Genomic DNA, 56,594 nt, shown 5'->3' with positions numbered 1-56,594 from the left:
ATTGTCCTCTTTAGTCGACGGATCCCCCATGGCCCTCACCGCCACCATCCGCAAGGCCGAGTTGCAGATCAGCGACATGGATCGCGGCTACTACGCGACCCACAACCTGACCCTGGCCCAGCATCCGTCGGAAACCGACGAGCGCCTGATGGTGCGCCTGCTCACCTTCGCCCTCAACGCCGACGACCGCCTGGAATTCGGCCGGGGCCTGAGTACGGATGACGAGCCGGACCTGTGGCAGCACGACTACACCGGCGACATCCTGCAGTGGATCGACCTCGGCCACCCCGATGAATCCCGTATCCGCAAGGCCAGCAATCGCAGCCGCCAGGTGCAGGTGGTCAACTACGGCGGCAATGCGTCCGACATCTGGTGGGGCAAGCAGGGCAAGGGCCTGGCGCGCTTCGACAACCTGTCGGTGATCGACCTCGATGGCACCTTCGTCGAGCAGTGGGGCCAGCAGATCCAGCGTGCCATGCGCTTCAGCGTGCTGATCCAGGACGGCGAGGTGCAGATCCTCAACGACCAGATCCAGCTCGACATCATCCCCACCTGGCGCAAGCGCGCCAAGGCATGAGTACGACGCGCTGCGACGTCGTGGTGATCGGTGCCGGTGCCGCCGGCCTGATGACCGCGATCACCGCCGGCCGGCGCGGCCGCCAGGTGCAGGTGATCGATCACGCCAACAAGATCGGCAAGAAAATCCTGATGTCCGGCGGTGGCCGCTGCAACTTCACCAACACCGGCACCACCCCGGCCAACTTCCTGTCGGCCAATCCGCACTTCTGCAAATCGGCGCTGGCCCGCTATACGCCTTGGCACTTCATCGAGATGGTCGAGCGCCATGCCATCGCCTATCACGAGAAGGAGCTGGGGCAGCTGTTCTGCGACGTTTCGTCCAAGCAGATCGTGAAGATGCTGGTGGACGAGTGCCAGGCAGCGGGTGCGCACATCCGTACCCACTGCAGCGTCGAGCGCATCGAGCACGGGGCGGATGGCTTCCGTGTGCACACCACGCAGGGGATGTTCCACTGCGCCTCGCTGGTGGTCGCCACCGGTGGCCTGTCCATCCCCAGCCTGGGCGCAACAGGCTTCGGCTACGAGATTGCACGCCAGTTCGGGCATGCCGTGCTGCCGACCCGCGCCGGACTCGTGCCGCTGACCCTCAGCGGCAGGCACCAGGAGCGCCTGGCCGACCTGAGCGGTGTCGCCCTGCCGATCGAGGCGCGCTGCAACGGCATGCAGTTCCAGAATTCCATGTTGCTCACCCATCGTGGCGTCAGCGGCCCGGCGATCCTGCAGATCTCTTCCTTCTGGCAACCCGGCGACGCACTGGAACTGGATCTGCTGCCCGGCCAGGATGCCGGCCAGTGGCTGCGACGGATGAAGCAGGAGCGGCCAGCCGCCGAACTGCGCACGGTGCTGGCCGAGGTCCTGCCCAAGCGCCTGGCCCAGCGCCTGTGCGAACACTGGCTGCCGGACCGCCCGGTACGGCAGCTGGATGAGCCCCAGCTGCGCCAGGCTGCGCAGTTGCTGGGTGCGTTCCCGCTGGTGGCCAGTGGCACCGAAGGCTACCGCACCGCCGAGGTCACGCTGGGCGGCGTGGACACCGCCGACGTTTCGTCCTCCACGATGGAATCCAAGCGCGTGCCGGGCCTGCATTTCGTCGGCGAAGTGCTGGACGTCACTGGCTGGCTTGGCGGCTACAACTTCCAGTGGGCCTGGGCCAGCGGCCACGCCGCCGGCAGCGTGGTGTGAACCGCATCGCCGTTCGGGGTGCGGGATGCCTGCACGCATGGACGGCTCGCCGTGCATCGTGTATCAAGATCCGCAGATTGGGGAGCAGTGCATGCAGAACGCGAACGACATCACCATCCGCCTGCTGATCGTCGACGACAGCGGCGAGAATGCGGAAGCCATCGTCAGCACGCTGCGCAACAGCGGCATCGCCGTGCGCCCCTGGCGCCCGCAGGATTCGGCCGAGCTGTCGCAGGTGCTGGCCAACCAGGCCATCGATCTGGTGCTGGCCTCGCCCTCGCAGGGCATCCCGCTGCCGCTGGTGGCCCAGCACATCGCGGCCAGTGGCAAGGACATTCCGCTGGTGCTGCTGGCCGAGCGCATCGACGAGGATGAGCTGGTCCAGGCCAGCAGCCATGGCATCCGCGCCCTTGCCCTCCGTCAACGGCCGGAGCATCTGCTGGCGGTGGTCCGCGACCAGTGGGTCGACCTGCAGGCGCGCCGCGGGCTGCGCCGCATCGAGGCACAGATGCGCGAGACCGAGCGCCGTTGCGACGCGCTGATTGCCTCCTCCCGCGAACCCATCGCCTATGTGCACGAAGGCATGCACATCCGCGCCAACGATGCCTATCTGGACATGTTCGGCTACGAGCATTTCGACGACATCGAGGGCATCTCGCTGCTGGACATGGTGGCCGCCCAGCATGTTGATGACTTCAAGCAGCTGCTGAAGAGCCTCAGCCGCGGCGAAGCGCCACCACCGCAGTACCAGCTCGATGCACGCCACCAGGATGGCAGTGCGTTTCCGGCAACGATGGAATTCACCGCAGCCACCTATGAGGGCGAATCCTGCCTGCAGGTCGTGTTCCGCCGCCGGATCGAGTTCGACCCGGAACTGGCCCGAGAGGTCGAGGATCTTCGCCAGCGCGACCAGGTGACCGGCCTGCTGAACCGGCCGACCTTCATGCTGCAGGTCGAAAGTGCGGTCGCCCAGGCTGGCCGCAGCGAGGGCCAGTTCGGCCTGCTGCTGGTCGAGCCCGACCACTATGCGCGGCTGATGCCGGACATCGGGCTGGCCTCGGCTGATACCCTCATCGGCGCGCTGGCCTCCCTGCTGGCCGATATCGTGGGTGAGGACGCACAGCTGGCGCGCTTCGGCGAACACAGCTTCGCCGTGCTGCAGGCCGGCCCCTATGCGCAGACCGTGGCACTGGCCGAACGCATCCGTGAGGCATATGCCGCCCATGTGTTCAGCATCGGCGCGCGTTCGGCCACGGTCACCGTGAGCATCGGCGGTGTCCAGGTCGGCGAGAAGATCGCCAGTATCGGCCAGGTCCTGGCGCGTGCCAGCGAGTGCACGCAGGCGGCCGCCGAGCTGGGCAACACCTGTCGCATCTTCGATCCGGCCGCGGTCGATCGGGTCGAGGAAGAACGTGTGCAGCGATGGGTCGGCCGCATCCGCGAAGCCCTGGACGGCGACGGCTTCCAGCTGCATTACCAGCCGGTACTGAACCTGCAGGGCGAGCCACTGGAGCTGTACGAAGCCTATCTGCGACTGGAGCACAACGGTGAACTGCTCAGTCCCACCGCTTTCCTTGGCATCGCCGAGGAACACGGGCTGCTGGCCGAGATCAACCGCTGGGTGGTGTCCAAGGCCATCACGGTGCTGGGGCAGCGCGCGCGCGAAGGCAGCGCCACCCAGATGCTGGTGAAGGTCACCCCCGAATCGTTCGACGACCCGCAGATGATTGCCACCCTGCGTGGTGAACTGAAAGCGCACGGGGTTCCGGGCGAGCGCCTGTGGCTGCATGCGCCGGAAGCGAAGGTGTTCACCCACCTGCGCAGCGCCCAGCAGTTCCTGGCCGCCGTGGCCCCGCTGGGCTGCCGCATCGGCCTGGAACAGTTCGGGTCCGGCCTGGATTCGTTCCAGCTGCTGGCCCACTTCCAGCCGCAGTTCCTCAAGCTGGACCGTGGATTCACCAGCGACCTGGCGGCGACCCGCGAGAACATCGACCGCATCAGCCAGATCACGGCGCGCGCGCAGGAGGCCGGTATCCGCACCATCGCCGAGTTCGTCAGCGATGCCAACTCCATGACGCTGCTGTTCAGTGCAGGCGTGGACTACGTGCAGGGCGACTTCGTCGGTCCGGCGCTGCCGACGATGAGTTTCGACTTCGGGTGATCCCGCATCGCCGGGCATGGCCCGGCGCTACCAAGGGGCGCCGGGGTAACGCCGGCCCATGCACGACGAGCCTGCTAGCGCCGGGCCATGCCCGGCGAGCACAGCGGCGCGCCCTATGTGAAAAGGCCGGCTTTCGCCGGCCTTTTCGATCAGGTCATATCGACCAGATTGTTGATCTTCACATCCGGATCGACGTCGGCCTCGTAGTCGACGCCTTCGACGCCGAAACCGAACAGGCGCAGGAAGTCCGCCTTGTAGCCGGCCAGGTCGCTGATCTCGTACAGGTTTTCGTTGGTCACCTGCGGCCACAGCGCAACCACCTTGCCCTGCACGTCTGCCGCCATTTCCTTGTAGTCCGCACGCAGACGGCCTTCTTCATCGACCAGCGCGACGGTGTGGCCATCGCCATCGACCAGATCGTGGCGCAGGCGGTCGATCGCCACGCCGTCGGCCTTGCCGCCGTAGAGGATGTCGTAGAGCACGTCCAGCTGCTCGATGCAGCCTTCGTGGGTGCCCTTCTCCTTCATCACCTTGAACAGCAGCGACAGGTAGAGCGGCATCGTCGGAATGGCCGAGCTGGCCTGAGTGACCACGGCCTTGAGCACCGACACGCGGGCATCACCGCCGATCTTCGCCAGCTTCTCGCGCAGGCCCAGCACCTTGGTGTCGAGATCCTTCTTGGCAGCGCCGATCGAGCCATTCCAGTAGATGGCCTGGGTGATTTCTTCGCCAACGTAGGTGAAGGCGGTGGTGGTGCAGCCGTTGGCCAGCACGCCGGCATCGGCCAGTGCGTCGATCCACATCTGCCAGTCTTCACCGCCCATCACTGCGACGGTCCCTGCGATTTCCTCCGGCGTCGCCGGCTGCAAAGTGGTCTCGGTGATCACTTCCTTGTCGGTATCCAGGCCACGCAGCGTAATCGGCTCACCGATCGGCTTCAGCGTGGAACTGATCACTTCACCGGTCTTTGGGTGCTTGCGGCGCGGCGCAGCCAGGCTGTAGACGACCTGGTCGACCTGGCCGAGATCGGCCTTGATCATCTCGATGGTGCGCGCCTTCACTTCATCCGAGAACGCATCACCATTGATGCTCTTGGCATACAGGCCGGCCTCATCGGCATAGCGGTGGAACGCCGCCGAGTTGTACCAGCCCGCCGTGCCCGGCTTGGTCTCGCTGCCGGGACGCTCGAAGAACACGCCCAGGGTCGCCGCACCGCTGCCGAACGCGGCAGTGATGCGGGCGGCCAGGCCGTAGCCGGTCGAGGCGCCGATCACCAGCACGCGCTTGGGACCGTTCTGGATCGGCGGGCGGGCGCGGATGTAGTCGATCTGCTGCTTGACGGCGGCGTCGCAGCCGGTCGGATGGGTGGTGACGCAGATGAAGCCGCGGACGCGCGGTTTGATGACCATGGATACCTCGGGTTGGCAGATGCGGCGCGCAGGGCGCTCAGCAGGAATCGGAGGGCGCGCCTGCGCGCGCGAACCGCAGGATCGTAGTGCGCGAGAGCCGAATGCACAACCGACGCTGCCGTAGGGTGGTGTTTGTTTTGCAGGGTTGCACCCTGCACCTGCCGAATCAACGTCAACGTCAACGTCAACGTCAACGTCAGAAGCGAGCTATCTGCGGGATGGCGGGGCAGGTCCGGTTGCGGGGGACGCCGCAAGTACGTCCATGTAGGCTCGGTCGCGCCATCCATGGCGCTCACGCCCCCGCAACCGGACCCACCCCGCCTTCGACAGTTTTCTGCGATCTGTCGGAAATGCTCTTGGGGTCAGATCCGTTTTCCACAGGAAAACGGATCTGACCCCGGATTCATTTCGATCAGCCGCCGGAATCTGTCGAAGGTGGGGCGGTGTCAGAGTGCGGGGTGTCAGCCGCAGGACTGCACGCCCTGCCAACAAAAAACCCCGCTTGCGCGGGGTTCTCTGTGCGTTGCGTGCAGCGCGAACGCTTACGGACGGCGGGCCAGAGCCTCGATGTCCTTGGCCTTCGGCAGCAGGTCCTGCTTGCTCACGCGCAGGAAGCCGATCGTGAGCATCGGCACCGCGACCAGGATCGACGACATGACCACGATCACCGCACCGATCATGTGCGTTTCGGCCAGGCCTTCCATCGAGCTGCCACCGTACAGGTACAGGGCCAGTGCGGACAGGAAGAACATCACCGCGGTGATCACCGTACGCGACAGCGTCTGGTTGATCGAACGGTTCAGCACTTCCATCGGCTCCACGCGCAGGCTGCGGAAGTTCTCGCGGACGCGGTCGAACACCACGATGATGTCGTTGATCGCAAAGCCCATCACCGACAGCAGGCCGGCCAGCACCGTCAGGTCGAACTCGCGGCCCAGCAGGGACACGTAAGCCACCGTCACGATCAGGTCGAACATGGCCACGATGCTGGCGGTGACCGCGAACTTCCATTCAAAGCGGACGGCGATGTAGATCAGGAAGCCGGCCAGCATGAAGATGGTGGCGTACAGGCCGTTCATCGCCAGATCCTTGCCGATCTGCGGGCCGACGAACTCATTGCGCAGCACCGTCGCCTGGTTGTCGGCCGAGGACAGCGCCTTGACCACGGCCGCCGCGGTGGCCTTGTCCTCGGCGGCGGAATCGCCGGTACCCGGGGCATGCTCACCGTGCGGCGCCAGGCGGATCAGCAGGTCGGTACTGCCACCGACGCTCTGCACCTGGGCGCCGTCGAAGCCGCTCTGCTCGAGCTTGGTGCGGACCTGCTCGACGTCCACCGGGCGCTCGAAGCGGGCCTCGATCAGGGTGCCACCGGTGAAGTCCAGGGCATAGTTGAAGCCCTTGAAGCCGATGATGGCGATCGATGCCAGGAACACGATGATCGTGACGACCATGGCGACATGGCGCCACCGCATGAAATCGATCTTGGTGTCGTTCGGGAGGATGTGCAGCGGAAACAGTTTCATGTGCGTGTCGTCCCGTCAGATGGCCACGTTCTGGAGCTTCTTGCGGCGGCCGTAGATCAGCGTCGCCAGCGCACGCGACACGGTGATCGCGGTGAACATGGAGGCGAAAATACCGATGATCATGGTCAGCGCGAAGCCCTTCAGCGGACCGGTACCGAATGCGAACAGTGCCACGCCGACGATCAGGCCGGTCAGGTTGGCGTCGAGGATGGTGCCGGAAGCGCGCTCGTAACCGGTCACGATCGCGGTCTTGCCCGGAACACCGGCCCGCAGCTCTTCACGGATACGCTCGTTGATCAGCACGTTGGCGTCGACCGACAGGCCGACCGACAGCGCCAGGCCGGCGAAGCCCGGCAGGGTCATGGTCGCGCCGAACAACGACATCACCGCCACCACGATCAGCAGGTTGAACAGCATCGCCACCGACGTGATGATGCCGAACATGCGGTAGTAGATGCTGAAGAACACCAGGGTGAACAGGAAGGCGAAGACCACGGCGCGCATGCCGTTCTTGACGTTCTCGGCACCCAGGCTCGGGCCGACCACGCGCTCTTCGACGAAGTCCATCGGCGCGGCCAGCGAGCCGGACTTCAGCAGCTTGGCCAGATCTTCGGCTTCCTTCTTCTGCAGGCCGGTGGTCTGGAAGTTCTTGCCGAACACGCCATTGATGTTGGCCACCGAGATCACTTCCTCGTTGACCTTGAAGCCGCGCACTTCCTGGCCGTCGACCACGGTCACGGTCGGCACGCGTTCGGTGTACACCACCGCCATCGGCTTGTTCACGTTGGCGCTGGTGAAGTCGAACATGCGCTGGCCACCGACGTTGTTCAGCGTCACGCTGACCGCCGGGGCACCGCTGTTGGCGTCGGTCACCGCCTGCGCAGCCACCATCTGGTCGCCGGTGACGATCACGCGCTTGTTCAGCAGGATCGGGCCGCGGCCGTCACGCTGCTGGTAGACCTTGGCTTCCGGCGGGATGCGGCCGGCGTTGATGGCGTCCTGGGCGTTGCCCTCGACCACCGCACGGTATTCCAGGGTGGCGGTCGCACCGATCATGCGCTTGGCTTCGGCCGTGTCCTGCACGCCGGGCAGCTGCACCACGACGCGGTCGGCGCCCTGGCGCTGGATGATCGGCTCGGCCACGCCCAGCTGGTTCACGCGGTTGCGCAGGGTATTGATGTTCTGCTCGATGGCGCCGTTGGCGATCTGCGAGATCTCGGCCTCCGGCACGGTCACCGTGATGCGGCTGCCGCTGACGTCATAACCGAGGGTCGGCTGCGCCTTGAGCAGGGCCGTGCGGGCGCGCTGCGCGGCGTCGTCACCGGCGGACGGGCTCAGGTTGGCCACGATGCTGTTGTCGGCGCGACGCTCGACCGACTGGTACGGAATGCGTGCGTCGCGCAGGGTGCTGCGCACGTCTTCGGTATAGGCATCCAGGCGCTTGTCCAGCGCAGCCTTCTGGTCCACCTGCAGCACGAAGTGCACGCCGCCCTGCAGGTCCAGGCCGAGCGTCATCGGGCGACCGCCAAGATTGGCCAGCCAGTCCGGAACGGTGGATGCCAGGTTCAGCGCGACCGTGTAGTTCTCACCCACGCTGTCGCGCAGCAGGTCGCTTGCCGCGGCCTGGGTCTTGAGGTCCGGCAGGCGGACGATCAGGCTCTCGCCTTCCTTCTCGGCGCCGAGGCTGGCGATGCCGGCCTTCTTCAGGTCAGCCACCACGCGGTCGCGGAGGGCGTCGTCGACCTGTCCGCCACGGTTGGCGGTGATCTGGACGGCCGCGTCCTTCTGGTAGATGTTGGGCAGCGCATACAGCGTACTGAGCGCAAGTACGATCAGGATGACGACGTACTTCCAGCGTGGAAATTCGAGCATTGCTTGGGTCCCGCGCGGCGCCATCCCCGGCGCCGCGGTTGTGCATCGGAAAGGGAGTGGCTTACTGGGCCGACTTCAGGGTACCGGCCGGCAGCACGTTGCCGACAGCGCCCTTCTGCACGCGGATGCGCACGTTCTCGGCCACTTCCAGGGTGACGAAGTTGTCGCCGATGTCGGTGACCACGCCGGCGATGCCACCGTTGGTCAGCACTTCGTCGCCACGCTTGATCTTCTCCAGCATGGCCTTGTGCTCCTTCTGCCGCTTCATCTGCGGGCGGATCATCAGGAAGTACATGATGGCGATCAGGATGATCGGGAACAGCAGCGTGGTCAGGCCCATGCCCTGCGGTTGGCCACCGGCGGCCTGGGCGTGGGCGGCGGGAATCAGGAAGGCAAGCAGGTTCATCTTTGGTCCTTTGGTTGGGCGGCGCTCCGGCCCTTTCACGGGCGCGGGGTGTCGACCGCGGATCTGGGTCAGCCTTGAAGTATGCCATGGCCCCGGACGTTCGTCCCCGGGCCGTTCGGCAGGGGGGCGCCGGGTTACAGCGGCGGCGGAACCGCTCCGCGTGCCGCATAGAAGGACTCGCGGAAGGCCTGGAAGGTTCCCGCCTCGATCGCCGCCCGGATGTCGGCCATCAGCTTCTCGTAGTAGAACAGGTTGTGCAGGGTGCCCAGCATCGGCGCCAGCATCTCGTTGCAGCGGTCCAGGTGGCGCAGGTACGAGCGGGTGTAGCCGCCGGTACAGGCCACGCAGCCGCAGCCCGGTTCGATCGGGTCCATGTCCCGCGCATACTGCGAATTGCGGATGCGGACGGTACCGAACGAGGTGAAGTAATGCCCGTTGCGCGCGTTGCGGGTCGGCATCACGCAGTCGAACATATCGACGCCGCGTGCGACACCCTCGACCAGGTCTTCCGGCCGGCCCACGCCCATCAGGTAGCGCGGGCGGTCGCCCGGCAGCTCCGGATCCAGGTGGTCGAGCATGGCGTTGCGCTCGTGCTCCGGCTCGCCCACGGCCAGGCCACCGATGGCATAGCCATCGAAGCCGATCGCCTGCAGGGCCTCGGCCGAGCGGCTGCGCAGGTCGGTATGCACCCCCCCCTGGACGATCCCGAACAGGGCCGCATCGTTGCCGAGCTCGTCATGGGCGTTGCGGCTGCGCTGGGCCCAGCGCAGGCTCAGCTCCATCGACCGGCGGGCGACGTCCTCGGTGGCCGGGTACGGGGTGCACTCGTCGAAGATCATCACCACGTCCGAATCGAGCACCTTCTGGATCTTCATGCTCTCTTCCGGGCCGAGGAACACCCGGGCCCCGTCGGTCGGCGAAGCGAAGGTCACGCCTTGTTCGGTGATCTTGCGGCGGTGGGCCAGCGAGAACACCTGGAAACCGCCGGAATCGGTCAGGATCGGGCCGTCCCAGCGGCAGAAGCCATGCAGTCCGCCGTGGTCGGCGATGATGTCCAGGCCCGGACGCAGGTACAGATGGAAGGTGTTGCCAAGGATGATCTCGGCCGCCAGCGCGCGCACCTGGTCCGGCAGGATGCCCTTGACCGAGCCATAGGTTCCCACCGGCATGAAGGCCGGCGTTTCCACCGTGCCGCGCGGGAAGGTCAGGCGGCCGCGACGGGCACGGCCGTCGCGGGTCTTGAGCTGGAACTGCAGTCGGGACATGGAGCGGTCGTTCAGGCAAATAGTCGCCTATTGTCTCCCAAGAAGGCCGCTGCAGGTAGCGCCGGGCCATGCCCGGCGACCGTCGCACCGCCCCCCCTCGCCGCCGGGCGTGGCCCGGCGCTACCGTTATCGTCCCTGCGGGAACAGCAGCATCGCGTCGCCGTAACTGAAGAAGCGATAGCGCTGCTGGATCGCGTGCTGATAGGCCTCGAACACCCGCTCCTTGCCGGCAAAGGCCGAAATCATCATCAACAGGGTGCTTTCCGGCAGATGGAAATTGGTCACCATCGCGTCAACGCTGCGGATCCGATAGCCCGGGGTGATGAAGATCTGCGTCTCGCCGGCGAACGGCAACAGCTCGCCGTCACGCATCGCACTTTCCAGCGCGCGCACCACGGTGGTGCCGACACCGATCACGCGCCCGCCCGCAGCGCGGGTCCGACGCACCTGCTGCACCAGCTCGGCGCCCACGTTCAGCCACTCGCGGTGCATCACGTGGTCCTTCAGGTCATCGGCTCGCACCGGCTGGAAGGTGCCTGCCCCCACGTGCAGGGTGACGTGGCCGAACTCCACGCCCTTGTCCTTCAGCGCGGCCAACAGCGGTTCATCGAAATGCAGGCCGGCGGTCGGTGCCGCCACCGCTCCCACCTCCCGCGCGAACACGGTCTGGTAGCGCTCGCGGTCGTCCACGCCCGGCTCGCGCTGGATGTAGGGGGGCAGCGGCAGGCGTCCGGCGTGCAGCAGCCACTGCTCCAGTGACTCAGGCACATGGAACTGCAGCACATAGAACTCGCCGTCGCGGCCCAGCACTTCGGCTTCGCCACCGGCATCGAGCGCGATGCGGCTGCCGGCCTTGGGCGACTTGCTGGCGCCGACCTGGGCGCGCGCCTGCTGGCCGCCGAGCAGGCGCTCGATCAGGATCTCGACCCGCCCACCGCTGGCCTTCTGCCCGAACAGGCGCGCCGGAATCACGCGCGTATCGTTGAATACCAGCAGGTCGCCCGGCTGCAGCAGCGAGGGCAGATCACGCACCTGCAGGTCGGTGAAGGCGGCAGGGGCCGGAGGCACCAGCAGCAGGCGGCTGGCGGAACGTTCGGCCAGCGGCGCCTGCGCGATCAGTTCAGCCGGCAGGTCGTAGTGGAAATCGGACTTCTTCAAGGCAGTGGGCGGCAACAGGTCGACAATGGCGCGCATTGTACGGCCAGCGTCTGCGAGCCGGCGTGGTCCGCGGCGAACGTCGCGCAAAATGCTGCTATGCAACAGGTTTCTGCGGGGTTATCGCGCAAAAAAACAAGTGCTAGCATCGAGATGGAAGTCCGCTGCACGAGGCCGCCCAGCGCGCGTGATGACGCGCGTTTTGCTTTTTGATGGCCCGTGCGCCCCATTGTTTCAGGAGATCTGCAATGAGCTTCATCGAACGCCTCGCCCCCCTGCGCAGCCAGCCCGGCACCCGCCTCACCACCGGCCTGGACGACGCCACCCTGACCACCCTGTCCGCCCACCATCCGCAGCTGGTGGCTGCGGTCGAGGCCGCCGCCGCGGAGTTCGCCCGTGTGCAGGGCGAACTGGGGCCGTTGCTGGGGCAGGACGAACAGGTGCAGATCGATGCCATGCAGGACGGGTTCGTCAATTTCTACGCCGACGACGCCGTTACGCCCTATGTGGCGCTGGCCGCGCGCGGCCCGTGGGTGGTCACCCTGAAGGGGGCGGTGCTGTATGACGCTGGCGGCTACGGCATGCTCGGCTTCGGTCATACCCCCGACACGGTGCTGGAGGCGATGGCCCGACCGCAGGTGATGGCCAACATCATGACCCCCAGCCTGTCACAGCAGCGCTTCATCACCGCCCTTCGCGCCGAGATCGGCCACCGTCGTGGCGGCTGCCCGTTCGCCCGTTTCATGTGCCTGAACTCCGGCTCGGAAGCGGTCGGGCTGGCCGCACGCATCGCCGACGTCAACGCCAAGCTGCAGACCGACCCGGGTGCGCGCCACGCCGGCGCCGCGATCAAGCGCGTGGTGGTCAAGGGCAGCTTCCATGGCCGCACCGACCGGCCGGCGCTGTACTCCGATTCCAGCCGCAAGAGCTACATGCAGCATCTGGCCAGCTACCGTGGCGAGGATTCGGTGATCACCGTGGCGCCGTACGACGAAGCCGGCCTGCGCGCGGTGTTCGAGGACGCCGCCCGCAACAAGTGGTTCATCGAGGCGGTGTTCCTGGAGCCGGTCATGGGCGAAGGCGATCCGGGCCGCTCGGTGCCGCCGTCGTTCTATGCCCTGGCCCGCGAATTGACGCGCGCGCACGGCAGCCTGCTGCTGCTCGATTCGATCCAGGCCGGCCTGCGCGCGCACGGCGTGCTGTCGGTGGTTGACTACCCGGGCTTCGAAGGCCTGGATCCGCCGGACATGGAAACCTACTCGAAGGCCCTGAACGCGGCCCAGTACCCGCTGTCGGTGCTGGCGGTGACCGAGCATGCCGCACAGCTGTACCGCAAGGGCATCTACGGCAACACCATGACCAGCAACCCGCGTGCGCTGGACGTGGCCTGCGCGACGCTGGCACAGCTGACCCCGCAGGTGCGCGCCAACATTGCCGAGCGCGGCGCCGAAGCCGTGCGCAAGCTGGAACAGCTCAAGGGCGAGCTTGGCGGGCTGATCACCAAGGTGCAGGGTACCGGCCTGCTGTTCTCGTGCGAGCTGGCGCCGCAGTTCAAGTGCTACGGCAGTGGTTCCACCGAAGAATGGCTGCGCCGGCATGGCATCAATGTGATCCATGGCGGCGAGAACTCGCTGCGCTTCACGCCCCACTTCGGCATGGACAGCGAAGAGCTGGATCTGCTGGTGGGCATGGTCGGCCGCGCCCTGCGTGAAGGCCCGCGACGCGAGCAGGCTGCGGCGGCGTAAGCCCCCGCTTTTTGTAGAGCCGAAGGCAGCGGCAGGAGCCGCTGCCAACGTCGCTGGCGACGGCCCGAAGGGTGCCGGTCAGGACGACCGGCATAGCCCATGCTCGGCTAGGGCATTGCCGCGATCTGAACGAAGAGCAGCCGAGCATGGCTCGGCTCTACAGAAGGCCTCTCAAGGCCTCATAATCCTTGGACACCCCGTCCCTGACCGCCCTGCGGTCGGCGACGGGGCGTTTTCGTTTCCGGCCAAGAGACAGGAAGATCCATGAAATCGATCTGTGTGTACTGTGGTTCCAACGCTGGCAGCAAGCCGGCCTATACCGAACGCGCCATTGCACTGGGCGACCGCATCGCCCGCGACGGCCTGCGCCTGGTGTATGGCGGCGGCAACGTCGGCCTGATGGGAACCGTGGCCAATGCCGTGCTCGCGGCCGGCGGCGAGGTCACCGGCGTGATTCCCCGCCAGCTGGCCGACTGGGAAGTGGCCCATCGTGGCCTGACCGAGCTGGAGATCGTCGGCTCGATGCACGAACGCAAGTCGCGCATGTTCGACCTGGCCGACGGCTTCGTCGCCCTGCCCGGCGGCTTCGGCACCATGGAGGAGATCTTCGAGATGCTGACCTGGCGCCAGCTGGGCATCGGCAACAAGCCCTGTGCATTCCTGGACGTGGACGGCTTCTACGCGCCGCTGATCGGCATGATCGATCGCATGGTGGATGAGCGCTTCCTGCACCCGGACCAGCGCCAGGACCTGTGGTACGGCTCGGACATCGAGCAGATGCTGGAGTGGATGAAGAACTACCAGCCGGCACAGGCCTCCAAGTGGATCGACGAGAAGCGCCGCGCCGCCCTGCGTTGATCGTCCGCCGCGTGGCGTCTCAGGGCGCCACGTCGGCCCAGGGAGCCGGTCGCCCCAGCAGGTAGCCCTGGCCGTAATCGCAGCCCAGTTCGCGCAGTGTCTGCCGCTGGGCTTCGGTTTCGATGCCTTCGCCGATGGTTTCGATGCCCAGCGTGCGCGCCAGCGACAGCACGCCCTGTACCAGCGCGCGGGTGCTCTGCACTTCCGGTCCATGCAGGCCGGCAATGAAGCTCTGGTCGATCTTCAGCGTGCTGATCGGGAAGCGGTGCAGGTACGACAACGCCGAGAAGCCGGTGCCGAAGTCGTCCAGCTGCACCTGGATGCCGCGCTCGCGCAGTCCCTGCAGGATATGCAGCGTGTGCGGGCCGTCATCCAGCAGCGCGACCTCGGTGATCTCCAGGCGCAACCGGCGCGGATCGGCCCCGCAGGCGTCGAGCAGGCCGAACAGGCGCGCACTGAAACCGGCCGAACGGAAATGCCGCGGCGACACGTTCACCGACACATAGCCCTGCCCGCCCGCGGCCAGGCCGGCGATGACCTGTTCGTAGATCAGCCAGTCGACCTGTTCGATCAACCCGCTCTCCTCTCCCAGCTCCAGGAACGCGCCCGGCAACAGCAGGCCACGCCGTTCGTGCTGCCAGCGCAGCAGCGCTTCGTGGCCCACCACTTCCCCGTCGGACAGGCGCACGATCGGCTGGTAGAACGGCACGAAATCCCGGTTGTTGATCGCCCGCCGCAGATCGGCTTCCAGATCGAGGCTGCGCATGGCCTGCTCGCGCATGTCCTCGTCGAAGATCGCACAGCGATCATGGCCCTGCGCCTTGGCCCGGTACATGGCGGCGTCGGCATCGCGCAGCAGCTCTTCTCCGGTCCGGTAACGCGGATTCCACAGCGCGATGCCGAGGCTGCCGGACGGGAACAGCTCGCGCCCGGCGATCCACATCGACTCCTGCAATGCCAACAGCAGGCGCTGACCGAAATCCAGGGCCTGCGCCAGGCCCAGCGGGCACTGCAGCAGCACCGCGAACTCATCACCGCCCAGGCGCGCCACCACGTCGTCGGGACCCGCCATCGACACGATGCGCTTGGCCACTTCCACCAGCATGTGATCGCCGGCCGCGTGGCCGATGCTGTCGTTGACCAGCTTGAAACGGTCCAGATCCAGGAACAGCACCGCGAACACCGGACCGTCCTCCTGCCTGGCCAGTACCAGCGCATCCTGCAGCCGGTCCAGCAGGTGCAGGCGGTTGGGCAACCCGGTCAGCGCGTCGTGCATGGCCTGGTGGGTCAGCCGCTGCTCGGCACGCAGGCGCTCGCCGATCTGGCCCAACAGCTTTTCATTGACCTCAGCCAGTTCGCGCGTGCGTTCGTCCACGCGCTTTTCCAGTTCGGCATGCGCCGAACGCAGGCGCTGCTGGTCGCGCTGGCGGGCCAGTCCGGTGCCGATGTTCTGCGCGACGAAGGTCAGCAAGCGCTGGTCGTGGATGCTGAAGGCACGCTGCTCGCTGTAACTCTGCACCACGATCGCGCCAACCACTTCGTCATCGCGCAGCAGCGGCACGCCCAGCCAGCACAGCGAGCGCGCGCCGGACTCGCGCACCTCGCCACTGGCGCGCAGCGAGTCGATCTGCGCGCGGGAGGCCAACAGCGGCTGGCGGTTGCGCACCACGTATTCGGTCAGGCCACGACTGAACGCACGGGAGGCGCGGCTGGCGTGGCGTTCATCCACCGAGTAGACGAAATCCAGTCCATCACCCGCCTCGTTGACCAGCGCGATGTAGAAATTGCGCGCGTCGAGCAGTCGGCCGACCACGCCATGCACCTGGCCGTAGAACTGCTCCAGGCTCTCGGCGGACATCGCCATCTCTGCAATGTCGTACAGCGCGATCTGCAGCTGCTCGGCACGACGACGCTCGGCCACTTCGTCCTGCAGGCTGTGGTTGGCGCGCTGCAGCTCCTGCGTGCGCAGTTCCACCTGCTGCTCGAGCCGCACCTGGGCCTGGCGCCGGTCCATCGCGGTCTGTACGTGCTGGGCAACGAAACCCAGCAGTGCACGCTCGGCCTCGCCATAGCGGTCTGCCTGCTCGTAGCTCTGCACCACGATGGCACCGCACACCCGGCCATCGCGCAGCATCGGCACACCCAGCCAGTCCAGGCTTTCGGGGCCGCGAAGCGGGTCATGCTCCTGCCCGACCTCGCGGGCCAACAGTTCCCGCGAAGGTCCGCTCAGGGGCCTGCCATGGTGCAGCAACGCCACCGTCAGGCTGCGCGGCATTCCACTGGCGTCGAAGCTCTGCGCCGGATCGGCGACGAAATCATCCACCTGGTCGGCGAAGTACAGGAACCTGATCTGGTCGTGCAGGTCATCGTATTCGACGATGTAACAGTTTTCCGCGTACATCAGCGTGCCCAGCACGTCGTGCACGCGGCGCAGCATCTGCCCCATCTCCAGGTCGGCGCCGGCAAGATCGGCAATCTGGAACAGCGCCTGCTGCAGCCGCTCGGCCTCTTCCAGCGCCTTGATCTGTCCCGCCTGGCGGCCCCGCTGCAGGGCCAGTTCCATGGCCTGCCGCGCCAGACCCCACCATGCGGACGAAGGCGCCGCGCCTTCCACCACCAGGTACAGGCGGGCACCATCATGATCCCAACCGTGGCGGCCATCGCCGGCAGCCGGTGCCCCGCTGTCGGCCGCGACCGGGGGTATCGGCCAGATGGCGTCACCGCGCCCCAGCTGGGGATCGTCCCAGCCGACCCGGACCACCGCCGATTCCGGCAGCAGCGCATGCAGCGCGCGCACGAGTTCCGTACTCAGCACGGCCTCGTGTGATGGCGTTTGCGCAGGTTCAGCGTGCGTGGACAAATGACAATCTCTTGGCGCCGTCTGTGCGTCGCCTCCCCTGAGCCGCCGAGCATAGCGCGCCACCGGGGGGGCAATGGAAGCCCGGCAACCCCGAATCGTGCGCCCGTTCGTTATTCCTGGCGTCCGCACCCCGTTCCGAGCCATGAACCTCGCCCTGTCCGCCCCCGCACCCCGCTATGCGCCATCGTCGGCAGGCCTTAACCTGTACCGCGTGGAAGCCAGCGCCCTGCCAACCGATGAAGCCTTGATGCTCGCCTGGGCCGGCGGCGACCTGCACGCGTTCGAGAGCCTGTATGCGCGCCATCGCAAGCGCCTGTTCGGCTTCCTGCTGCGCCAGCTGCGCGATACCGCCCTGGCCGAGGAGATCTTCCAGGACGTCTGGCAACGGGTCATCAGCGCACGGTCCGGCTGGCAGCCGGATGCCGCCTTCAGCACCTGGCTGTTCCGCATCGCGCACAACCGGCTCAACGATCACTGGCGCGCCGCACGCCACCGCCCGGCGGCGCCGGCCGATGCCGAGCTGCGTCTGGCCGCGCTGGAAGACGGGCAGACCCCGGAAGCAGAGCTTTCAGAATTCGAGCAACGTCGCCGCATCCAGCGCGCGATGGAAGAACTGCCGCTGGAGCAGCGCGAAGTGCTGCAGCTGCGGCTGGATCAGGAACTGAGCCTGGAGGAGATCGGCCAGATCACCGGCGTAGGCCGGGAAACCGTGAAATCGCGGCTGCGCTATGCGATGGACAAGCTGCGTGCGGGACTGAACGCATGAACCGAGACGAACCCCTGACGCCTGAAGAGCGCGAGCTGGCGCGCCTGCTCGGCCGTCGTGTCGAACAGGCGCCTCCGGCGGCGCTGGATGCCACGATCCTGGCGGCCGCCCGTGCGGCGGTGCAGGCGCCACCGGCCGACGCGGCCGACGCGGGCAGCGTGCGTGCACGGCGGCCGCGCCGGCACTGGCCTGCGGTGTTCGGCGTTGCTGCATCGATGGTATTCGCCATCGGAATCGCCTGGCAGCTGCGCCCGGAACCGCCCGCGGTCCCGGCGCACGATGCACAGATCACTGCGCCGCGCGTCGCCGGCGAGGTCGCTGCCGAAGTGGCCGCGCAGCCTGCCGAGGACCCCACCCGGCCTTCCCCTGCCGAGTCGGCCATCGCAAGTGCGCCGCCGGCACCACCGGCGCCGGTCGCGGCACCCAGGCCCGCCGCGCCGGCCCGATCCTCTGCACCGCAGACACCGGCACCGACGGTGGCGGCACGAGCGAAGGCGGCGGCTCAGGCCACCGAGCGCGCCGCCGCCGATACCGCAGCTCCGCCGCCGGCTGCGGAACCTCCGGCCGCTGTGGCCTATTCGGCACCGCTGCCCGCTGCGGCGCCTGCGCCGCCGTCGCTGGAAGCGCGCGACGCCGTTGCCCCCCTGTCCGGCGCGATGGAGGCCGCCCCGGCCAGCGCGGGACAGCGCGGTGACACCACGACGCTCAAGCGGGCCGCACCGCTCCGCAGCGCACCGGGCGTGATGCGTCGCGGCAGCGATGCCGCGCTCAGCGCTACGGCCGTGCAGGCCGAAGTGGCCGCCGACGCCCAGCTGCCCCGCCGGCAGTGGCTGCAGAAGATCCGCGAACGTCGCGACGAAGGCCAGCGCGACATCGCCCGTGCCAGCCTCGAGCGCTACGTGCAGCAGTATCCGGAGTCGCGGCTGCCACGCGACCTGCGTCCTCTGCTGGACGACTGAAGCATGGGGGCGGCAACCCCGTAGAATGAAGGGAATGCCCGATACCCTCGCCCAGCCCGTCAGCCACACGCTGGAAGTCAAGCACAGCCGCTTCATCGCCCATGCCGCGCCCATCGATGGCGCGGCGGCGGCGATGTCGTTCCTGCAGCGGGTGATGGTGGCCGACGCCACGCACAACTGCTGGGCCTACCGGCATGGACAGGAGTATCGCTCCAGCGATGATGGCGAGCCGGCGGGGACTGCCGGCCGGCCGATCCTGGCCGCCATCGATGGCCAGGGCTTCGACCGGGTCATGGTGGTGGTGATCCGCTGGTACGGGGGTATCAAGCTCGGCGCCGGCGGTCTGGTCCGCGCCTACGGCGGTACCGCCGCCGAGTGTCTGCGCACGGCACCGCGGCTGCCGCTGGTGGCGATGGCACGGCTGCAGCTGCTGGCCGGCTTCGAGGACCTGGGTACCCTGCATGCGGCCCTGCCCGCGTTCTCCGCCGAGAAGCAGGATGAACAGTTCGACGCTGAAGGCGTGCGCCTTCGGATCGAATTACCCGCCGACCAGGCCGACGCATTGAAAATCCGCCTGCGAGACGCCACCCGTGACCGTATCCGTATCCGAGATGACGACCAGGATGACTGACAAGGACGACGCGGCCGCCGCGACCCCGCCATTGCGCCGCCTCGGCAGCCTGCGAACGCTGTGGCCATTCGTGCGCCGGCACAGTGGCCTGTTCGCCGCCTGGCTGCTGGCGCTGGCCGTCTCCTCGGCCGCCACCCTCAGCCTGCCTCCGGCCGTCAAGCAGATGATCGACCACGGCTTCAGCAGCGGCGGCCAGATCAACCGGGCTTTTGCCCTGCTGATGCTGGTGGCGGTAGTGCTGGCGATCGCCACCTCCGCACGCTTCTACTTCGTGTCGCTGCTCGGCGAGAAGGTAGTGGCCGACCTGCGCAGCCGTCTGTACGGGCACCTGATCCAGTTGGGTGCCGGTTTCCATGACCGCAGCCGCAGCGGCGAACTGGTCTCGCGCCTGACCGCCGACAGCGAGCTGCTGCGCAGCGTGGTGGGCTCGACCATGTCAGTCGCATTGCGCAGCAGCGTGACGGTGGTCGGCAGCCTGGCCATGCTGTTCGTGACCAGTCCGCGCCTGGCGGCGTGGTCGCTGCTCGGCATCCCGCTGGCGGTACTGCCCATCATCATCGGCGCACGCAAGCTGCGCACGGTCGCGCGCAGCAGCCAGGACCGCATTGCCGACGCCAACAGCCTGGCCAGCGAGACCCTCGGTGCCGTCCGCACGGTGCAGGCACATGCGCGCGAGCCTTACGAGCGCGGCCGCTTCGACCTGGCGCTGGGCGATGCGATCCGGGCCGCACGCCGGCGCATCGGCGCACAGTCGCTGGTCACCGCCAGTGCCATCCTGCTGATCTTCGGTGCCATTGTCGGCGTGCTGTGGCTGGGCGCCCACGATGTCATCGAGGGCCGCCTCAGTGCCGGCACCCTGGGCCAGTTCGTGCTGTATGCGCTGATCGGCGGTGGTTCGGTGGGCGCTCTGGCCGAAGTCTGGAACGAGCTCCAGCGCGCTGCCGGCGGCATGGGCCGGATCGGCGAACTGCTGCAGGAGGATGTCGAGATCCGCGCGCCCGCGCATCCACGCGCGCTGCCGCAGCCGCTGCAAGGCGAGATCCAGTTCGACGACGTGGTGTTCCACTACCCGCAGCGACCGGACCAGGCCGCGCTCGACCACTTCAGCCTGCATGTGCGCCCCGGCGAGACCGTGGCCCTGGTCGGCCCATCGGGCGCCGGCAAGAGCACGGTGCTGTCGATGCTGCTGCGCTTCCATGACCCGGCCACCGGCCGCATCTGCGTGGACGGCATCGATGTGCGCGAGGTCGATCCCGCCGACCTGCGCGCCCAGCTGGCCCTGGTGCCGCAGCAACCGACGCTGTTCGCCGCCAGCGCCCGCGACAACATCCGCTACGGCCGCCTGCAGGCCAGCGATGCCGAAGTCGAGGAAGCGGCTCGTGCCGCTGAGGCCGATGGCTTCCTGCGTGCGTTGCCGCAGGGCTATGACAGTGAGCTGGGCGAGCGCGGCGCGCGCCTGTCCGGCGGGCAGCAGCAGCGCGTGGCGATCGCCCGCGCGCTGCTGAAGGATGCGCCGATCCTGCTGCTGGACGAAGCCACCAGCGCGCTCGACGCGCAGAGCGAGTACGGTGTACAGCAGGCGCTGGAGCGCCTGATGGCGGGCCGCACCACGCTGGTCATCGCACACCGTCTGGCAACGGTGCTCAAGGCCGACCGCATCGTGGTCATGGACCAGGGGCGCATCGTCGCCGAAGGCACGCACGCACAGTTGTTGGCTGAAGGGGGTCTGTACGCGGAGCTGGCGCGACTGCAGTTCATCGATTGATGACGGTCGGCTAACACCTCTGTCGCCAAGCTGGCCGCGCAGAAGCAGCATCCGCTGAAGGAGGTGGACGATGTCGTTCCGTCAGTTTCCCGCAGTCGACAGCAATGGCGAGAGCCATATCATCATCGAGTTCAAGCCCGAGGCCAATGGCAGCGGGCATCATTCCGAAGCCACCCCGCGCTACGAGCTCGACGACGGGCGTCATCTGGTGCGCAATGGCCGCGAGTTCAGCACCAGTGGCGGCGAACTGCGGCTGACCATCTAGCGTCGCGCGGGTCAATCGCAGGGCCGCCGGGCGTAGCCCGGCCCCACCGGCAGCACCCTGGTCAGTTTTTCGCCACAGATCTTGACAGCCTGTGCTGGCAAGGCATGAGCAGTGTTATCCACATGTTTGCGCAGAATTCATCCACATCCCCTGTGGATGAATGCACTACGCCAGTACCCGTCCGATTCCGCTGGCATCCACGGCGGCCGCTGCGTCGGCCAGGGCACGGGGATCACTGCCGGCGACGAAGCCGATGCGGAAATGCACTTCCCCGCCCGGCGTGCGCGAGGAATGGATGGAAGCCAGGCTGATGCCGTGCTGCTCGAAGATGCTCAGCAGTTCACGCAGTGAGCCCGGGCGATCTTCCGGCAGGTGGACCGACACGGCGTTGCGCTCGGTCAGATCGGCCAGCAGGTAGCCCACCCGCTCGAAGGTATAGTTTCCCGAGGCCAGTGCAGGCGCGCCGAAGGCGGCCTGGTTCGCCGCCAGCATCTGCTCGCGGAACGCACCGCGCGCCATGTCGTCGCCTTGGTCCACCTGGGCCTGCAGCATGCGCAGCTGGCCGACCAGGCGTTCCAGCATCGGCGCGACATGCGGATTGCCGAACTGGATGTCCTCATAGATCGCCGGATTCAGCGAGAGGATGCGCGAGATGATCGCGGTATCCAGTTCGAACGACGCCGAGCGATAGGGAAGCATCGCTTCCAGTGTCCCCAGTTGCGGCTGATATTCCCGCAGCACGCCGGCCTGGGCCAGATGCGTGGCATGCACCATCGCCTGCACCAGCGCCATCATCTGGTCATGGTGCTGTGGCGTGGCGCGCACACACTCGGCCTGCAGCGCCACGCACAGCGCATCCAGCCAAGGCCGACAGTGCTGCAGTCGCGCTTCGCAGACCACCATCACCCTGCCCTTCAACGTGGGGGCTTTCGGCGGCGCGGTCATCGGGTGCAGGCCGACCACTTCGGCCTGTGAGGCAAGCATCGCCTGTACCGGCGCGTCCTTGACCGAGGTGACATCGAGCCACAGGCGCCCGCGTTCACGACCCGCCGAGCGGCGCACGTATTCGGCGATCAGTTCCGGCGTATGCCGGATCGGTGCGGAGAACACCAGTACATCGGCCTCGGCCAGCAACTGCTCCGGTGTATGCGAAGCAGCATCGGCCGGATCGTGGCCGATCACCTGCAGTCGCATCTGCTGCTCGAAGAAGCGGCCCAGCCAGCGCCCGTAGGCGCCGGCACTGCCGACGATGCCGATCGTGCGCGGCGCAAAGTGCTGCACTGCCGTCATGCCACGCGTTCAGCGCGGAAGCGCGTGCCTTCGGCCAGTGCGGCGGGCGCCGCGGCAATCACGTCGAACTCCTCGAAACCATTGGCCAGCGTGGCCTCCAGGGCGGCATGGGTACCCGCGATGGCACGCGAGATCGCCTGCTGCATCGACTCTCCCCGCAGCAGGAACGACACCACCAGCGACATCAGTACGTCGCCGGTCCCGGCCACGTCCACCGGCAGCAGCGGCGAGGTCCAGCGCCAGGTCTCGTCGCGTCCCACCGCCAGCGTCACCAGCTCGCCCGGCGTGCCACCCACGCTGTGCGCGATCACCCAGTGCGGACCACGCGCCAGCAGCGTACGCGCGGCGGCGATGGCGTCGGCCTCGGCCAGTGCCGGCATGCCGGTCAGACGGGCCAGCTCGAATGCATTCGGGGTGACCAGCCAGGCATGCGGCAGCAGCCGTTCGGCGAAGATCGCCTCCAGACCCGGCTCCACATAGGGGCCGGTATGGGTATCGCCGATCACCGGATCCAGGCAGTAGCGCAGCTGCGGGCACGCGGGCAGGACCTGATCGAGCCAGTCGGCGAACGCCGCACCATTGGCGGTGCTGCCGAAGTAGCCGGAAACCAGCATCCTGGCCCGCTGCGGCAAGCCACGCTCGTGGGTGCCCAGCAGCAGATCGGCGAACCAGTCACTGGGCAGTACGCGGCCGCGGGTGGTCTCGTAGAACGGCGCGTTGCTCAGCAGCGTGGTCGGGATGTCGGCCACGCGCACACCGAGCGCGCGCATCGGCGGCATGGCGGCACTGTTGCCGGCATGGCCGTAGACAAGCTGCGACTGGACCGAAATGACATCGACCGGCGACGGCCCATCCGGCCGCTGGCGGCGACCGTGGACCAGATGGGTATCAAGGGATTCGCTCATATCCGCATTCTACGCCCAAGGGGGTTTTCGGCAGGGCTTGCAGCCCTGCACCTGCTCAATGCAACGGCAACGGCCGAAGCCAAAGCCAAAGCGGCATTCCGTGGGGTGGCGGGGCGGTGTGGGTGGTCAGGACACGCCGTAAACCCATCCATGGGGGCTCGATGGCGCCATCCATGGCGCCAACGGTCCTGACCACCCACACCGCCCCACCTTCGACAGGTTCACGCGGCTGTTGGTAACTGCGGCTGTTGTTCCGCGCGGCTGTTGGTAGGTGTCGACCTTGGTCGACACATCTGTCAGATATCGAATGAATTCATCCACGCATGGCGTGGATCTACCGTGTCGACCAAGGTCGACACCTACCAGAGCAGAGTGCTGTTCCGACAGATCGCGGAAAACCACCGAAGGCGGGGTGGGTCCGGTTGCGGGGGCGTGAGCCGCATGGATGCGGCGACCGAGCTTACATGGACGTACTTGCAGCGTCCCCCGCCAACCGGACCCACCCCGCCAATCCACGGATAGCGCGCTTCGGTTGTTGCCGTTGCCTCTGCAGGTGCAGGGCTGCAAGCCCTGCAAACCCACCCTCCCTCAGTGAGCAGCAGGCCGCGACGGCGGCAGCCATGCCGCCACGATGCCGAGCAGCGGCAGGAACGCCGTCAGGTGATAGACGTATTCGATGCTGGTCCTGTCCGCCAGCAGGCCCAGCACCGCCGCGCCCAGGCCGCCCATGCCGAACGCAAAACCGAAGAACAGGCCCGACACCATGCCGATCCGGTGCGGCATCATCTCCTGCGCATAGACCACGATGGCAGAGAAGGCAGACGACAACACGAAACCGATCAGCACCGCCAGCACCGTGGTCCACAGCAGATCCGCATGCGGCAACGCCAGTGCGAACGGCGCCACACCCAGGATCGAGGTCCAGATGATCGGCTTGCGGCCGATGCGATCGCCCAGGGGACCGCCCAGGAAGCCACCCGCCGCCGAAGCCACCAGGAACGCGAACAGGTGCAGCTGCGCCTGCGCCACCGGAATGCCGAAATGGTGGATCAGGTAGAAGGTGAAGTAGCTGCCGATGCTGGCCATGTAGAAGTACTTGCTGAAGATCAGCACCAGCAGGATCGCCAGCACCTTGGCCACGGTGCGCGGAGGATGCCGCGACGCCACCGCCGCCACGCCGGCCGGGCGGGGTGCGCCCAGGTGCAGCGCATACCAGCGGCTCACTTAGGTCAGCAGGGCGATGCCGACCAGCGCAGCACCGGCAAACCATGAGGCCGCATGCTGGCCGTACGGCACGATCACGGCGGCGGCAATCAGCGGCCCCAGCGCGGTACCGAAGTTGCCGCCGACCTGGAACACCGACTGTGCGAAGCCATGGCGCCCGCCAGACGCCAGCCGTGCGATGCGCGACGCTTCCGGGTGGAAGATCGCCGATCCGATGCCGACCAGCGCGGCGGCCATCAGGACCATCGCATAGTTCGGCGCGAAGCCGAGCAGCAGCATCCCGCACAGCGTCGAGGCCATGCCGATCGGCAACGAGTACGGCGCTGGATGGCGGTCGGTCTGCATCCCCACCAGCGGTTGGAAGATCGACGCGGTGAGCTGGTAGGTCAGCGTGATCAGTCCGATCTGGGTGAAGCTGAGATTGAAGCCGCCCTTGATGACTGGATAGATCGCCAGGATCAACGACTGCATCATGTCGTTGACGACATGCGAGGTGGAGATGGCGGCCAGTACGCCGGGCGCCACCGGGCGGGAGGTCGTTGCAGGGGAAGCCAGAGTCGACATGGACGCAGTCAGATTTGAGGGCGGTTCCGCATGCTACGGTTGCCTTCCCCTCCCTTCTGCCGCGTTCGGGTCATGGCCTATCGCAAAAAGGACATTGGCGGTGACGTCGATCCGGCTGCGCCGTGGCGCGATGTGCCGCTGCATCGCCCGGTCACCTACCGGGTTACCCAGTACCCGGCCGGCACCCATATCGCAGGCCACAAGCACCAGCGCCACCAGCTGGTCTATGCCATCTCCGGGCTGATGGTGGTGCGCTCGGAAGTCGGTCGCTGGGTCGTGCCCTCCACCCGTGCGATCTGGATGCCGGCCGGCATGGTGCATGCGGTGGACTGCATTGCCGCCGTGCACATGCGCAGCCTGTACATCGACCCGTCATTCGCCCCGCAACTGCCGGCCGAACCGTTCGCGGTACAGGTGGCACCGCTGCTGCGCGAACTGCTGCAGGCAGCCACCCTGATCAAGGGCGAGCACATCGAAGACAGCCGCGATGGCCGCGTGGTGCGCCTTCTGCTGGACGAGCTGCATCGCATGGACGTATTGCCGCTGCACCTGCCCGCGCCTACCGATCCGCGCCTGCAGCGGATCTGCCAGCACCTGCAGAAGCACCCCGGCGATGACGCCACGCTGCAGGACTGGGCGCAGGCACTGGAAGTGGATGTGAAAACCATCCAGCGCCACTTCGCCAACGAACTGGGCATGACCTTCGGCCAGTGGCGGCAGCAGGCGCGGCTGCTGGCGGCAATGGAACGGCTGGCGACCGGCGAGAAGGTCATCGATGTCGCACTGGCGATGGGCTACGACAGCCCCAGCGCGTTCACCAGCATGTTCAAGCGCCAGCTGGGGCAGACCCCGGCGGCGTTCTTCCGCTGACCCGAGGCACAGAAACGCCGGGCATGGCCCGGCGCTACCGTTCAACGCTTGCGTTGAAAATTCAGGACGTCATCCGGTCCCAGAAGCCCTTCACGCCGTCCATGAAGGTGGCGGACTTCGGCGAGTGCTTGCGCGCTTCCTCACCGACGAAGGTGGCCTCGAACTGCTCCAGCAGCCTGCGCTGGTCGTTGGTCAGGTTGACCGGCGTCTCGACCACCACGCGGCAATACAGATCGCCCTCGCTGCGGCTGCGCACCGAACGCACGCCCTTGCCGCGCAGGCGGAACAGTTTCCCGGTCTGGGTCTCTGCCGGAATGCGGATCTCCGCTTCGCCACCCAGCGTCGCCACGCGCACGGTATCGCCGAGCGCCGCCTGCGAGATGCGGATCGGCACTTCACAATGCAGATCGTCGCCATCGCGCTGGAAGATGGGGTGCTCGCGCACGCGCACTTCCACGTACAGGTCGCCCGGCGGCGTGCCGGCCGGCCCCGCTTCGCCCTCGCCAGCCAGGCGGATGCGATCGCCGGTGTCGACGCCCGCCGGCACCTTCACCGACAGCACCTTGTCTTCCTCGACACGGCCATTGCCGTGGCAGGTCTTGCAGGGCTTGGCGATGATCTGGCCGCGGCCGCCGCAGTTGTGGCAGGCCTGCTGCATGGCGAAGATACCGCGCTGGATGCGCACCTGGCCGCGGCCGTGGCAGACGTTGCAGGTCTCCACCTTGCCATCTTCCGAGCCGCTGCCATCGCAATCGCCGCATTCGGCCAGGGTCGGGATCTCGATGCGGCGCTCGACGCCACGCACCGCTTCTTCCAGGTCCAGCTCCATCACGTAACCGATGTCGGCACCGCGGCGTGCCTGGCGCGGACCGCCGCCGGCACCACCGAAGATGTTGCCGAAGATGTCGCCGAAGATATCGTTCATGTCCGGACCACCCGGACCGCCCCCGCCCATGCCGTGCTCGAACGCGGCATGGCCGTGGCTGTCATACATCCGGCGCTTGTTGCCGTCGGACAGGACCTCGTAGGCTTCCTTGCACTCCTTGAAGGAGGCTTCGGCAGCCGCATCACCCGGATTTCGGTCCGGATGGAACTTCATCGCGCAGCGGCGGTAAGCCTTCTTCAGCTCTTCTTCGTTGGCGGTGCGGGCCACGCCCAGCACTTCGTAGTAATCGCGCTTGCTCATATCGTGAATCGGCTTCCGGAATGTCGGGATTCGTCAAAGCGGAAGAGCGGAACCAGGTCCGCTCTTGCGTCGGGCGCCCCGACGCGCCGGAGGCGGTCAGGACCCTGATGCGACAACGGGACGCTGCCAGGCAGCGTCCCGCGTCGGTCCGGATCAGGACTTCTTGTCGTCCTTGACTTCGGTGAACTCGGCGTCCACCACGTCGTCGTTGCCCTTGCCCGCATTGCCGGCATCGGCGCCCGGGGCACCGCCCTGCTCTGCCGACGCTGCGGCGAACAGCGACTGGCCGGCTTCCTCCAGCACCTTCGACTTGGCTTCGATCTGTGCCTTGTCGTCGCCCTTCATCGCGGTTTCAAGATCGGCCAGAGCCGCTTCAACCTTGCCGATGACATCGCCGCCGACCTTGCTGCCGTGCTCGGTGATGGCGCTGCGGGTGCCGTGGATCAGGGCATCGGCCTGGTTGCGGGCCTGCACCAGCTCCTGGAACTTCTTGTCTTCTTCGCGGTTGGCTTCCGCGTCGGCGACCATGCGCGCGATCTCTTCCTCGGACAGGCCCGAGCCGGCCTTGATCTCGACCTTCTGTTCCTTGTTGGTCTTCTTGTCCTTGGCCGACACATGCAGGATGCCGTTGGCGTCGATGTCGAAGGACACTTCCACCTGCGGCAGGCCACGCGGCGCCGGCTCGATGCCGGACAGGTCGAACTTGGCCAGCGACTTGTTGAAGCGGGCCTGTTCGCGCTCACCCTGCAGCACGTGCACGGTCACAGCCGACTGGTTGTCCTCGGCGGTGGAGAACACCTGCGAGGCCTTGGTCGGGATGGTGGTGTTCTTCTCGATGATCTTGGTGAACACGCCGCCCATGGTTTCGATGCCCAGCGACAGCGGGGTCACGTCCAGCAGCAGCACGTCCTTGACGTCGCCGCCCAGCACGCCACCCTGGATCGCCGCACCCAGTGCCACGGCTTCGTCCGGGTTGACGTCCTTGCGCGGCTCCTTGCCGAAGAACTCGGTCACCGCCTGCTGCACCTTCGGCATGCGGGTCTGGCCGCCGACCAGGATCACTTCGCTGATGTCGCTCGAACGCAGGCCGGCATCGTTCAGGGCGACGCGGCACGGCTCGATCGACTTCTTGATCAGGTCTTCCACCAGCGCTTCCAGCTTGGCGCGGGTCAGCTTGATGTTCAGGTGCTTCGGACCCGACGCGTCAGCGGTGACGTACGGCAGGTTCACTTCGGTCTGCTGGGCGCTGGACAGCTCGATCTTGGCACGCTCGGCAGCGTCCTTCAGGCGCTGCAGGGCCAGCGGATCCTTGCGCAGGTCGATGCCCTGGTCCTTGTTGAACTCTTCCACCAGGTACTCGATGACGCGGTTGTCGAAGTCTTCGCCGCCCAGGAAGGTGTCGCCGTTGGTGGCCAGCACTTCGAACTGCTTCTCGCCGTCGACGTTGGCGATCTCGATCACCGAGACGTCGAAGGTACCGCCGCCCAGGTCGTACACAACGATCTTGCGATCCTTGTTGTCGCCCTTGTCCAGGCCATAGGCCAGCGCGGCCGCGGTCGGCTCGTTGATGATGCGCTTGACGTCCAGGCCCGCGATGCGGCCAGCATCCTTGGTGGCCTGGCGCTGGCTGTCGTTGAAGTAGGCCGGCACGGTGATGACCGCTTCGGTGACCTTCTCACCGAGGAAGTCCTCGGCGGTCTTCTTCATCTTCTCCAGTACCTTGGCCGAGATTTCCTGCGGCGCCATCTTCTTGGCGTCGCTGGTGGCCACCCACGCATCACCATTGTCATGGGCGAGGATGCTGTACGGGACGTGGGCGATGTCCTTCTGCACCTCGGCGTCGGTGAACTTGCGGCCGATCAGGCGCTTCACCGCGTAGAAGGTGTTCTTCGGGTTGGTCACCGCCTGGCGCTTGGCCGAGGCACCGACCAGGACTTCGCCGTCCTTGGTGTAGGCGACGATCGACGGGGTGGTGCGATCGCCTTCCGAATTCTCGATGACGCGGGCCTTGCCGCCGTCCATGATCGCCACGCACGAGTTGGTGGTGCCGAGGTCGATACCAATGATCTTGCCCATGGGGGAGACTCCTGAGAAATGCTGTGTGGATGTCAGTCCGGCCGCTCGGCCGGTGGATGAATGGGATGTGGGGGAGGCTCGTGGAACATTCAAGCCATCTCCCGAACGCTGTGTTCAGCCGTTCAAGGTTCGCCGGGCATGGCCCGGCGATGACGATCCGGGGGTAGCACCGGGCCATGCCCGGCGGCCGCTCCCGGATCGACCGCTCAGTCGGCGGCCACCACCACCAGCGCCGGCCGCAGCAGGCGCTCGTTGAGCAGATAGCCCTTCTGGAACACGGTCACCACGCTGCCCGGGGCGGCGTCCGGGGCCGGCACCTGGCTGATCGCCTGGTGGTGCTCCGGGTTGAACGGCTGGCCGGTCGGGTCAATCAGGACCAGGCCGTTGTCGGCGGCGACCTTCAGCAGCTGCTTGTAGGTCAGCTCCAGGCCCTCGCGCAGCGGGTGCGGGTCGTCGCCGGCGGCCTTCAGGCCGGCATCCAGGCTGTCGAACACGGGCAGCAGTTCGCCCAGCAGCTTCTCGTTGGCGAACTTGCGGGCCTGCTCGATGTCGCGGGCCACGCGCTTGCGCTGGTTCTCCAGGTCGGCGCGCTCACGCAGCGCATCGGCCCTGACCTGCTCGACTTCCGCGCGCAGGCGCTCCACTTCGTCATTGACGCCTGCTGCGGCGGCCGCGTCGGCGGCGCTCTGCTGGGATTCGAAATCTGGATGTTCGTGGTTCATGTCTGGGTCCCTGGCGGTCACTCCCCGCCTCCACCCACCCTAGTGTGGGCGGGATGCTGCGTTTCAAGCGTCCGCGGCACCGGATCCGCGCCCGGTCGGTGAAAAGGCCGCGCCCAGCACGTCGGCGGTGGCCTGTACCAGCGGGATCATGCGGTCGTAGGCCATCCGCTTCGGCCCGATCACCCCCAGCACGCCCAGCACCTGCCCATTGGCCGCATACGGGGCGGTCACCAGCGAAACGCCCTGCAGCGGCATCATCCCGGTCTCTTCGCCGATGAAGATGCGCACGCCCGGGGCCTGGATGGTCCGCTCCAGCAGCTGCAGGATCTCGCGCTTGCTGGAAAAGAGCTCGAACAGTTCACGCAGGCGCTCCAGGTCGGACAGGTCCTGGACCCCCATCAGGCGGGTCTGGCCCGCCACCAGCATGTCGTCGGCCGCGGGCTGCAGGGCCTGCTCGGCCAGTTCGATGCTGTGCGCCAGCAGCTGCTCCAGCTCGGAACGGGCATCGCGCAGTTCCAGCAGCAGGCGCGTCCGGATCTCCGCCAGCGGCAGCCCGGCGAAATGGGCGTTGAGGTAATTGGCGACCTGCTCCAGCTGGCCCGGGGCGAAGTCCTGGCGGGTTTCGATCACCCGGTTCTGGACCTCGTTGTCGGCGAACACCAGGATCGCCAGCACCCGGCGGCCGTCCAGCGCCACGAAATCGATCTGGCGGAAGGCGAACTGCTCGCGCCGCGGCGCGCTGACCACGCCGACGAAGTGGCTCATCGCCGACAGCAGCTCGGAGGCACTGCCGAGCAGGGCCTGGGTGCTGCCGCCACCGGCCAGTTCCTGGCGCAAGCGGGCCAGCTCGCCCTCGCCCGGCGGCTGCATCTGCAGCAGGCTGTCGACAAACACCCGGTAGCCATGCGCGGTCGGGATCCGCCCGGCGGAGGTATGCGGCGACGCCAGCAGGCCCAGGTCCTCCAGGTCGCCGAGGATGTTGCGGATGGTGGCCGGGCTGACTTCCAGCCCGGCCACGCGCGCCAGCGTCTGCGAGCCCACGGGCTCACCATCCTGGATGTGGCGCGCGATCAGCGTGCGCAGCAGATGGCGCGCGCGCGGGGCGAGTTGGTCGGCGGAACCGTGCATGGAATCAACCTGTGAGACACGGAGACTAGATAATGGCGCCGGATCACCTTGGCAAGCCATTGGACCGCCCGCGTGCGCGTGCTAGCGTTGCGCGGCTCAGATACCCCCAGACCCATGCTCAGACACCTATCGATCAAGGATTTCGCCGTCGTCCGCGCTACCGAACTTGAATTCGGGCCTGGCATGACCGTGGTTTCAGGCGAGACCGGCGCCGGCAAGTCGCTGATGGTCGACGCGCTGGGCTTCCTGTCCGGCCTGCGCGCCGACAGCGGCGTGGTCCGCCACGGTGCCGCCCGTGCCGAGCTGTCGGCCGAGTTCGCGCTGGAGCATCTGCAGGCCGCACGCCAGTGGCTGGCCGACAACGAGCTGGACGATGAGGACCAGTGCCAGCTGCGCCGCGTGATCCGCGCCGACGGCGGTTCGCGGGCCTGGATCAACGGCCGCCCGGTCACCCTCGCCCAGCTGGGCGAACTGGCCGCGCTGCTGGTGGAAATCCACGGCCAGCATGAACAGCAGGCCCTGCTGGCGCGTCCTTCCCAGCTGGCCCTGCTCGATGCCTATGCCGGCAACGAGGAAGAGCGCCGTCAGGTCCGCCGCGCCGCAGCCGCCTGGCAGGCACTGGTCGATGAATCCCTGGCGCTGTCGCAACAGGGCGACGTCAGTGACCGTATCGGTTTCCTCGAGCATCAGCTGCGCGAACTGGACCGTGAGGATCTGGAGCCCGAATCGATCCTCGCGCTGGGCGCCAGCCATCGGCGCCAGGCCCATGCCAGCGCGCTGCTGACCGCCTGCCAGGCCGCCAGCAACCAGCTCAACGGCGACGAGGGCAGCTCGGCACTGGATCAGCTGCAGCAGGTGCGGCACGAACTGGCCCGGCTGATCGAACACGACCCGCGCCTGGGCGAGGTGGACAGCCTGATCGAAAACGCGTCGATCCAGCTGCACGAAGCCCTGTCCCTGCTCGACCGCGTGCACGACGACCTGGATGCCGACCCCGAGCAGTTCGAGGAGAACGAGCGCCGTCTCGGCCGCCTGCACGACCTTGCGCGCAAGCATCGCGTGCCGATGGACGAACTGGGCGCGCAGCGCGAGCGCATGCATGCCGAAGTGGAGCAGCTGCGCGGCGCCGACGAACGGCTGCAGCGCCTGGCCGGCGAGATCGACAAGGCCGCGGCCGCTTGGCGGGTGCAGGCCGAAGCACTGACCGCAAGCCGGCGCAGTGCGGCGGCCGCGCTGTCGACCACCACCACCGGCATCATCGCCGAGCTGGGCATGGGCGGTGGCCAGTTCCTGATCGAGCTGGAACCCCAGGACGGCGGCAAGCCCGACCCGCAGGGCGCCGAACGCGTGGAGTTCCTGGTCGCGGCCAATGCCGGTCAACCACCACGCGCCCTGCGCAAGGTGGCCTCGGGTGGCGAACTGTCGCGCATCTCGCTGGCAATCGAAGTGGCCGCGCTCGACCTGGACGCCGTGCCGACCATGGTGTTCGACGAAGTCGACTCGGGCATCGGTGGCGCGGTGGCCGACATCGTCGGCCAGAAACTGCGCGCCCTTGGCGAGAAGCGCCAGGTGCTGTGCGTGACCCACCTGCCGCAGGTCGCGTCCAAGGGCCATGCCCACTACCGGGTCAGCAAGGCACCGGTGGAAGGCATGACCCAGAGTGCGGTGGAGAAGCTGGACCTCAAGGCACGCGAGGAAGAACTGGCACGCATGCTCGGTGGCGTCGAAGTGAGCAAGGAAGCGCGCGCGGCCGCCCGCAAGCTGCTGCAGGTCTGACGCCGGCGGCGTCGAGCGACGCCCGGTCCGTCCCACCGCAGGTTCACCCCAGCGGCCGCGCCAGATCCACCGTTTCCACCAGGAAATCCAGGAACGCACGCACCCGCAGCGGCAGATAGCCACCCTGCCCCAGGAATACCGCGTGCACCTCTTCCAGATCGCCGGGATTGGCCTCTTCCAGCACCGGCAGCAGCCGCCCGGCCGCTATGTCGTCCCTGACCTGGAACGCGGCCAGCCGGGCCAGCCCGAGCCCTCCCAGCACCAGCTGCCGCAGGGCATCGCCGTTGCTGGCGCGCGCATTGCCGCTGGTGGGCACGCGCAGCACCTGGCCGCCCTGCAGCAGCGGCCACCCCTGCATCGCCCGCGCATGGCCGATGTCCAGCCGGTTGTGCGTCTGCAGGTCGTCGACGTTGCCAGGCAGACCGTGTCGCTGCGCATAGCCGGGTGAGGCCACGATCATCATCCGCGTCGCCCCCAACCGTCGTGCCACCAGGCTGGAACTCTTCAGCGGACCGGCCCGCACGGCCACATCGGTGCGCTGCTCGAGCAGATCGATCACTTCATCGGTCAGGGTCAGGTCCACCCCCACCTGCGGGTGCTGCTGCAGGAACATGGGCAGCAATGGCAGCAGGAAATGCTGGCCGAAGGGCACGTTGGCATTCACCCGCAGCCGCCCGCGCGGTTCGGCATGCGCGCTCGCACAGCGCTCGGCCTCTTCCAGGTCAGCAAGCACGCGCAGCCCGCGCTCGTAGAAGGCGCAGCCCTCCGGGGTCAGCTGCAGCTGGCGGGTGGATCGCTGCAGCAGGCGCGTGCCCAGCCGCTGCTCCAGCCGCGCCACCAGCTTGCTGACCGCCGAGGGCGTCATGTCCAGGCTGCGGGCCGCCGCGGAGAATCCGCCGGTTTCGATCACCCTCACGAACACTTCCAGCTCGCCGGAGCGATTGATGTCGGGTCGCGCCATGGTGATGAATCCAGTTCACAGATAATTATCCAGGCGCAGTCTAGTTCACAGAAAGCGGCAGGGACACCATGGCCCCTCCTTCCGACGGACCCTTCCGATGAACCGCCTGAGCACGTTGACCACCGCTGCCCTGCTCACCCTGTCCGCAGCAGCCAGCGCCACGGCCGCCCCTCCCCGGCACTGGGTGGCCAGCTGGCAAGCCAGTCCACAACCGGTTTGGCAGGCAGACTTCCTGTTTCCGACGCTGATCCCCGCAGAGCTGGCCGACCAGACCTTCCGCCAGACCGTCCGCATCAGCCTGGGCGGCTCGCGCCTGCGTGTCCGCTTGAGCAACGCCTACGGGACACAGCCACTGCGGGTGGGCCGGGCCACCCTGGCGGCACATCCGGGCGAGGTGCCGCAGGCGCTGACCTTCGATGGCCAGCCCGGCGTGCTGATCGCGCCTGGCCAGGACCGGCTCAGCGACGCGCTGCCACTGCCCACGCGCAACCCGCAGTCGCTGCAGGTCAGCATCCATCTGCCACAGCCCACGCCGCTGCGGACGTTCCACTGGGAGGGCCGGCAGACCAGTTGGATCGCGCCGGGTGACCAGAGCCTGGCTGCGGACCTGGACGGGGCCCGCAGTACCACGGCCCGCCTGCTGCTGTCCGGCATCGACGTCGAAACCGCAGCCCGCGCGCGCAGCGTGGTGGTGATCGGCGACTCGATCACCGATGGCGCAACGGCCAGCCTCGACCAGGACCAGCGCTGGACCGACCATCTCGCCGCACGGCTGGCACCGCAGGGAATCGCAGTGGTCAACGCCGGCATCTCCGGCGGACGCCTGCTGCGCGACGGCATGGGGGAATCCGCCCTGGCCCGCTTCCCGCGCGATGTCCTCGACCAGCCCGGTGTCGCCAGTGTGATCGTGCTGATCGGCATCAACGACATCAGCTGGCCGGGCACAGCGTTCGCGCGCGGCCAGGACCGGCCCGGGCTCGCCGAACTGCAGGCCGGCTATCGCAGCCTGGCCGGACAGGCCCATCGCCATGGACTGCGCATTGTCGGCGCAACCCTGCCGCCGTTCGCCGGTGCCCTGCCCGGCACCCCGCTGGACGACTACTACCAGCCGGACAAGGACGCACTGCGCCAGCAGCTCAATGCCTGGCTGCGGCAGGACAGCCCATTCGATGCGGTGATCGACCTGGATGCAGTGCTGCGCGACCCCGCCGATCCCTCACGGATGGCCGCCGCCTACGATTCAGACGACCATCTGCATCCGGGCGATGCCGGCAACCGGGCCATGGCCGAGGCCGTGGATCTGCGGATGCTGATGCCGCCATCGCACCCGGCGGTCACTCCGCCGCGCTGACGAAAAACCCCGGGGCCAGCCCGGGGTCTCGTCGCAACCGGCACGCAGGGGGGGCCTATCTGCGCTTCTTGCGCACGTACAGCACCAGCGAGTGTTCTTCCAGCTCATAGCCGTGATCGGCCGCGATCTTGCGCTGCAGTTCCTCGATCTCGGTACTTTCGAACTCGATGATCTTGCCGCTGTCCACATCGACCATGTGATCGTGATGGCCGCCGCGGTCCAGTTCATAGACGGCCTGGCCGCCTTCGAAATTGTGCTTGAGCACGAGGCCGGCAGCCTCGAACTGGGTCAGTACCCGGTACACCGTGGCCAGGCCGATCTCGTCACCATGCTCCAGCAGCTGGCGGTAGATGTCTTCGGCGGTCATGTGGTGCTGGGCAGTGCGCTGCTCGAGCAGCGCCAGGATCCGCATCCGTGGATGGGTTACCTTCAGGCCGACTTTACGCAGGTCGTGGGTTTCCATAGGTCTCCGTTCATTGGCGATTTAGCGCCAGCTGCCTCGGATTGGGTCGCGGTGGCACGCCGGGAGTGTATCATCGGTTCGATTTCCCCAACCGCCAGTCCCGATGCGCAATCTCCTGTTGGTCGCCGCCGTCGCCCTGTCCACCACCGGGTGCGGCATCATCTACAAGCAACCCATCTATCAGGGCAACCTGATCCGGGAAGATGCCGTGGCCAAGCTGCAGGTCGGGCAAAGCAAGCAGCAGGTGAACGCGCTGCTGGGCACGCCCTCCGTGCCGGACCCGTTCCATGCCCAGCGCTGGGACTACACCTCCAGCCAGCGGGTCGACCGTCTCGGCCGCACGGAAGTGAAGAACTTCACCGTGTATTTCGAGAACGACGCCGTGACGCGCTGGGAGGGTGACTATTTCCCGGCCAACGACAAGGCGCTGGCCCAGCAGACCGTCCGCCAGTTCGGCCGCAACCTGCCGAAGGACAAGAAGAAGAAGGGCCGCTGAGGCCGCCGGCCCGTTCCGACGGACGGGCCCTGGCCCTCAACCGCCGAGCGCGCGACGCCGGCGGTTGTCCTTGGGATCGGCCTGCAGTGGGCGCAGCAGTTCGACCCGGTCCCCATCCAGCAGTGCCTGCTGCGGGCGGGCCAGCACACCATGCACGGCGGCAGCCGGGCAGCCGGCACTGCCCTCAAGAGCGGCAGCGGCGATCGCATCGGCAACCGTGGCGCCCTCTTCCAGCTGCAACCGGCGTGACAGCACCCGCTGCGGCCAGGCAAGCACCACCTCGACCTCGATCATCGCTCAGTCCTCGTCGGCAACCCGGACGAAATCGTTGACCATGCGATCGGCCAGACCCTGGAAGCCGATCGCCAGCGCCGGGCCCAGCAGCCGTGAGCTGGGTTCGAATTCCAGGGTCAGCGTCACCTTGCAGGCGTCTTCGGCCAGCGCGTGGAATTCCCAACGGCCATGAAGCTGCTTGAAGGGACCGTCGCGCAGCTGCATGTCGATGCTGTGCGGGCGCTGCAGGGTGTTCTCGGTCTGGAACCAGGTACTGAACGAACCCAGGCCCAGGTCCAGACGCGCCACCAGCCGGTCCTCGCCCTGCTCCAGGATGCGGGCATCGGAGCACCAGCGGAAGCGGCGCGGATAAGCCTGGACGTCGTTGACCAGGTCGAACATGCGCGCGGCCGAATGTTCGACCAGGGCGCTGCGGCGGATAGTAGGCATGTATACGGGACGTTTCGGCAATCGACCGGGCGGGCCCGAATCGGAGACAATACGGAAATGAGCAAGAACAGCGGCAAGGATAAAGCAAAGAGCGCGACGGCCAACAAAACCATCGCGCTGAACAAGCGTGCCCGCCACGAGTACCACATCGAAGAGCGCTTCGAGGCCGGGCTCGCCCTGCAGGGCTGGGAGGTCAAGTCGATCCGGGCGGGGCGCGGCAACATCATCGACGCCTACGCTTACGTGAAGCGTGGCGAGATCTACCTGATCGGCGCACAGATCACTCCGTTGATCCAGGCCTCCACCCACGTGGTGGCCGAGGATCGGCGCGAGCGCAAGCTGCTGCTGCACCGGAACGAGATCGACAAGCTGATCGGCAAGGTCGAGCGTGATGGCTATACGATCGTGCCGACCGCGATGTACTGGAGCAAGAACAAGATCAAGCTGGAGATCGCGCTGGCCAAGGGCAAGCAGAACCACGACAAGCGCGATGCGGCCAAGGATCGCGACTGGGCGATCGAGAAGCAGCGGGTGATGCGGCGCGGCAACCGCGACGCCTGAGGCAGGCCCCGCCGCCTTGTGGCGCCGGGCGATGCCCGGCGGCCCGGGCCATCAACCCGCCAGCGTGCCCTGCCCGCGCGCGCGCGGCGCCAGGGCCGCGTGCATCACGGCCAGGTGCATCACCACCGCCAGTTCCGGCGCGTGGCGATCATCGCCCGCCCGCCACTGCTGGGCGAGCTGGGCTGCATCGGCCGGCAGCAGGGCCAGCAGCTGCGTATCGTCGAGGGCATCGGCTGCACCCTGCAGCTGGCGCGCCAGCTGCCGCGACTGCCACACGTGAACGCCGATGCTGAGGCTGGCCAATGTCATCAAGGTCAGCGCCAGGCCGTGCTCGAACCACTGCGCCAGCACGTCCGGCCCCCACAGCAACGCCGCCAGTACCGCCAGCGCCGGCAGCCGCCAGCCCAGCCAATGGGTGCGCCCACGCTGCGGCCAATGCACCACCACTGCGCTGGCGACCAGCGCCACCGCTGCGGTGGCCGGCAGTTCGGTCAGCCAGGTCGCCGCCAGCAGCACCGCCAGCAGCGCCCAGACCCAACCGGGAGGCAACGCCCGTCGCTGATAGTCCGCCCCGACCGGGCCCACCAGCTGGCGCAGGCTGCGCTGTTGCATCGCGTCGGTCACCCACAGTCTCCCGTTTCTGTCCTGCCCTGGATGGTCACGACCAGTGTGTCGCAAATCCGTGCCGGAGACGTTAGCAATCCGCTATGACACAGGCAGTACAACATGTTGCGGATTGACCGGCCGCGCGAGGTGACTGTTCAGCTGTTTTGCCGTAGCATGACAACCGTTGGGCAGGCCCTGCCCGTGGTGACACGGAATCGGCCCTGTACCTTGCAGCACTGTAGAAACCGGGGGTGCATTGGTTTCGACGGGGGTTGTGAAGTCGCCTGGCGCATGCCGAGGGGGTAGCTTTCCTCGTAAATCCAGCTGCAAAACTCTAGTTGCCAACGACGACAACTACGCTCTGGCCGCTTAAGGCCTAAGCCTCGAAACCGCTTGTGTCCATGCTCGCGGTGTAGAGTCACTATCATGGAATCGCGCTGGACGGCTGCCTGTCAGTCCGGCACTAGAACACAACAGGCTGGTTCCCGGATGCGCTTTGCACGCCGTGCTGTTCGGGGACGAGATTCAACGGCGAGCTAAGCATGTAGTGCTGGGGATGGAGTGCCTTCGGACGGCGGTTCAATTCCGCCCACCTCCACCAACGAGCGGTCCTTCAAGGACCGGAGAAGCCCGGACATTCCCGCCAGAAGGGGATCTCCGGGCTTTTTTATTGCCTGCGGTATACACCGCTCGCCGCGCGTGTCGATCTCGACATCGGTAAATCAGTTCAGAAATTTCCTACCCCCGCACTGGGGGAGAACGGTCTGCGAAGCCGTTCGTTCAAGGTCGCCATCAGAAAGGAGACCGCGCGGACATACCCCCTTCATCTCGAGTCGAGCCCCCAGGGCACGACCGGCTCATCGCACCTTTCACAAAGGAACTGTATTCATGCGTACGTCGCTTCGGGTTTCCCTTGCCAGTGCCGTCACCCTGGTCCTGGCCAGTGCCCCTGCCTTCGCCCAATCCACCGAACGGGTGTGGACACGGGGCATGGACAACAACCAGCAGTACAGCAGTTTCATCGTCAAGTACCGCGATGGCAGCCGCAAACGCGTCTCTGCCGACACCGCCCAGGATGCGCTGAAACAGCGCCTGGGCGTGCAGCAGCGCAGCAAGCGCTCGGTGGGTGCGGCGCAGGCTGCGGCGGTGGCGCATCAGCGCCGCATGGGTGGCGGCGCCGATGTGATCAGGACAGACAAGGCACTGGATCGTCCGGAGGCCGAGATCCTGATGCAGCGCATCGCCGACGACCCGGACGTCGAATACGTGCAGCCGAACTTCATGATGAGTGCGTTCGCCACGCCCAACGATCCGCGTTACGCCGAACAGTGGCACTACAGCAATCCCGTCAGTGGCGCACGCGTGCCGGCGGCATGGGATCGCTCCACCGGCCAAGGGGTCGTGGTGGCGGTGATCGATTCGGGCTATCTCGACAACAACGACCTGCAGCCGAACCTGCTGCCAGGCTACGACATGATTTCCTCCACCCGGCCGTTCAGCAATCTGCAGTGCATCCTGGGCGGGCTGAATCCCGGTTGTGGCGGTTCCGACGATGGGGATGGCCGCGATGCGGATGCCTTCGATGCCTCGGGCATCGCGCACGGCACCCACGTTGCGGGAACCGTCGCGGCGGTAACCAACAACCAGATCGGCGTGGCAGGCGTGGCCTACAACGCGAAGGTCGTACCGGTACGCGTGCTGGGCAACCAGGGCAATGGCGGCTCGGATGACATCATCGACGGCATGCTCTGGAGCGCTGGCATCGCCGTGCCGGGTGTTCCCGCCAATGCCAACCCGGCCGAGGTCATCAATCTCAGCCTGGGCGGCCGTCGGCCCTGCTCGCCGGCCGAGCAGGATGCGATCGACGACATCACGGCCACCGGCACCCTCGTGGTGGTCGCGGCGGGCAACAGCAACCTCGATGTGTCCGAGTTCGCACCGGCGAACTGCAACGGCGTGATCGCGGTAGCCGCGAACGACCAGGGCGGGCGCCGCGCGTTCTACTCCAACTACGGTGCAGGCATCCATATCACCGCGCCCGGTGGCGAGACGTGGTCGTGCCGCGCCTCGGTGGGCGAGTTCCTGCCCCTGGCCACACCGCCGAACTCGACCAACTGCGCACCGACCCGCCAGCATCCGGCGCAGGGCGTTCTGTCCACGGTGGGCAACAATGCCTTTGACTTCATGTCCGGCACCTCGATGGCGGCACCGCACGTGGCCGGCGTCGTCGCGCTGATGCAGGCGGTGGCACCGGTGCCGAAGACCACCAGCCAGGTCAAGGACATCCTGCGCCGCACCGCCCATCCGATCGCGGCGGCCAACTGCCCGGGGGGGTGCGGTCCGGGCATCATCGACGCCGCAGAAGCTGTCAGGGAGGCCAGCAACTGAGGCCCGGGCGCAGCGGCCCGCCACAGCCGCTGCGCCATGCGTTGCCCGCCGGTCAGATCCACAGGCCACCTTCTCCCACACTCCCGGCACGAAACCCATGAACTGGTTCGACGGTATGGCCATCGGCTTCCTGCTCGGTGTCCTGGCATGTACTGCTGCGGTGGTCCTGGCAATCCGCAACAGCGATCTGGACGATTGACGACCGGCCGCTGAAGGAACCGGCGCACGCCGCTTCCGCCTTGACATACCTCCCGCTAGAGTGGCGCGACCGCGCAGGAGGATCGTATGGCAACCACGGGAATGGGCATCGTCGGCCGCACGGCTCTCGTCTTCACCCTGCTGCTGGCGCTGAGCGGCTGCGCCACCCTGCGCCAGTTCGGGCCCTCGGTGCAGGTCGCCTCGGTTACCCCCGGCCAGTACATCGCGCTCAAGCGCGGTGACATCCTCACCACCGGCAAGCTCAGCTCGGCCACCCTGGAAACCCTGCGCGTGGCCGGGCTGGACGAGGGTGTCTGCGCCAGGCCCGGTCCGCCCTGCATCGATGCAATGGAGGCCAGCATCGTCGTGCGCGAGGAAGACAAGCGCTCGGCCCTGGCCGAACTCTGGCTGCAGTACGCATTGACCCTGCCCGCCCCCAAGCGCGAGTACTCCGCGGAAGGCCGCGCCAAGGCCGTGGTCACCGAACTGGACGCCGGGTTCCAGCCGCGTCTGGATGCGTGGATGCAGGTTGCAAGGCAGGCCTACGCCTATCTGTTCTTCACCGAGCGCACCGCCAACCAGCGGGGTTTCGAGGATCGCCAGACGCAGGTGCGGGACTACTACAACCTGGCCGTGCAGGAAGCCTCCGTGCAGCTGTTCGAGGCCTACGCTACCGGCCGGGTGCACAGCGACACCAGCCGCTTCCAGCTGGGTCGATGGACCTTTGTGCTGGCGCCATCGGACGACGGCTCGCCATTGGACGAGCGTACGCCGAGGGAGCTGGTTCCCGCCGCAGCGCTCTCGTTCACCGGCACCCTGCGCAGCGTGCATCGCCGGGATGGCTTCGGCGCCGAGCTGGTGGCGGTGATGGATGATCCCGGCAGCGACGTGGACACGCCTGCTGCCGAGGCCAGCGCCGCTGCGCCGGTACAGCGCAGCTGGAGCGAAATGCCTTCACCCTCGATGTCAGTGCTGCTGCGGTTCTCCGGCGACAACCTGTGGGAAGTGCTGCACGACGACGAGCCGGAGGTGGAGATCCACGATCCCTACCAGGTTTCGGAAGTCACCCTGCATGGCCAGCAGGTGCCACTGGCGGCGAACTTCACGGCAGGCTACGCGCTGTGGCTCGCACGCTCCAACTTCAGCCGGCAATCGCTGCGCTCGCTGTTCGGCAGCAAGGGCGGCATCGATACCCCGCATCTGTACATGATGCAGCCCTACGACCCGAAGCGCCGCGTGCTGTTGATGATCCACGGCCTGGCAAGCAGCCCGGAGGCATGGGTCAACGTCGCCAACGAGCTGATGCGCGACGATGAGATCCGCCGGGACTTCCAGGTGTGGCAGTTCTACTACCCGACCAATATGCCCATCGCGATGAGCCACGATGCGATCCGCCACATGCTGGCCGACGTGCTGCAGCACTTCGATCCCACTGGAAAGGCGGCGGCCTCGCATGACATGGTGCTGGTCGGGCACAGCATGGGCGGAGTGATCTCGCGGCTGATGGTGTCTTCGTCCGGCGACCATCTGGTCGAGACCCTGCTGGCAACCGCGCAGATGACGCCGGCACAGCGCGAGCTGCTGCGCACCCGCGGCGCGCCGGTGCTCACGTTCAAGCCGGAACCGGAGATCTCACGGGTGGTATTCATTGCCACGCCGCATCGCGGCACCGACGTCGCCGGTACCCGCCTCGGGCGCTGGATCGGCCGTCTGGTACGGCTGCCACTGACCGTGCTGGAGGACGTGGCGACGATCGCCAACGACGGCCACGTCGACCGCGACGACGGCAAGCACGGCTACCAGATGAACAGCATCCAGAATCTCGACAAGGATGACCCCTTCGTCAAGGCCGTCGCCGATCTGCCGATGTCTCCGAGCGTGCGCTACCACTCCATCATCGCGCGCGCCAAGGCCGATGGACCGCTGGAGCAGACCAGCGACGGACTGGTGCCGTACTGGAGTTCGCATCTGCCGGGCGCCGAATCGGAGAAGGTGATCGTGTCCGGTCACAGCGTGCAGGAAGCCACGCCCGCCATCGTCGAGCTCAGGCGCATCCTGCATGAAGACATGCAGGCACACGACCGGCGCGATGAATAGCGCAGGCTGATCGCCGTTTCGCCACCGGCGGAGACGGCGGGTCAGCCGTTGCGGGAAATCCCTCATCGCACGTACGCACAGTGCCTCCTATGCTGGCCGCACCTCCCCGACAGCAGGCCAGCCACATGAACACCCAGGACCTCAGCCGCCAACCCCGTCCCGATCCGGCCGAGCGCGATGCCTTCTTTCCCTCGCCCTGGTCGCTCTCGCAGTTCACGTCACCCACCAGCAATCTGTCCGGCGCGGACTATGCCGACGCACGCCGGGATGGCCGCTGGAAGATACTGATGATCGGCGCCGATGAGCGCTACCTGCCGACCGCCAACGGCCACCTGTTCTCCACCGGCAATCACCCGGTCGAAACGCTGTTGCCGATGTATCACCTGGACAAGGCCGGCTTCGACTTCGATGTGGCAACCCTGTCCGGCAACGCCGTGAAGTTCGAATGGTGGGCGTTCCCCGGCGAGGACCGCGACATCGGCGGTCTGTACGAACGTTACCAGGCGCGGTTCCGCCAGCCGAAGGTGCTGGACGACATCGTGGCCTCGCTGGACGCGGCGTCGGACTATGCAGCCATCTTCATTCCGGGCGGGCATGGTGCACTGATCGGCCTGCCGGAGAGCCGCGCGGTCAGCAAGGCGCTGCACTGGGCGATGGCACAGCAGCGCTACATCATCACGCTCTGCCACGGCCCTGCAGCGCTGTTGGCTGCCGGGATCGATGAAGCGGGCGGTGATTCGCTGTTCCGTGGCTACCGCATCTGCGCCTTCCCCGATGCGATGGACCGGCAGACGCCGGACATCGGCTACATGCCCGGGCAACTGCCGTGGTTCTTCGGTGAAAAGCTCGCGCAGCAGGGCGTGCAGATCGTCAACGAGGGTATTGACGGCAGCGTGCTGCAGGATCGCCTGCTGCTGACAGGCGATAGTCCGTTGGCCGGCAATGCACTCGGCCAGTTGGCCGCACGCACCCTGCTGGACGCGCTGGCAGGTCCCTGAACACCGTGGCCGCGCTGGTGCCGATGCTGCTGGAACTGGAGCAGGCGCGTTCGATCGCCGGGATCGGCGCGCTGCTTCGCTCGATCGCCGCGCCCCTCGGCTACGATCGCGTGCTGGTGTTTGCGGCCGGCACCGGGGTGGAACGCGGCGCACAACGCGTGTACTGGGTCGAGGGCGACTGGCTGGGCGAAGGGCGTGAGACCGATCTTGCCCGCTACCTGCATGCCTGCCCGGTCAACCGCCACGTGCTCGACAGCGATGCCCCGTTCTTCTGGAGCAAGCGCGACGGCGCAAGGGGGGCCCGCTACCAGGTGGTCAGGCAGCCCCGCGGCGACGGCCTGCATGGCCTGCAGGTACCCGTGTTCGGAACCACGGGGCTGGAAGGGGCAATCAGTTTCGCCGGAACGATCATCGACGCTTCCGCGCCTGCCCGGCTGCTGCTGGAGTCTGCCGGCACAGCAGCATTCCGCGCTGCCCGCCGGCTGGCCGAAGCACCGGCCGAACGCCCCCTGGGCGAACTGAGCACGCGGGAACGCGAGGTTCTGCGCTGGGTCGCAGCCGGCCGGCGCCAGGCGGAGATCGCCGCCACGCTGGGGTTGTCCGCGCGCACCGTGGAGAACCACCTGCGCCGCGCGCGCCAGCGCCTGGGCGTTGCGACGACGGCGCAGGCCGTGCGCGCGGCCGCGCGACGCGGCGAGATCGAAGACTGAGCGTGCCCCCGTGCAGCCGCCAGGCCAATGACCCATCCCGGCATACCCTCCCCTGCCAATCCGTGCCATCCTTCATGGAATCGTTTACATGGAATGGAGGGATTCCACGATGCTGTCGCGTTTCCGTCGCCCTGCGCTGTGTGCGCTGCTGGCCTTCGCTCTTCCCGCCATCGCCTGGGCGGCGGCCCCTGCGCCGCTGAAGGTGATGTCCTTCAATGTCCGCACCCCGGCCGACACCGCGCCAGGCAAGCGCTGGCCGGATCGCCGCGATGCGATGGTCAAGGTCATCCTGGATGCCCGCCCGGCCGTCATCGGCACCCAGGAGCTGGTACAGGAACAGGCCGACTATCTCGCCGGCCACCTGCCCGGCTACGCGTGGTTCGGTGAAGGACGGCGCGGTGGCAGCGGCGATGAGCACATGGGCGTGTTCTACGACACGCGGGTGCTGGCCGTGGAGGAATCAGGCAACTTCTGGCTGTCCGATACACCGGAGGTCGCCGGCAGCATCACCTGGGGCAACCTGTACCCGCGCATGGTGACCTGGGCCCTGTTCCGTCGCCTTGACGATGGCCGCCGCTTCTACTTCATGGACACCCACCTGCCCTATCGCGACGAAGACGAACCGCGCCGGGTCAAGGGAGCCGAGCTGATCGGCAGGCGGGTGGCGACGCTGCCGCCGGATCTGCCGGTGGTGCTGACGGGCGACTTCAACAGTGAACCCGGGGGCGGAACCTACGCGACGCTCACCCGCGTTCTGCAGGACGCACGCACCCAGGTGGCGTCTCCCCAGGGGCCGCGCCTGACCTTCCATGATTTCACCGGCAAGGCCACCACGCAGCTGGACTGGGTACTGGTGAGAGGCTTCCGTGCGCGCAGCTTCCTGACCGATGACCGTCGCATCAACGGCGTGCTGCCCTCGGATCACTTCCCGCTGGTGGTCGAGCTGGACTGGCCCCGGCCCTGAGTCGGGTTGCCGCCGCGTTCACCGCGGCGGCTGCCGCGCCAACAGGCGATACAGCGCCTGGTGCTGATCGCGCGCCTGGCAGATGCGAGCGCCGATGGCCAGCAGCACGGCCACGCCGATCAGGCCCAGGCCCAGCATGGAGTCCGGCAGCCGCACGAAGCCGATGGCCGCGGCCAGCATCGCCAGCACCAGCAGAACGACCACCGCGACGGACAGTCCTGCACCGGGTGGTCCCGGATCGCCGAACAACATTCGTTGGGTATCCCGCTTGCCGTCCGTCATCGCCTGTCCTCTGATGGCCCGCCCCACTTGTTACACGGCAGAAGGCGCTTCCGGGAGAGTCAGAAGCGTCACGAATGTGACGGTGTCCACGGCTCACGCCGCGCTGCCCTGCCTGAGTTCGCAAAGTGTGGAGGACGGCATGGCAGGGCGGCAGGCGCCCGCCCATCGGTGGCCCTGACCGGAAACGGGGACGGAGGCCACTGCCTCCGTCCCCGTCCGGTCAATTCACCTGTGCCACGCTCGGCGCCTGCGGGGACTGGCCCCAACCACCCAGCGCCTTGTATACGCCGACTACGCTGACGTTGACCTCCGCCTCGGCGGCCGCCAGTGCATCATCGGCGGCCAGCTGGGTGCGCTGCGCGTCGAGCAGGGTCAGGAAGTCTTCCGAGCCCTCGCGATAGCGGATCTGCGCCAGCGACTCGGCTCGTCGTGCGGCCTGCGCCTGCTCCACCACGATCGCCAGCCGTGCCTGCTGCTTGGAGTAGCGTGTCAGCGCGTTCTCGGTGTCTTCCAGTGCCAGCAGCACCGTCTGCTCGTACTGCGCGGCAACGCCCTCGGCCTCGGCCTTGCTGGCACGCAGACGTGCGCGCACGGTTCCGAAATCGAAGGCTGCCCAGCTCAACGACGGCGTCAGCGACCAGGCCTTGTTGCTGCCGTTGACCAGGCCATTGGCGTCGCCGCCGAGGAAGCCGACGAAACCGGAAAGCGACAACCGCGGGAACAGATCGGCCGTTGCCACCCCCACCCGTGCCGTGGCGGCTGCCAGCCGCCGCTCGGCCGCACGCACGTCGGCACGCTGGCGCAGCAGCTCGCGGGTATCGCCCAGCGGCAACGGCTTGGCGAACGCCGGCACCTCATGCGGCGCGAGCATGTCGGCCAGTACTTCCGGGCGCTGGCCCAGCAGCACCGCCAGGCGATTGCGGGACAGCGTCTCGGCCACTTCCAGCAGGGGAATATCGGCCTCGATCGCCTTCAGCCGGGCACGGCTGCTCTGCACATCCAGCTCGCTGCCGGCACCCAGTTCCCAGCGCGCCTCGGTCAGCTTCTGCGTATCACGCAGATTGACCAGTGTGTGCTGGGCCACGGCGATGCGCTTCTGCGTGCCGCGCAGCTCGAAGTAGTTGCGTGCCACTTCGGCGGCAACCAGTACCTGCGCATCGGCCAGGTTGGCCTGCTCGGCCCCCAGATCGGCGCGTGCCGCTTCGGCAGCACGGCGCTTGCGGCCGAACAGATCCAGCTCCCAGCCCGCATCGAACCCGAGCTGGTAGCTTTCACTGAACACCCGCTGCCCACCCAGCTGCGGATCGGGTTGCTTGCGGCGGTCGTAACTGCCGCCTGCGGTCACGTGCGGTGCCTGGTCGAAGCGGCTTTCGACGAACACCGCCCGCGCCTGGCTGACACGCGCCACGGCCACGCGCAGGTCAAGATTGCTCGACAGTGCGCCGTGCACCAGCTCTTCCAGCACCGGGTCATCGAACTGCGCCCACCAGCTGGCAACGGGCGATGTGGTGCTGAACACCGGCTGCTCCGCGCCCTGCAGGACGACAGGCTCCTGCTGGGGCGCCTTGTAATTGGGACCGACGGTGACACAGCCGGCCAGCACGAGGCTGGAAACGGCCACCGCCAGGGTGCGGATCACCATGGCAGCACCTCGCCCAGATAGGTGAAGCTGCCACTCGGGCCTTCAGGGCCGATCAGCGCCATCTGCACGCTGGAACGCGCACCTTCGGCGATCTCGATCTCGCCGTGGCCACCATTCATGTCGGTCTTGACGTAGCCCGGGTGCACGGTGTTCACCTTGATCGGCGAGCTGCGGAGCTCGTATGCCAGGGCCAGCGTCCAGCTGTTCACCGCCGCCTTGGAGGCGTTGTAGGCCGGAATCTTGAAGTCATAGATGCCCGAACCCGGGTCGGCGTGAAGGGTCTGCGAGCCGAGGATGCTGGACACGTTGACGATGCGCCCGGCCTTGGCCTGCTTCAGCAGCGGCAGGAACGCCTGGGTCACCGCCACCAGTGCATATACATTGGTGTCGAAGGTGCGACGCCACGTATCCAGCGACTGCTCCGACGGTGCCTGTGCCGGGTTCTCGATCATGATGCCGGCGTTGTTGACCAGGATGTCCAGCCGGCCGTGACGCTGGCGCACCTGCTCGACCGCGTCGGCGATGCTCGCAGCGTCGGTAACGTCCAGCTGCAGCGCTTCCACCGGCAGGCCTTCCGCCTGCAGCTTCAGTGCCTGCTCCACCGCCGTCTCACGCTTGCGGCCGGCCAGCAACGTGTGCACGCCTTCCTTCGCCAGCTGACGCACGGTCTCGGCACCGATGCCAAGGGTAGCGCCGGTAACCAGCGCGATCTTGTTCTGATGGGTGTTCATGGATTCATGCCTTTGGAGGGAGAAGCCGCCGCCGATCATCGACCGGCGGCGACGGGGTTCCGTATCAGTGATGAATGGTGGGCTCGCCGTGCTGCACCAGCTGGCCACCGCCGTTGCGGGTGACGAACTTGCGCAGGGCAACGTAGAACACCGGGGTCAGGAACAGGCCGAACAGGGTGACGCCCAGCATGCCGGCGAACACCGTGATACCGGTCACCGAGCGCACCTCGGCACCCGCACCGTGCGAAAGCACCAGCGGCACGGTGCCGGCGATGAACGCGATGGAGGTCATCACGATCGGGCGCAGGCGCAGGCGGCAGGCTTCCAGCGCGGCCTCGACGATGCCCTTGCCGCCCATCTCCAGCTCACGGGCGAACTCGACGATCAGGATCGCGTTCTTGCATGCCAGGCCCATCAACACCACCAGGCCCACCTGCACGAACACGTTGTTGTCGCCGCCGGTCAGCCATACGCCGAACAGAGCCGACAGCAGGGTCATCGGCACGATCAGGATCACCGCCAGCGGCAGCGACCAGCTCTCGTAGAGCGCGGCCAGCACGAGGAAGGCCAGCATGATCGCCACCGGGAACACGATGAACGCGGCCTTGCCCTGGGTGGCCTGCTGGTAGCTCAGGTCGGTCCATTCGGTGGCCATGCCGACCGGCAGCACCTGCCCGGCGATCTCGGTCAGCTTGTTCATCGCTTCCGCCGAGGACAGCAGGCGCGGGTCGGCCTCGCCGGCCAGGTCCGCTGCCGGGTAGCCGTTGAAACGCAGCACCGGGTCCGGGCCGAACGTCTGCTTGATGGTCACCATCGAACCGATCGGCACCATCTCGCCGCGGTCGTTGCGGGTGCGCAGCTTGGCGATGTCCTCGACGCTCTCACGGAACGGGCCGTCCGCCTGGGCGATCACCTGCCAGGTGCGGCCGAACTGGTTGAAGTCGTTGACGTACGCCGAACCCAGGTAGGTCTGCAGCGTGTCGAACAGCTCGGTCAGCTGCACGCCCTGCGCCTTCGCTTTCACACGGTCCACTTCCGCATCCAGCTGCGGCACGTTGGCCTGGTAGCTGCTGATCGGGAAGGCCATGCCCGGAGTCTGTGCAACGGTCCCCTGCATCGCCTGCACGGCATTCTGCAGCGCGCCGTAGCCCAGGTTGCCGCGGTCCTCGATGAACATCTGGTAGCCATTGCCGTTGCCCAGGCCCAGGATCGGCGGCGGCATCATCGCGAACGCGAAGCCCTCCTGCAGGCCTGCGATCTTCTGGTTGATCTCGGCGTTGATCTCCGCCGCCGTCCGGCCATGACGCTCGTTGAACGGCTTGAGCGGAATGAACGCCACACCGGTGTTCGGGGTGTTGGTGAACTGCAGCGCGTTCAGGCCCGGGAACGAAATGGTATGCGCCACGCCGTCGGTTTCCTGGGCGATCTTGGCGACCTTGCGCAGCATTTCATCGGTACGTGCGATCGACGAACCTTCCGGCAGCTTCACGCCCGCGATCAGGTACAGCTTGTCCTGGGTCGGGATGAAGCCCGGCGGCACCAGCTTGAAGATCACACCGGTACCGACCAGCAGGATCGCGTAGACCACGAACACAGCGCCGCGACGGCCGAGGATGCGCGCCACGCCGCGCTCGTACTTCTCCGAGCTGGACTTGAAGAAGCGGTTGAACGGGCGGAACACCCAGCCGAACAGGCGATCAATCAGACGGCTCGGGCCATCCTTCGGAGCGCCATGGGCCTTCAGCAGGCGGGCGGCCAGGGCCGGCGACAGGGTCAGCGAGTTGATCGCCGAGATCACCGTGGAAATGGCGATGGTGACAGCGAACTGCTTGTAGAACTGACCGGTGACGCCCGACAGGAACGCCATCGGCACGAACACCGCGCACAGCACCAGTGCGATCGCAACGATCGGGCCGGACACCTCACGCATGGCCTGGTGGGCGGCTGCGGTCGGCGACAGACCTTCTTCGATGTTGCGTTCAACGTTCTCCACCACCACGATCGCGTCGTCGACCACGATGCCGATCGCCAGCACCAGGCCGAACAGGCTCAGCGTGTTGATCGAGAAGCCCAGTACGTACAGCGCTGCGAAGGTACCGACCACCGACACCGGAACCGCGATCAGCGGAATGATCGACGCGCGCCAGGTCTGCAGGAACAGGATCACCACCAGCACCACCAGGGCGATCGCTTCAAGCAGGGTCGAGACCACCGCCTTGATCGAATCACGCACGAAGATGGTGGTGTCGTATACCGCTTCGTACTTCACGTCGGCGGGCATGGTCTTCTGCATCTCGTCCATCGTGGCGATGACCTTGTCGCGAATCTCCAGTGCATTCGCACCGGGCGACTGGAAGATGCCGATACCCACCGCATTCTTGCCGTCGAGCTGCGAGCGCAGGGTGTAGTCGCCAGCGCCCAGTTCCAGGCGGGCAACGTCGGACAGGCGCACGATCTCGCCGTCGACACCGCTCTTGAGCACGATGTCGCCGAACTCCTGCTCGCTGCGCAGGCGGCCCTGGGCATTGATCAGGGTCAGGAACTGGCTGTTCGGCAGCGGCTCGGCGCCGAGCTGACCCGCGGAGACCTGCACGTTCTGCTCACGCATGGCACGCACCACGTCGCTGGCCGTCAGGCCGCGCGAAGCAACCTTGTCCGGGTCCAGCCATGCGCGCATGGCGTAGTCACCACCACCGAAGATCTGCGCGTCGCCCACGCCGGGAATGCGTGCCAGCGCGTCCTTGACGTGCAGGCGGGCGTAGTTGCGCAGGTACAGGGTGTCGTACTTGCCATTGGGCGACGTCAGATGCACGACCATCAGGAAGGTGGGCGACTGCTTCTGCGTGGTCACGCCCTGCCGGCGTACGTCCTCGGGCAGGCGTGCCTGCGCCTGCGCCACACGGTTCTGCACCTTCACCGCCGCCGCGTCCGGATCAGTGCCCGGGCGGAAGGTGACGGTCATCTGCAGCACGCCGTCGGAACCGGCGACCGACTTGAGGTACATCATGCCCTCGACGCCGTTGATCGCCTCTTCAAGCGGCGTGGCGACGGTTTCGGCGATGACCTTGGGATTGGCGCCCGGATAGACCGTGCGCACGACCACCGACGGCGGCACCACTTCCGGGTACTCGCTGATCGGCAGGATCGGAATCGTGATCAGGCCTGCGGCGAAGATCACGATCGACAGTACCGCCGCGAAGATCGGCCTGTCGATGAAGAAACGGGAAAAGTCCATGGAGGAATTCCTGGGAAATGCCGCCGGCGGGCAACAGCCACCCTGCCCCTCGCCGATATGACGAAGGCAGGGAAGGCCGCCGCTGGCGCCGGCAGCTAAGCGGAAACTCGGATCAGGAGACGGCGGATCAGCGGTTCAGCGCAGCAGTGGCATCACGGCCTGGTGCGGCGGCCGCAGCCGGCTGCATCGCCACCGCCTTGGCCTGCACCGGCATGCCCGGCATGAAGACCTTCTGCACGCCATCGATGATGACCTTGTCGCCTGCGGACAGGCCCTGCTCGACGATGCGCAGGCCTTCCGCCGTGCGGCCAAGGCGGATGTCGCGGCGCTGGGCCTTGCCATCCTTGTCGACCACGTACACGTACTTGCGGTCCTGGTCGGTCAGCACGGCCTTGTCGTCGATCAGCATCGCCTGGAACTGGCCACTGCCCAGCAGCTGCACACGGGCGAACAGCCCCGGGGTGAACTGCCGGTCGGCATTGTCCAGCAGCGCACGCACGCGGATGGTGCCGGTGCTGCGTGCAACCTGGTTGTCGAGGAAGTCGACCTTGCCCGCGTGCGGGTAGCCTTCTTCACCCGACAGGCCAACCTTCACCGGCAGGTCGCTGTCGCGCTCGCTCGGGCGCTCGCCCTTGCGTGCCATCTGCGCGTAACGCAGGAAAGTGCTTTCGTCGGCATCGAAGTAGACGAACACGGTGTCCAGCGAGACCAGCGTGGTCAGCACGCTGGCGCTGTCGCCGGCGGTGACCAGGTTGCCTGCGGTGACCATCGCGCGGCCGGCACGGCCGTCGATCGGCGCACGCACCTTGGTGAACTCCAGGTTGAGCCGGGCAGCATCCAGTGCCGCCTGCGCGGCCTGCACGGCTGCGCCGGACTGGTCTGCCGCAGCGCGACGCTGCTCGGCGGTCTCGGTGGAGATCGCCTGCTGCTCGGCCAGGCGCTTGGCCCGCTCCGATTCACTGCGGGCCAGGGTTGCCTGGGTGCGGGCGCGGGCCAGTTCAGCGGCGGCGCGATCGTACTCGGCCTGGTAGCTGCGTGCGTCGATGGTGAAGAGCACATCGCCCTTCTTCACTTCCTGGCCTTCGACGTAGTTGACCTTGTCGATGTAGCCGGACACGCGCGGACGCAGTTCAACGCTCTGCACCGCCTCGATGCGGCCGCTGAACTCGTCCCATTGGCTGATCTGCTTGACCAGCACCGGGGCTGCGCTGACCTGCGGCGGGGGCGGTGCACCGGCTTCTTCGGCATGGCCGCCACTGCAGGCAGCGAGCACCGCCGCGGCGAGGATCGACACGCCGACCATCGCAATGCGATGGCCGAAACGATGTGGGGTGGTTTTGGGGGAAGTCATGGCATGCATCCGTACGGAGGGGTGGTACAGCTAATGAGAATGGCTATCAGAAAGTGCGGCGTATGCTGCAACCTAAACCAAGGTCAAGGTCAAGCGACACCGACGGCGTCGCGCCACGGTGGTGGAACTTCCAGTCGCAGCAGGCCCCGCGGCAGTTCCGCATCGCTGCTGTCGCAGCGAACGATGGCGCGGTTGTCGCGGCAGCCATCAAGCAGCGACACCACGCGCCGGCCGACCAGCAGCGAGCTCGGCCACTCGATGCAGGCGTTGGCGGCGTTGGCCGGCGTACACACCGGGCTGCACACCTCCAGCATCTGCGCACGGACACCGACCGCCTGTGCTTCCTGGTGCACCACCTGCGCGTACATGCGCAGGGCGGCGGTGGTGATCGAGGTCTCGCCGTAGCCGGCCCAGGGCTTGAGACCGGCAGGGCTGCCGATCATCACGTAGCGCCGCGCATGCACGTTGTCACGCAGCAGCGGCAGCAGGTGGCGTACCGCATGCACATGGGGCATCAGGTCGGCCTGCAGTGCGCCGAGCAGTTCGTCGCCCTTGCGGTCCATCACCCGGCCACGGTTGTAAGGACCGCCCATGGCCGCGATCACCGCCGCCAACGGCCGAGGGCGTTGCGCGACGCGCTCGGCCAGGACCTGCGCCGAACCGTCGTCTGCCAGTGAACCCAGCATGGTCTGCAGGCCGGGCTCATCGGCGAACTGCGCTTCCAGCGACGCCAGCCGTCCTGGATCGCGGCCGACCACCAGCACCGGGCTGCCGGCTTCCAGCAGCGCACCGACCACGCCCTGGCCGACCGCACCGGTTCCGCCGAGGACCAGGACTTCGGGCATCAGAATCCCATTCACGGGACATTTCCTCCCAAATCCGGGATAGTCCCGATTCGGCGCAGTCGATCGCTCTTCTGCGGCGCCAAGCGGATGGCACCGCCACGCTGCTGCCGCATGGGCGCGGTAAACTCACGGAAATCCTTGTGCACCAAGGAACTCGGGCGGATCTCAACGGTCATCGCCAGATCCAGGGCGTTCTGGCCGGCATGCCGGAAACGGGCAAGAATGTTGCGCAGGCTCATGGCGGGGGGACTCCATTTCACGAATGGCGCCACGATAGACCTCAAACCTTTACTTGATTAGTCCTGATTAAGGGGAATAATCATCCCGTTCCCGGTCCAATCGATCTGTCACGATTGTCCCACCCCCGACGTCCAGGACTCCCGACCATGTCCCACGATCTCAATGAAACGCTGATCTTCGTCAAAGTGGTCGAGCAGGGCAGCTTCATCGCAGCTGCCAAAGCGCTCGGCCTGCCCAAGACCACTGTCAGCCGCAAGGTGCAGGAGCTGGAGACACGGCTGGGCGCGCGCCTGCTGCACCGGACCACGCGCCGTCTTGGCCTGACCGAGGCGGGCTCGATCTACCACGAGCACTGCCAGCGCATCGCGCGCGAGCTGGAAGAAGCCGAGAGCGCGGTCAGCCAGCTGCAGTCCGGCCCACGCGGCTGGCTGCGTTTCACTGTGCCCTACTCCATCGGCATCACCTGGATCGCGCCGTTGCTGGGCCAGTTCCATGCGCAGTACCCGGAAATCCGCCTGGACATGCACATGGGCAACGAGAAGCTCGACCTGATCGCCGGTGAAGCCGATCTGGCCCTGCGCGTCGGCGCCCTGCCCGATTCCAACCTGGTCGCACGCAAGCTCGGCAGCCTGCGCACGCAGGTGTTCGCCAGCCCAGCCTACATCGAGCGCTACGGCGAACCGCTGCACCCGGAAGAGCTTCAGTTCCATCGCATCCTGGCCATGCGCAAGCCCTACCACACTGGCAATTCACCGCGCTTTACCTGGCAGCTGGGCGAGAACGGAGGGGAACTGCGTGACTTCCCGGTGACGCCGCTGATGACGGCCAACGACATGTCCGCGCTCAACGGCGCGCTGGTGTGCGGTGAAGGCCTGCTGCTGACCGGCGATGTGATGGCCAAGCCGTTCGTCGAGTCAGGCATGGTCCGTCGCGTGCTTGCCGGGTGGACAGGTCCGGAGGTGGATTTCAACGCGGTCTTTGCCGGCGGCCGCCTGGTCTCGCCGAAGGTGCGCGCATTCGTCGACTTCCTGGTGGAGAAGCTCAACTTCGACGCCAATTACATGCTGGCGCAGTGCCCTGGCGCGAAGCTGGCGCGGCAGCAGCAGGAGCAGGAAGATGCCGCGCTTGAGATCAGCGGCAAGCGGATCCTGGAGAAGGTGGCCGCGCCGGCGGCGTGAAGCGGGGCCTGCCCGGCGTCATGCGGCGCGCTGTTCCAGCAGATGCTCGATCAGTGCCCGCAGCTTCGGCTCGGCCTGGCGCCGGCTGGGGTAATACAGGAAGAACCCTGCGAACCACGGACAGTACGGCTCCAGCACGCTGACCAGTTCCCCACGCTGCAGCCACGGGCGCCATGTGTCCTCCATGCCGAAGGCCAGCCCGGCGCCCGCCAATGCCAGGCGGGTCATCGTGGCCATGTCATTGCTGGTGATCTCCGGCTGTACATCGACGCTGAACTCGCGTCCGCGCTCTTCGAATTCCCAGCGATAGGGCGCCTTGCGTGGTGCGGCGCGCCAGCCGATGCAACGGTGCCCGGGCAGCTCGCGCGGGTGCCTGGGCATGCCGTGCTGCTGCCCATACCGCGGAGTGCACACCACCACCTGCCGCTGCCGGCCGGACACCGGAATCGCCACCATGTCCTGGGCGATCACCTCGCCCAGACGCACGCCCGCGTCGAAACCCGCCTCGACGATGTCGAACTCCTCATCGGTCACCGTGATGTCCAGCTGCAGCTCCGGGTGCCGGGCGGCGAAGCTGGCCAGCAGGGGACCGGCCAGGAAATGCTCGGCAATGGAGGACACGGCCAGGCGCAGCTGGCCCTTGAGGGTGCTGCCGCGACGTAGCGTGGACTCCACGGCGCTGCCCAGCTCAGCCAGGGCGGGTCTGACCGCCGCAAGCAGCGCCTGGCCGGCATCGGTGAGGTTGACGTTGCGGGTGGTGCGCAGCACCAGAGCGACACCGAGCGACTGTTCCAACCGGGCGATGGTCTGGCTGACGGCCGACCGGGTCACGCCCAGTTGCTGGGCCGCCGCGGTGAAGCTGCTGCAGTCGGCTACCCGCTGGAACACCGCGAGGGCATTGAGATCGACGGACATTGGTTAGCGGATCTATACAAGGTAGTCAGCAGTCGCCATCTTATCGCGACGAGGCAGGCCGTCTACCGTGACTGCACCGGGCACGACCCGGCATTTCCCCCTAGCCCTTCCGGAGACCTGCCATGAGCCATTCCCGAACCATCCTGATCACCGGTGCCTCCAGCGGCATCGGCGCCGGCATCGCCCGCTCGCTGGCGCAGCCGGGTGCCCGCCTGGTGCTGGGCGCGCGCCGCCTCGAACGGTTGCAGGCGCTGGCGGATGAACTGCGCCAGCACGGCGCCGACGTACGCGTGCATGCGCTGGACGTGACCCAGCGCGCGCAGGTCGAGGCGTTCGCCACTTCAGCCCTGGAGGAATTCGGCGCCCTTGATGTGATCGTCAACAATGCCGGTGTGATGCCACTGTCGCCGATGGCATCACTGAAGGTGGACGAATGGGACCGGATGATCGACGTCAACATCCGCGGTGTACTGCACGGGATCGCAGCCGTGTTGCCCCATATGTGCGCACGCGGCCGCGG

48 protein-coding genes, 1 other RNA gene and 1 pseudogene (1 of these 50 cut by a window edge) are annotated in these 56,594 nt (G+C 67.1%); 23 read left to right on the top strand and 27 right to left on the bottom strand.

What is annotated here, in order from left to right:
- Window positions 1-28 precede the first annotated feature (28 nt).
- The 3 genes from ACX9OW_RS03010 (at window position 29) to ACX9OW_RS03000 (ending at window position 3,919) form a co-directional block, all read left to right on the top strand.
- Window positions 29-577: a YaeQ family protein gene (locus ACX9OW_RS03010; RefSeq protein WP_053517781.1), complete on the top strand. Its 549-nt coding sequence runs from the start codon at window positions 29-31 to the stop codon at window positions 575-577.
- Complete coding sequence (locus ACX9OW_RS03005; RefSeq protein ID WP_065181314.1) at window positions 574-1,758, top strand: BaiN/RdsA family NAD(P)/FAD-dependent oxidoreductase; 1,185 nt, start codon at window positions 574-576, stop codon at window positions 1,756-1,758. Before ACX9OW_RS03010 ends, ACX9OW_RS03005 begins: the two co-directional genes overlap by 4 nt.
- 91 nt (window positions 1,759-1,849) lie before the next feature.
- Window positions 1,850-3,919: an EAL domain-containing response regulator gene (locus ACX9OW_RS03000; protein ID WP_197572103.1), complete on the top strand. Its 2,070-nt coding sequence runs from the start codon at window positions 1,850-1,852 to the stop codon at window positions 3,917-3,919.
- A gap of 149 nt (window positions 3,920-4,068) precedes the next feature.
- Here ACX9OW_RS03000 and fabV read toward each other — a convergent pair whose 3' ends face one another.
- The 6 genes from fabV to queA all read right to left on the bottom strand — a co-directional run bounded on the left by fabV (window position 4,069) and on the right by queA (window position 11,588).
- Window positions 4,069-5,328 carry an enoyl-ACP reductase FabV gene (gene fabV, locus ACX9OW_RS02995; RefSeq protein WP_053520465.1) on the bottom strand — a complete coding sequence of 420 codons (1,260 nt, stop codon included), beginning with the start codon at window positions 5,326-5,328 and terminating at the stop codon, window positions 4,069-4,071.
- A 542-nt stretch (window positions 5,329-5,870) separates the two neighbouring features.
- A complete protein-coding gene (gene secF, locus ACX9OW_RS02990; RefSeq protein WP_053519778.1) occupies window positions 5,871-6,851 on the bottom strand; it encodes a protein translocase subunit SecF in 981 nt (326 codons plus the stop codon).
- Between the two features lie 15 nt (window positions 6,852-6,866).
- Window positions 6,867-8,723 (bottom strand): protein translocase subunit SecD, encoded by a 1,857-nt coding sequence (gene secD / locus ACX9OW_RS02985; RefSeq protein WP_053519779.1) that lies wholly within the window; start codon window positions 8,721-8,723, stop codon window positions 6,867-6,869.
- 61 nt (window positions 8,724-8,784) lie between these two features.
- Window positions 8,785-9,129, bottom strand: coding sequence for a preprotein translocase subunit YajC (gene yajC / locus ACX9OW_RS02980; RefSeq protein ID WP_053519780.1), 345 nt, complete (start codon window positions 9,127-9,129; stop codon window positions 8,785-8,787).
- 134 nt (window positions 9,130-9,263) lie between these two features.
- The gene (tgt, locus tag ACX9OW_RS02975; RefSeq protein ID WP_459061901.1) at window positions 9,264-10,394 is read right to left on the bottom strand and encodes a tRNA guanosine(34) transglycosylase Tgt; all 1,131 of its coding nucleotides are present in this window, start codon (window positions 10,392-10,394) and stop codon (window positions 9,264-9,266) included.
- A 126-nt stretch (window positions 10,395-10,520) separates the two neighbouring features.
- Entirely contained in the window at window positions 10,521-11,588 is a 1,068-nt protein-coding gene (gene queA, locus ACX9OW_RS02970; RefSeq protein WP_128988967.1) for a tRNA preQ1(34) S-adenosylmethionine ribosyltransferase-isomerase QueA, read from the bottom strand.
- Window positions 11,589-11,797: 209 nt separating this feature from the next.
- Here queA and ACX9OW_RS02965 point away from each other — a divergent pair, with 209 nt between their 5' ends.
- Window positions 11,798-13,294: an aminotransferase class III-fold pyridoxal phosphate-dependent enzyme gene (locus ACX9OW_RS02965; protein ID WP_459061900.1), complete on the top strand. Its 1,497-nt coding sequence runs from the start codon at window positions 11,798-11,800 to the stop codon at window positions 13,292-13,294.
- A gap of 264 nt (window positions 13,295-13,558) precedes the next feature.
- A complete protein-coding gene (locus ACX9OW_RS02960; protein ID WP_065175031.1) occupies window positions 13,559-14,152 on the top strand; it encodes an LOG family protein in 594 nt (197 codons plus the stop codon).
- A 19-nt stretch (window positions 14,153-14,171) separates the two neighbouring features.
- Here ACX9OW_RS02960 and ACX9OW_RS02955 read toward each other — a convergent pair whose 3' ends face one another.
- Complete coding sequence (locus ACX9OW_RS02955) at window positions 14,172-16,967, bottom strand: bifunctional diguanylate cyclase/phosphodiesterase (RefSeq protein ID WP_258391133.1); 2,796 nt, start codon at window positions 16,965-16,967, stop codon at window positions 14,172-14,174.
- A 292-nt stretch (window positions 16,968-17,259) separates the two neighbouring features.
- Between ACX9OW_RS02955 and ACX9OW_RS02950 the strand changes: the two genes are divergently transcribed.
- The 5 genes from ACX9OW_RS02950 (at window position 17,260) to ACX9OW_RS02930 (ending at window position 21,398) form a co-directional block, all read left to right on the top strand.
- Entirely contained in the window at window positions 17,260-17,778 is a 519-nt protein-coding gene (locus tag ACX9OW_RS02950) for an RNA polymerase sigma factor (protein ID WP_229765872.1), read from the top strand.
- On the top strand, window positions 17,775-18,737 hold the full coding sequence (locus ACX9OW_RS02945; protein ID WP_262218394.1) for a hypothetical protein: 963 nt from the start codon (window positions 17,775-17,777) through the stop codon (window positions 18,735-18,737). Before ACX9OW_RS02950 ends, ACX9OW_RS02945 begins: the two co-directional genes overlap by 4 nt.
- Before the next feature lie 34 nt (window positions 18,738-18,771).
- Complete coding sequence (locus ACX9OW_RS02940; RefSeq protein ID WP_053519787.1) at window positions 18,772-19,368, top strand: IMPACT family protein; 597 nt, start codon at window positions 18,772-18,774, stop codon at window positions 19,366-19,368.
- A complete protein-coding gene (locus ACX9OW_RS02935; RefSeq protein WP_459061899.1) occupies window positions 19,361-21,133 on the top strand; it encodes an ABC transporter transmembrane domain-containing protein in 1,773 nt (590 codons plus the stop codon). Before ACX9OW_RS02940 ends, ACX9OW_RS02935 begins: the two co-directional genes overlap by 8 nt.
- Before the next feature lie 70 nt (window positions 21,134-21,203).
- Entirely contained in the window at window positions 21,204-21,398 is a 195-nt protein-coding gene (locus tag ACX9OW_RS02930) for a hypothetical protein (RefSeq protein ID WP_053519789.1), read from the top strand.
- A gap of 165 nt (window positions 21,399-21,563) precedes the next feature.
- On the opposite strand, the gene ACX9OW_RS02925 is transcribed toward ACX9OW_RS02930, so the two are convergent.
- The 3 genes and pseudogenes from ACX9OW_RS02925 to ACX9OW_RS02915 all read right to left on the bottom strand — a co-directional run bounded on the left by ACX9OW_RS02925 (window position 21,564) and on the right by ACX9OW_RS02915 (window position 25,381).
- On the bottom strand, window positions 21,564-22,688 hold the full coding sequence (locus ACX9OW_RS02925; RefSeq protein WP_459061898.1) for a prephenate dehydrogenase: 1,125 nt from the start codon (window positions 22,686-22,688) through the stop codon (window positions 21,564-21,566).
- Window positions 22,685-23,593 carry a pyridoxal kinase gene (gene pdxY / locus ACX9OW_RS02920; RefSeq protein WP_053519791.1) on the bottom strand — a complete coding sequence of 303 codons (909 nt, stop codon included), beginning with the start codon at window positions 23,591-23,593 and terminating at the stop codon, window positions 22,685-22,687. The genes ACX9OW_RS02925 and pdxY overlap by 4 nt, the downstream gene beginning before the upstream one ends.
- A gap of 588 nt (window positions 23,594-24,181) precedes the next feature.
- A pseudogene (locus tag ACX9OW_RS02915) lies at window positions 24,182-25,381 on the bottom strand (MFS transporter).
- Window positions 25,382-25,453: 72 nt separating this feature from the next.
- Between ACX9OW_RS02915 and ACX9OW_RS02910 the strand changes: the two are divergent.
- On the top strand, window positions 25,454-26,251 hold the full coding sequence (locus ACX9OW_RS02910) for an AraC family transcriptional regulator (protein WP_459061897.1): 798 nt from the start codon (window positions 25,454-25,456) through the stop codon (window positions 26,249-26,251).
- A gap of 61 nt (window positions 26,252-26,312) precedes the next feature.
- On the opposite strand, the gene dnaJ is transcribed toward ACX9OW_RS02910, so the two are convergent.
- The 4 genes from dnaJ to hrcA form a co-directional block, all read right to left on the bottom strand.
- Window positions 26,313-27,437, bottom strand: a complete 1,125-nt coding sequence (dnaJ, locus tag ACX9OW_RS02905; RefSeq protein WP_053519713.1) for a molecular chaperone DnaJ — start codon at window positions 27,435-27,437, stop codon at window positions 26,313-26,315.
- A 153-nt stretch (window positions 27,438-27,590) separates the two neighbouring features.
- Window positions 27,591-29,513: a molecular chaperone DnaK gene (dnaK, locus tag ACX9OW_RS02900; RefSeq protein WP_053519712.1), complete on the bottom strand. Its 1,923-nt coding sequence runs from the start codon at window positions 29,511-29,513 to the stop codon at window positions 27,591-27,593.
- Window positions 29,514-29,719: 206 nt separating this feature from the next.
- A complete protein-coding gene (gene grpE / locus ACX9OW_RS02895) occupies window positions 29,720-30,235 on the bottom strand; it encodes a nucleotide exchange factor GrpE (protein WP_053519711.1) in 516 nt (171 codons plus the stop codon).
- Between the two features lie 63 nt (window positions 30,236-30,298).
- Window positions 30,299-31,363, bottom strand: a complete 1,065-nt coding sequence (gene hrcA, locus ACX9OW_RS02890) for a heat-inducible transcriptional repressor HrcA (RefSeq protein WP_459061896.1) — start codon at window positions 31,361-31,363, stop codon at window positions 30,299-30,301.
- Between the two features lie 114 nt (window positions 31,364-31,477).
- Between hrcA and recN the strand changes: the two genes are divergently transcribed.
- On the top strand, window positions 31,478-33,139 hold the full coding sequence (recN, locus tag ACX9OW_RS02885) for a DNA repair protein RecN (RefSeq protein ID WP_053519709.1): 1,662 nt from the start codon (window positions 31,478-31,480) through the stop codon (window positions 33,137-33,139).
- Window positions 33,140-33,182: 43 nt separating this feature from the next.
- On the opposite strand, the gene ACX9OW_RS02880 is transcribed toward recN, so the two are convergent.
- Window positions 33,183-34,100, bottom strand: coding sequence for a LysR family transcriptional regulator (locus ACX9OW_RS02880; RefSeq protein ID WP_111185598.1), 918 nt, complete (start codon window positions 34,098-34,100; stop codon window positions 33,183-33,185).
- Between the two features lie 97 nt (window positions 34,101-34,197).
- On the opposite strand from ACX9OW_RS02880, the gene ACX9OW_RS02875 reads away from it, so the two are divergent.
- A complete protein-coding gene (locus tag ACX9OW_RS02875; protein ID WP_459061895.1) occupies window positions 34,198-35,451 on the top strand; it encodes an SGNH/GDSL hydrolase family protein in 1,254 nt (417 codons plus the stop codon).
- A gap of 55 nt (window positions 35,452-35,506) precedes the next feature.
- On the opposite strand, the gene fur is transcribed toward ACX9OW_RS02875, so the two are convergent.
- Entirely contained in the window at window positions 35,507-35,914 is a 408-nt protein-coding gene (gene fur / locus ACX9OW_RS02870) for a ferric iron uptake transcriptional regulator (RefSeq protein WP_053519706.1), read from the bottom strand.
- 103 nt (window positions 35,915-36,017) lie between these two features.
- Between fur and ACX9OW_RS02865 the strand changes: the two genes are divergently transcribed.
- Window positions 36,018-36,410, top strand: a complete 393-nt coding sequence (locus ACX9OW_RS02865; protein WP_053519705.1) for an outer membrane protein assembly factor BamE — start codon at window positions 36,018-36,020, stop codon at window positions 36,408-36,410.
- 36 nt (window positions 36,411-36,446) lie between these two features.
- Here ACX9OW_RS02865 and ACX9OW_RS02860 read toward each other — a convergent pair whose 3' ends face one another.
- A complete protein-coding gene (locus tag ACX9OW_RS02860) occupies window positions 36,447-36,704 on the bottom strand; it encodes an RnfH family protein (RefSeq protein ID WP_053519704.1) in 258 nt (85 codons plus the stop codon).
- A gap of 3 nt (window positions 36,705-36,707) precedes the next feature.
- The gene (locus ACX9OW_RS02855) at window positions 36,708-37,133 is read right to left on the bottom strand and encodes a type II toxin-antitoxin system RatA family toxin (protein ID WP_053519703.1); all 426 of its coding nucleotides are present in this window, start codon (window positions 37,131-37,133) and stop codon (window positions 36,708-36,710) included.
- A 57-nt stretch (window positions 37,134-37,190) separates the two neighbouring features.
- On the opposite strand from ACX9OW_RS02855, the gene smpB reads away from it, so the two are divergent.
- Window positions 37,191-37,694 carry an SsrA-binding protein SmpB gene (gene smpB, locus ACX9OW_RS02850; protein WP_019661238.1) on the top strand — a complete coding sequence of 168 codons (504 nt, stop codon included), beginning with the start codon at window positions 37,191-37,193 and terminating at the stop codon, window positions 37,692-37,694.
- 51 nt (window positions 37,695-37,745) lie between these two features.
- Here the strand turns inward: smpB and ACX9OW_RS02845 are convergent, their stop codons facing one another.
- A complete protein-coding gene (locus ACX9OW_RS02845; RefSeq protein WP_322523308.1) occupies window positions 37,746-38,318 on the bottom strand; it encodes a hypothetical protein in 573 nt (190 codons plus the stop codon).
- 229 nt (window positions 38,319-38,547) lie between these two features.
- Between ACX9OW_RS02845 and ssrA the strand changes: the two genes are divergently transcribed.
- From ssrA to ACX9OW_RS02815, 6 genes are all read left to right on the top strand, one after another.
- Window positions 38,548-38,901: a transfer-messenger RNA gene (gene ssrA, locus ACX9OW_RS02840) on the top strand.
- Window positions 38,902-39,188: 287 nt separating this feature from the next.
- Window positions 39,189-40,688, top strand: coding sequence for a S8 family serine peptidase (locus tag ACX9OW_RS02835; protein WP_459061894.1), 1,500 nt, complete (start codon window positions 39,189-39,191; stop codon window positions 40,686-40,688).
- 285 nt (window positions 40,689-40,973) lie between these two features.
- Window positions 40,974-42,983: an esterase/lipase family protein gene (locus ACX9OW_RS02830; protein WP_340044821.1), complete on the top strand. Its 2,010-nt coding sequence runs from the start codon at window positions 40,974-40,976 to the stop codon at window positions 42,981-42,983.
- Window positions 42,984-43,108: 125 nt separating this feature from the next.
- Window positions 43,109-43,981 carry a glyoxalase III HchA gene (hchA, locus tag ACX9OW_RS02825; RefSeq protein WP_459061893.1) on the top strand — a complete coding sequence of 291 codons (873 nt, stop codon included), beginning with the start codon at window positions 43,109-43,111 and terminating at the stop codon, window positions 43,979-43,981.
- A 5-nt stretch (window positions 43,982-43,986) separates the two neighbouring features.
- Window positions 43,987-44,691, top strand: coding sequence for a PA1136 family autoinducer-binding transcriptional regulator (locus ACX9OW_RS02820; RefSeq protein WP_459061892.1), 705 nt, complete (start codon window positions 43,987-43,989; stop codon window positions 44,689-44,691).
- Between the two features lie 109 nt (window positions 44,692-44,800).
- A complete protein-coding gene (locus tag ACX9OW_RS02815) occupies window positions 44,801-45,655 on the top strand; it encodes an endonuclease/exonuclease/phosphatase family protein (RefSeq protein WP_459061891.1) in 855 nt (284 codons plus the stop codon).
- A gap of 18 nt (window positions 45,656-45,673) precedes the next feature.
- Here ACX9OW_RS02815 and ACX9OW_RS02810 read toward each other — a convergent pair whose 3' ends face one another.
- The 7 genes from ACX9OW_RS02810 to ACX9OW_RS02780 all read right to left on the bottom strand — a co-directional run bounded on the left by ACX9OW_RS02810 (window position 45,674) and on the right by ACX9OW_RS02780 (window position 53,980).
- On the bottom strand, window positions 45,674-45,937 hold the full coding sequence (locus ACX9OW_RS02810; RefSeq protein WP_053517461.1) for a hypothetical protein: 264 nt from the start codon (window positions 45,935-45,937) through the stop codon (window positions 45,674-45,676).
- A 220-nt stretch (window positions 45,938-46,157) separates the two neighbouring features.
- Window positions 46,158-47,579, bottom strand: a complete 1,422-nt coding sequence (locus tag ACX9OW_RS02805; protein ID WP_459061890.1) for an efflux transporter outer membrane subunit — start codon at window positions 47,577-47,579, stop codon at window positions 46,158-46,160.
- Window positions 47,573-48,310 carry an SDR family oxidoreductase gene (locus ACX9OW_RS02800; RefSeq protein ID WP_459061889.1) on the bottom strand — a complete coding sequence of 246 codons (738 nt, stop codon included), beginning with the start codon at window positions 48,308-48,310 and terminating at the stop codon, window positions 47,573-47,575. The genes ACX9OW_RS02805 and ACX9OW_RS02800 overlap by 7 nt, the downstream gene beginning before the upstream one ends.
- A 64-nt stretch (window positions 48,311-48,374) precedes the next feature.
- The gene (locus ACX9OW_RS02795) at window positions 48,375-51,545 is read right to left on the bottom strand and encodes an efflux RND transporter permease subunit (protein ID WP_053517457.1); all 3,171 of its coding nucleotides are present in this window, start codon (window positions 51,543-51,545) and stop codon (window positions 48,375-48,377) included.
- A gap of 127 nt (window positions 51,546-51,672) precedes the next feature.
- Window positions 51,673-52,896: an efflux RND transporter periplasmic adaptor subunit gene (locus ACX9OW_RS02790; RefSeq protein WP_065181297.1), complete on the bottom strand. Its 1,224-nt coding sequence runs from the start codon at window positions 52,894-52,896 to the stop codon at window positions 51,673-51,675.
- An 89-nt stretch (window positions 52,897-52,985) separates the two neighbouring features.
- Window positions 52,986-53,756, bottom strand: a complete 771-nt coding sequence (locus ACX9OW_RS02785; RefSeq protein WP_053517454.1) for an SDR family NAD(P)-dependent oxidoreductase — start codon at window positions 53,754-53,756, stop codon at window positions 52,986-52,988.
- Entirely contained in the window at window positions 53,753-53,980 is a 228-nt protein-coding gene (locus tag ACX9OW_RS02780) for a hypothetical protein (RefSeq protein WP_053517540.1), read from the bottom strand. The genes ACX9OW_RS02785 and ACX9OW_RS02780 overlap by 4 nt, the downstream gene beginning before the upstream one ends.
- A 147-nt stretch (window positions 53,981-54,127) precedes the next feature.
- Between ACX9OW_RS02780 and ACX9OW_RS02775 the strand changes: the two genes are divergently transcribed.
- Complete coding sequence (locus ACX9OW_RS02775; RefSeq protein ID WP_065174970.1) at window positions 54,128-55,159, top strand: LysR family transcriptional regulator; 1,032 nt, start codon at window positions 54,128-54,130, stop codon at window positions 55,157-55,159.
- Between the two features lie 18 nt (window positions 55,160-55,177).
- Here the strand turns inward: ACX9OW_RS02775 and ACX9OW_RS02770 are convergent, their stop codons facing one another.
- Complete coding sequence (locus ACX9OW_RS02770; protein WP_459061888.1) at window positions 55,178-56,074, bottom strand: LysR family transcriptional regulator; 897 nt, start codon at window positions 56,072-56,074, stop codon at window positions 55,178-55,180.
- Between the two features lie 122 nt (window positions 56,075-56,196).
- Here ACX9OW_RS02770 and ACX9OW_RS02765 point away from each other — a divergent pair, with 122 nt between their 5' ends.
- Window positions 56,197-56,594 carry the 5' portion of an SDR family oxidoreductase gene (locus tag ACX9OW_RS02765; RefSeq protein WP_459061887.1) on the top strand. Its footprint extends 328 nt past the window's final position, so the window shows 398 of its 726 coding nt (coding positions 1-398); the start codon lies at window positions 56,197-56,199; its stop codon lies off the right edge, out of view.

Source organism: Stenotrophomonas genospecies 5, from assembly GCF_054473825.1.
The sequence above is the reverse complement of the archived record's forward strand: the minus strand, read 5'-3'. Positions and strand labels throughout refer to the sequence as shown.

Excerpts from the sequence above, each read along its gene's own strand:
- ACX9OW_RS03010 (WP_053517781.1), top strand. The coding sequence starts at position 29 with ATGGCCCTCACCGCCACCATCCGCAAGGCCGAGTTGCAGATCAGCGAC.
- ACX9OW_RS03005 (WP_065181314.1), top strand. The coding sequence starts at position 574 with ATGAGTACGACGCGCTGCGACGTCGTGGTGATCGGTGCCGGTGCCGCC.
- ACX9OW_RS03000 (WP_197572103.1), top strand. The coding sequence starts at position 1,850 with ATGCAGAACGCGAACGACATCACCATCCGCCTGCTGATCGTCGACGAC.
- fabV (WP_053520465.1), bottom strand. The coding sequence starts at position 5,328 with ATGGTCATCAAACCGCGCGTCCGCGGCTTCATCTGCGTCACCACCCAT.
- secF (WP_053519778.1), bottom strand. The coding sequence starts at position 6,851 with ATGAAACTGTTTCCGCTGCACATCCTCCCGAACGACACCAAGATCGAT.
- secD (WP_053519779.1), bottom strand. The coding sequence starts at position 8,723 with ATGCTCGAATTTCCACGCTGGAAGTACGTCGTCATCCTGATCGTACTT.
- yajC (WP_053519780.1), bottom strand. The coding sequence starts at position 9,129 with ATGAACCTGCTTGCCTTCCTGATTCCCGCCGCCCACGCCCAGGCCGCC.
- tgt (WP_459061901.1), bottom strand. The coding sequence starts at position 10,394 with ATGTCCCGACTGCAGTTCCAGCTCAAGACCCGCGACGGCCGTGCCCGT.
- queA (WP_128988967.1), bottom strand. The coding sequence starts at position 11,588 with ATGCGCGCCATTGTCGACCTGTTGCCGCCCACTGCCTTGAAGAAGTCC.
- ACX9OW_RS02965 (WP_459061900.1), top strand. The coding sequence starts at position 11,798 with ATGAGCTTCATCGAACGCCTCGCCCCCCTGCGCAGCCAGCCCGGCACC.
- ACX9OW_RS02960 (WP_065175031.1), top strand. The coding sequence starts at position 13,559 with ATGAAATCGATCTGTGTGTACTGTGGTTCCAACGCTGGCAGCAAGCCG.
- ACX9OW_RS02950 (WP_229765872.1), top strand. The coding sequence starts at position 17,260 with ATGCTCGCCTGGGCCGGCGGCGACCTGCACGCGTTCGAGAGCCTGTAT.
- ACX9OW_RS02945 (WP_262218394.1), top strand. The coding sequence starts at position 17,775 with ATGAACCGAGACGAACCCCTGACGCCTGAAGAGCGCGAGCTGGCGCGC.
- ACX9OW_RS02940 (WP_053519787.1), top strand. The coding sequence starts at position 18,772 with ATGCCCGATACCCTCGCCCAGCCCGTCAGCCACACGCTGGAAGTCAAG.
- ACX9OW_RS02935 (WP_459061899.1), top strand. The coding sequence starts at position 19,361 with ATGACTGACAAGGACGACGCGGCCGCCGCGACCCCGCCATTGCGCCGC.
- ACX9OW_RS02930 (WP_053519789.1), top strand. The coding sequence starts at position 21,204 with ATGTCGTTCCGTCAGTTTCCCGCAGTCGACAGCAATGGCGAGAGCCAT.
- ACX9OW_RS02925 (WP_459061898.1), bottom strand. The coding sequence starts at position 22,688 with ATGACGGCAGTGCAGCACTTTGCGCCGCGCACGATCGGCATCGTCGGC.
- pdxY (WP_053519791.1), bottom strand. The coding sequence starts at position 23,593 with ATGAGCGAATCCCTTGATACCCATCTGGTCCACGGTCGCCGCCAGCGG.
- ACX9OW_RS02910 (WP_459061897.1), top strand. The coding sequence starts at position 25,454 with ATGGCCTATCGCAAAAAGGACATTGGCGGTGACGTCGATCCGGCTGCG.
- dnaJ (WP_053519713.1), bottom strand. The coding sequence starts at position 27,437 with ATGAGCAAGCGCGATTACTACGAAGTGCTGGGCGTGGCCCGCACCGCC.
- dnaK (WP_053519712.1), bottom strand. The coding sequence starts at position 29,513 with ATGGGCAAGATCATTGGTATCGACCTCGGCACCACCAACTCGTGCGTG.
- grpE (WP_053519711.1), bottom strand. The coding sequence starts at position 30,235 with ATGAACCACGAACATCCAGATTTCGAATCCCAGCAGAGCGCCGCCGAC.
- hrcA (WP_459061896.1), bottom strand. The coding sequence starts at position 31,363 with ATGCACGGTTCCGCCGACCAACTCGCCCCGCGCGCGCGCCATCTGCTG.
- recN (WP_053519709.1), top strand. The coding sequence starts at position 31,478 with ATGCTCAGACACCTATCGATCAAGGATTTCGCCGTCGTCCGCGCTACC.
- ACX9OW_RS02880 (WP_111185598.1), bottom strand. The coding sequence starts at position 34,100 with ATGGCGCGACCCGACATCAATCGCTCCGGCGAGCTGGAAGTGTTCGTG.
- ACX9OW_RS02875 (WP_459061895.1), top strand. The coding sequence starts at position 34,198 with ATGAACCGCCTGAGCACGTTGACCACCGCTGCCCTGCTCACCCTGTCC.
- fur (WP_053519706.1), bottom strand. The coding sequence starts at position 35,914 with ATGGAAACCCACGACCTGCGTAAAGTCGGCCTGAAGGTAACCCATCCA.
- ACX9OW_RS02865 (WP_053519705.1), top strand. The coding sequence starts at position 36,018 with ATGCGCAATCTCCTGTTGGTCGCCGCCGTCGCCCTGTCCACCACCGGG.
- ACX9OW_RS02860 (WP_053519704.1), bottom strand. The coding sequence starts at position 36,704 with ATGATCGAGGTCGAGGTGGTGCTTGCCTGGCCGCAGCGGGTGCTGTCA.
- ACX9OW_RS02855 (WP_053519703.1), bottom strand. The coding sequence starts at position 37,133 with ATGCCTACTATCCGCCGCAGCGCCCTGGTCGAACATTCGGCCGCGCGC.
- smpB (WP_019661238.1), top strand. The coding sequence starts at position 37,191 with ATGAGCAAGAACAGCGGCAAGGATAAAGCAAAGAGCGCGACGGCCAAC.
- ACX9OW_RS02835 (WP_459061894.1), top strand. The coding sequence starts at position 39,189 with ATGCGTACGTCGCTTCGGGTTTCCCTTGCCAGTGCCGTCACCCTGGTC.
- ACX9OW_RS02830 (WP_340044821.1), top strand. The coding sequence starts at position 40,974 with ATGGCAACCACGGGAATGGGCATCGTCGGCCGCACGGCTCTCGTCTTC.
- hchA (WP_459061893.1), top strand. The coding sequence starts at position 43,109 with ATGAACACCCAGGACCTCAGCCGCCAACCCCGTCCCGATCCGGCCGAG.
- ACX9OW_RS02815 (WP_459061891.1), top strand. The coding sequence starts at position 44,801 with ATGCTGTCGCGTTTCCGTCGCCCTGCGCTGTGTGCGCTGCTGGCCTTC.
- ACX9OW_RS02810 (WP_053517461.1), bottom strand. The coding sequence starts at position 45,937 with ATGACGGACGGCAAGCGGGATACCCAACGAATGTTGTTCGGCGATCCG.
- ACX9OW_RS02805 (WP_459061890.1), bottom strand. The coding sequence starts at position 47,579 with ATGGTGATCCGCACCCTGGCGGTGGCCGTTTCCAGCCTCGTGCTGGCC.
- ACX9OW_RS02800 (WP_459061889.1), bottom strand. The coding sequence starts at position 48,310 with ATGAACACCCATCAGAACAAGATCGCGCTGGTTACCGGCGCTACCCTT.
- ACX9OW_RS02795 (WP_053517457.1), bottom strand. The coding sequence starts at position 51,545 with ATGGACTTTTCCCGTTTCTTCATCGACAGGCCGATCTTCGCGGCGGTA.
- ACX9OW_RS02790 (WP_065181297.1), bottom strand. The coding sequence starts at position 52,896 with ATGACTTCCCCCAAAACCACCCCACATCGTTTCGGCCATCGCATTGCG.
- ACX9OW_RS02780 (WP_053517540.1), bottom strand. The coding sequence starts at position 53,980 with ATGAGCCTGCGCAACATTCTTGCCCGTTTCCGGCATGCCGGCCAGAAC.
- ACX9OW_RS02775 (WP_065174970.1), top strand. The coding sequence starts at position 54,128 with ATGTCCCACGATCTCAATGAAACGCTGATCTTCGTCAAAGTGGTCGAG.
- ACX9OW_RS02770 (WP_459061888.1), bottom strand. The coding sequence starts at position 56,074 with ATGTCCGTCGATCTCAATGCCCTCGCGGTGTTCCAGCGGGTAGCCGAC.